The 56783-nt window shown below is 57.1% G+C and carries 56 protein-coding genes (2 of these 56 only partly in view); 40 read left to right on the top strand and 16 right to left on the bottom strand.

Features of this window, described 5'->3' with window-relative positions; all coding sequences use genetic code 11:
• Window positions 1-379: the 5' portion of a tRNA-uridine aminocarboxypropyltransferase gene (tapT, locus tag AA74_RS0116730; protein ID WP_025912843.1), read on the bottom strand. The gene continues 320 nt to the left of window position 1, outside the view; only the first 379 of its 699 coding nucleotides appear in the window; the start codon lies at window positions 377-379; its stop codon lies off the left edge, out of view.
• A 69-nt stretch (window positions 380-448) separates the two neighbouring features.
• The gene (gene trxC, locus AA74_RS0116725) at window positions 449-868 is read right to left on the bottom strand and encodes a thioredoxin TrxC (protein ID WP_025912842.1); all 420 of its coding nucleotides are present in this window, start codon (window positions 866-868) and stop codon (window positions 449-451) included.
• A gap of 204 nt (window positions 869-1072) precedes the next feature.
• Here trxC and AA74_RS0116720 point away from each other — a divergent pair, with 204 nt between their 5' ends.
• Window positions 1073-2173 carry a tRNA/rRNA methyltransferase gene (locus AA74_RS0116720; RefSeq protein ID WP_008502192.1) on the top strand — a complete coding sequence of 367 codons (1101 nt, stop codon included), beginning with the start codon at window positions 1073-1075 and terminating at the stop codon, window positions 2171-2173.
• A gap of 40 nt (window positions 2174-2213) precedes the next feature.
• Here the strand turns inward: AA74_RS0116720 and ung are convergent, their stop codons facing one another.
• Window positions 2214-2903 carry a uracil-DNA glycosylase gene (ung, locus tag AA74_RS0116715; protein ID WP_025912841.1) on the bottom strand — a complete coding sequence of 230 codons (690 nt, stop codon included), beginning with the start codon at window positions 2901-2903 and terminating at the stop codon, window positions 2214-2216.
• Window positions 2904-3217: 314 nt separating this feature from the next.
• Between ung and grcA the strand changes: the two genes are divergently transcribed.
• Window positions 3218-3601 (top strand): autonomous glycyl radical cofactor GrcA, encoded by a 384-nt coding sequence (grcA, locus tag AA74_RS0116710; RefSeq protein WP_008502190.1) that lies wholly within the window; start codon window positions 3218-3220, stop codon window positions 3599-3601.
• A gap of 53 nt (window positions 3602-3654) precedes the next feature.
• Here grcA and srmB read toward each other — a convergent pair whose 3' ends face one another.
• Complete coding sequence (gene srmB / locus AA74_RS0116705) at window positions 3655-4983, bottom strand: ATP-dependent RNA helicase SrmB (protein ID WP_008502189.1); 1329 nt, start codon at window positions 4981-4983, stop codon at window positions 3655-3657.
• A 132-nt stretch (window positions 4984-5115) separates the two neighbouring features.
• Between srmB and AA74_RS0116700 the strand changes: the two genes are divergently transcribed.
• Complete coding sequence (locus tag AA74_RS0116700) at window positions 5116-5853, top strand: tRNA1(Val) (adenine(37)-N6)-methyltransferase (RefSeq protein WP_025912840.1); 738 nt, start codon at window positions 5116-5118, stop codon at window positions 5851-5853.
• Here the strand turns inward: AA74_RS0116700 and nadB are convergent.
• The gene (gene nadB, locus AA74_RS0116695; RefSeq protein WP_025912839.1) at window positions 5838-7457 is read right to left on the bottom strand and encodes an L-aspartate oxidase; all 1620 of its coding nucleotides are present in this window, start codon (window positions 7455-7457) and stop codon (window positions 5838-5840) included. The genes AA74_RS0116700 and nadB overlap by 16 nt on opposite strands.
• Window positions 7458-7800: 343 nt before the next feature.
• Here nadB and rseD point away from each other — a divergent pair, with 343 nt between their 5' ends.
• The 12 genes from rseD to acpS all read left to right on the top strand — a co-directional run bounded on the left by rseD (window position 7801) and on the right by acpS (window position 17213).
• A complete protein-coding gene (gene rseD, locus AA74_RS1000000123815; RefSeq protein ID WP_223605340.1) occupies window positions 7801-7884 on the top strand; it encodes a rpoE leader peptide RseD in 84 nt (27 codons plus the stop codon).
• A complete protein-coding gene (rpoE, locus tag AA74_RS0116690; protein WP_006176728.1) occupies window positions 7881-8456 on the top strand; it encodes an RNA polymerase sigma factor RpoE in 576 nt (191 codons plus the stop codon). Before rseD ends, rpoE begins: the two co-directional genes overlap by 4 nt.
• A gap of 31 nt (window positions 8457-8487) precedes the next feature.
• Window positions 8488-9138: an anti-sigma-E factor RseA gene (rseA, locus tag AA74_RS0116685; RefSeq protein ID WP_008502186.1), complete on the top strand. Its 651-nt coding sequence runs from the start codon at window positions 8488-8490 to the stop codon at window positions 9136-9138.
• Window positions 9138-10091 carry a sigma-E factor regulatory protein RseB gene (gene rseB / locus AA74_RS0116680; protein WP_008502185.1) on the top strand — a complete coding sequence of 318 codons (954 nt, stop codon included), beginning with the start codon at window positions 9138-9140 and terminating at the stop codon, window positions 10089-10091. Before rseA ends, rseB begins: the two co-directional genes overlap by 1 nt.
• Complete coding sequence (rseC, locus tag AA74_RS0116675) at window positions 10088-10564, top strand: SoxR-reducing system protein RseC (protein ID WP_008502184.1); 477 nt, start codon at window positions 10088-10090, stop codon at window positions 10562-10564. Before rseB ends, rseC begins: the two co-directional genes overlap by 4 nt.
• Window positions 10565-10748: 184 nt before the next feature.
• Window positions 10749-12548, top strand: coding sequence for a translation elongation factor 4 (gene lepA, locus AA74_RS0116670; RefSeq protein WP_008502183.1), 1800 nt, complete (start codon window positions 10749-10751; stop codon window positions 12546-12548).
• A gap of 15 nt (window positions 12549-12563) precedes the next feature.
• Window positions 12564-13538, top strand: a complete 975-nt coding sequence (gene lepB, locus AA74_RS0116665) for a signal peptidase I (protein ID WP_025912838.1) — start codon at window positions 12564-12566, stop codon at window positions 13536-13538.
• 222 nt (window positions 13539-13760) lie between these two features.
• Complete coding sequence (gene rnc, locus AA74_RS0116660; RefSeq protein ID WP_003860711.1) at window positions 13761-14441, top strand: ribonuclease III; 681 nt, start codon at window positions 13761-13763, stop codon at window positions 14439-14441.
• Window positions 14438-15343, top strand: coding sequence for a GTPase Era (gene era / locus AA74_RS0116655; protein WP_008502181.1), 906 nt, complete (start codon window positions 14438-14440; stop codon window positions 15341-15343). Before rnc ends, era begins: the two co-directional genes overlap by 4 nt.
• A 17-nt stretch (window positions 15344-15360) precedes the next feature.
• A complete protein-coding gene (gene recO / locus AA74_RS0116650; protein WP_025912837.1) occupies window positions 15361-16068 on the top strand; it encodes a DNA repair protein RecO in 708 nt (235 codons plus the stop codon).
• A 33-nt stretch (window positions 16069-16101) separates the two neighbouring features.
• Window positions 16102-16833 (top strand): pyridoxine 5'-phosphate synthase, encoded by a 732-nt coding sequence (pdxJ, locus tag AA74_RS0116645; protein WP_023325885.1) that lies wholly within the window; start codon window positions 16102-16104, stop codon window positions 16831-16833.
• A complete protein-coding gene (gene acpS / locus AA74_RS0116640) occupies window positions 16833-17213 on the top strand; it encodes a holo-ACP synthase (protein WP_008502178.1) in 381 nt (126 codons plus the stop codon). The genes pdxJ and acpS overlap by 1 nt, the downstream gene beginning before the upstream one ends.
• On the opposite strand, the gene AA74_RS0116635 is transcribed toward acpS, so the two are convergent.
• Both AA74_RS0116635 and AA74_RS0116630 read right to left on the bottom strand, forming a co-directional pair.
• The gene (locus tag AA74_RS0116635; RefSeq protein WP_008502177.1) at window positions 17210-17470 is read right to left on the bottom strand and encodes a YfhL family 4Fe-4S dicluster ferredoxin; all 261 of its coding nucleotides are present in this window, start codon (window positions 17468-17470) and stop codon (window positions 17210-17212) included. The genes acpS and AA74_RS0116635 overlap by 4 nt on opposite strands.
• Before the next feature lie 46 nt (window positions 17471-17516).
• The gene (locus AA74_RS0116630; RefSeq protein WP_023294330.1) at window positions 17517-18365 is read right to left on the bottom strand and encodes a MurR/RpiR family transcriptional regulator; all 849 of its coding nucleotides are present in this window, start codon (window positions 18363-18365) and stop codon (window positions 17517-17519) included.
• 117 nt (window positions 18366-18482) lie between these two features.
• Between AA74_RS0116630 and murQ the strand changes: the two genes are divergently transcribed.
• Genes murQ through tadA form a run of 4 tightly spaced genes read left to right on the top strand, consistent with a single transcriptional unit; the run spans window position 18483 to window position 21952 of the window.
• Window positions 18483-19376, top strand: a complete 894-nt coding sequence (gene murQ, locus AA74_RS0116625; protein WP_025912836.1) for an N-acetylmuramic acid 6-phosphate etherase — start codon at window positions 18483-18485, stop codon at window positions 19374-19376.
• 11 nt (window positions 19377-19387) lie between these two features.
• The gene (locus tag AA74_RS0116620) at window positions 19388-20749 is read left to right on the top strand and encodes a PTS transporter subunit EIIC (protein ID WP_025912835.1); all 1362 of its coding nucleotides are present in this window, start codon (window positions 19388-19390) and stop codon (window positions 20747-20749) included.
• 3 nt (window positions 20750-20752) lie between these two features.
• Entirely contained in the window at window positions 20753-21388 is a 636-nt protein-coding gene (gene yfhb, locus AA74_RS0116615; RefSeq protein ID WP_021241877.1) for a phosphatidylglycerophosphatase C, read from the top strand.
• 24 nt (window positions 21389-21412) lie between these two features.
• Complete coding sequence (gene tadA, locus AA74_RS01000000122265) at window positions 21413-21952, top strand: tRNA adenosine(34) deaminase TadA (protein WP_008502172.1); 540 nt, start codon at window positions 21413-21415, stop codon at window positions 21950-21952.
• Here the strand turns inward: tadA and mltF are convergent.
• On the bottom strand, window positions 21840-23390 hold the full coding sequence (mltF, locus tag AA74_RS0116605; protein ID WP_025912833.1) for a membrane-bound lytic murein transglycosylase MltF: 1551 nt from the start codon (window positions 23388-23390) through the stop codon (window positions 21840-21842). The two genes, tadA and mltF, sit on opposite strands and share 113 nt — an antisense overlap.
• Window positions 23391-23656: 266 nt before the next feature.
• On the opposite strand from mltF, the gene purL reads away from it, so the two are divergent.
• The 5 genes from purL to glnB all read left to right on the top strand — a co-directional run bounded on the left by purL (window position 23657) and on the right by glnB (window position 31986).
• Window positions 23657-27544 carry a phosphoribosylformylglycinamidine synthase gene (gene purL, locus AA74_RS0116600; RefSeq protein WP_025912832.1) on the top strand — a complete coding sequence of 1296 codons (3888 nt, stop codon included), beginning with the start codon at window positions 23657-23659 and terminating at the stop codon, window positions 27542-27544.
• A 532-nt stretch (window positions 27545-28076) separates the two neighbouring features.
• Window positions 28077-29504: a two component system sensor histidine kinase QseE/GlrK gene (gene qseE / locus AA74_RS0116595; RefSeq protein WP_025912831.1), complete on the top strand. Its 1428-nt coding sequence runs from the start codon at window positions 28077-28079 to the stop codon at window positions 29502-29504.
• Between the two features lies 1 nt (window position 29505).
• The gene (gene qseG / locus AA74_RS0116590; RefSeq protein ID WP_025912830.1) at window positions 29506-30243 is read left to right on the top strand and encodes a two-component system QseEF-associated lipoprotein QseG; all 738 of its coding nucleotides are present in this window, start codon (window positions 29506-29508) and stop codon (window positions 30241-30243) included.
• The gene (gene glrR / locus AA74_RS0116585) at window positions 30230-31567 is read left to right on the top strand and encodes a two-component system response regulator GlrR (protein ID WP_021241871.1); all 1338 of its coding nucleotides are present in this window, start codon (window positions 30230-30232) and stop codon (window positions 31565-31567) included. The genes qseG and glrR overlap by 14 nt, the downstream gene beginning before the upstream one ends.
• Before the next feature lie 80 nt (window positions 31568-31647).
• Window positions 31648-31986, top strand: coding sequence for a nitrogen regulatory protein P-II (gene glnB, locus AA74_RS0116580; protein WP_003860685.1), 339 nt, complete (start codon window positions 31648-31650; stop codon window positions 31984-31986).
• 72 nt (window positions 31987-32058) lie between these two features.
• Here the strand turns inward: glnB and hmpA are convergent, their stop codons facing one another.
• Window positions 32059-33249 (bottom strand): NO-inducible flavohemoprotein, encoded by a 1191-nt coding sequence (gene hmpA / locus AA74_RS0116575; RefSeq protein ID WP_025912829.1) that lies wholly within the window; start codon window positions 33247-33249, stop codon window positions 32059-32061.
• Window positions 33250-33553: 304 nt separating this feature from the next.
• Between hmpA and glyA the strand changes: the two genes are divergently transcribed.
• Window positions 33554-34807, top strand: coding sequence for a serine hydroxymethyltransferase (gene glyA / locus AA74_RS0116570; RefSeq protein ID WP_008502165.1), 1254 nt, complete (start codon window positions 33554-33556; stop codon window positions 34805-34807).
• A 54-nt stretch (window positions 34808-34861) separates the two neighbouring features.
• On the opposite strand, the gene AA74_RS0116565 is transcribed toward glyA, so the two are convergent.
• Window positions 34862-35284, bottom strand: coding sequence for a DoxX family protein (locus AA74_RS0116565; protein WP_023615984.1), 423 nt, complete (start codon window positions 35282-35284; stop codon window positions 34862-34864).
• 173 nt (window positions 35285-35457) lie between these two features.
• Between AA74_RS0116565 and AA74_RS0116560 the strand changes: the two genes are divergently transcribed.
• Window positions 35458-36603 carry a 3-phenylpropionate MFS transporter gene (locus AA74_RS0116560; RefSeq protein ID WP_008502163.1) on the top strand — a complete coding sequence of 382 codons (1146 nt, stop codon included), beginning with the start codon at window positions 35458-35460 and terminating at the stop codon, window positions 36601-36603.
• Here the strand turns inward: AA74_RS0116560 and csiE are convergent.
• Window positions 36598-37875 (bottom strand): stationary phase inducible protein CsiE, encoded by a 1278-nt coding sequence (gene csiE, locus AA74_RS0116555; protein WP_008502162.1) that lies wholly within the window; start codon window positions 37873-37875, stop codon window positions 36598-36600. The two genes, AA74_RS0116560 and csiE, sit on opposite strands and share 6 nt — an antisense overlap.
• Before the next feature lie 125 nt (window positions 37876-38000).
• Here csiE and AA74_RS0116550 point away from each other — a divergent pair, with 125 nt between their 5' ends.
• Both AA74_RS0116550 and AA74_RS0116545 read left to right on the top strand, forming a co-directional pair.
• Window positions 38001-38639, top strand: a complete 639-nt coding sequence (locus tag AA74_RS0116550) for a DUF1007 family protein (RefSeq protein ID WP_025912828.1) — start codon at window positions 38001-38003, stop codon at window positions 38637-38639.
• A complete protein-coding gene (locus tag AA74_RS0116545; RefSeq protein ID WP_025912827.1) occupies window positions 38630-39610 on the top strand; it encodes a nickel/cobalt transporter in 981 nt (326 codons plus the stop codon). The genes AA74_RS0116550 and AA74_RS0116545 overlap by 10 nt, the downstream gene beginning before the upstream one ends.
• Before the next feature lie 59 nt (window positions 39611-39669).
• On the opposite strand, the gene suhB is transcribed toward AA74_RS0116545, so the two are convergent.
• Window positions 39670-40473 (bottom strand): inositol-1-monophosphatase, encoded by an 804-nt coding sequence (gene suhB / locus AA74_RS0116540; protein WP_003860668.1) that lies wholly within the window; start codon window positions 40471-40473, stop codon window positions 39670-39672.
• Window positions 40474-40604: 131 nt separating this feature from the next.
• On the opposite strand from suhB, the gene trmJ reads away from it, so the two are divergent.
• The 11 genes from trmJ to sseB all read left to right on the top strand — a co-directional run bounded on the left by trmJ (window position 40605) and on the right by sseB (window position 49400).
• Window positions 40605-41330, top strand: a complete 726-nt coding sequence (gene trmJ, locus AA74_RS0116535; RefSeq protein ID WP_008502159.1) for a tRNA (cytosine(32)/uridine(32)-2'-O)-methyltransferase TrmJ — start codon at window positions 40605-40607, stop codon at window positions 41328-41330.
• 231 nt (window positions 41331-41561) lie between these two features.
• Window positions 41562-42053 (top strand): Fe-S cluster assembly transcriptional regulator IscR, encoded by a 492-nt coding sequence (gene iscR / locus AA74_RS0116530; protein WP_008502158.1) that lies wholly within the window; start codon window positions 41562-41564, stop codon window positions 42051-42053.
• Between the two features lie 119 nt (window positions 42054-42172).
• Window positions 42173-43387: a cysteine desulfurase gene (gene iscS, locus AA74_RS0116525; RefSeq protein WP_008502157.1), complete on the top strand. Its 1215-nt coding sequence runs from the start codon at window positions 42173-42175 to the stop codon at window positions 43385-43387.
• A 24-nt stretch (window positions 43388-43411) separates the two neighbouring features.
• Window positions 43412-43798 (top strand): Fe-S cluster assembly scaffold IscU, encoded by a 387-nt coding sequence (gene iscU / locus AA74_RS0116520; RefSeq protein ID WP_003860661.1) that lies wholly within the window; start codon window positions 43412-43414, stop codon window positions 43796-43798.
• Window positions 43799-43811: 13 nt separating this feature from the next.
• On the top strand, window positions 43812-44135 hold the full coding sequence (gene iscA / locus AA74_RS0116515) for an iron-sulfur cluster assembly protein IscA (RefSeq protein ID WP_008502156.1): 324 nt from the start codon (window positions 43812-43814) through the stop codon (window positions 44133-44135).
• Between the two features lie 80 nt (window positions 44136-44215).
• Window positions 44216-44731: a co-chaperone HscB gene (hscB, locus tag AA74_RS0116510; RefSeq protein ID WP_008502155.1), complete on the top strand. Its 516-nt coding sequence runs from the start codon at window positions 44216-44218 to the stop codon at window positions 44729-44731.
• A 14-nt stretch (window positions 44732-44745) separates the two neighbouring features.
• Window positions 44746-46596, top strand: a complete 1851-nt coding sequence (hscA, locus tag AA74_RS0116505; RefSeq protein WP_025912826.1) for a Fe-S protein assembly chaperone HscA — start codon at window positions 44746-44748, stop codon at window positions 46594-46596.
• A 1-nt stretch (window position 46597) separates the two neighbouring features.
• The gene (fdx, locus tag AA74_RS0116500) at window positions 46598-46933 is read left to right on the top strand and encodes an ISC system 2Fe-2S type ferredoxin (protein ID WP_003860652.1); all 336 of its coding nucleotides are present in this window, start codon (window positions 46598-46600) and stop codon (window positions 46931-46933) included.
• A 1-nt stretch (window position 46934) separates the two neighbouring features.
• Window positions 46935-47135, top strand: a complete 201-nt coding sequence (gene iscX, locus AA74_RS0116495; RefSeq protein ID WP_003860650.1) for a Fe-S cluster assembly protein IscX — start codon at window positions 46935-46937, stop codon at window positions 47133-47135.
• 60 nt (window positions 47136-47195) lie between these two features.
• Window positions 47196-48482 (top strand): aminopeptidase PepB, encoded by a 1287-nt coding sequence (gene pepB, locus AA74_RS0116490; RefSeq protein ID WP_025912825.1) that lies wholly within the window; start codon window positions 47196-47198, stop codon window positions 48480-48482.
• A 141-nt stretch (window positions 48483-48623) separates the two neighbouring features.
• Window positions 48624-49400, top strand: coding sequence for an enhanced serine sensitivity protein SseB (sseB, locus tag AA74_RS0116485; protein WP_008502151.1), 777 nt, complete (start codon window positions 48624-48626; stop codon window positions 49398-49400).
• A gap of 17 nt (window positions 49401-49417) precedes the next feature.
• On the opposite strand, the gene AA74_RS0116480 is transcribed toward sseB, so the two are convergent.
• The 4 genes from AA74_RS0116480 to AA74_RS0116465 all read right to left on the bottom strand — a co-directional run bounded on the left by AA74_RS0116480 (window position 49418) and on the right by AA74_RS0116465 (window position 54048).
• Complete coding sequence (locus AA74_RS0116480; RefSeq protein ID WP_021241864.1) at window positions 49418-50188, bottom strand: MurR/RpiR family transcriptional regulator; 771 nt, start codon at window positions 50186-50188, stop codon at window positions 49418-49420.
• Window positions 50188-51033 (bottom strand): 3-mercaptopyruvate sulfurtransferase, encoded by an 846-nt coding sequence (sseA, locus tag AA74_RS0116475; protein WP_021241863.1) that lies wholly within the window; start codon window positions 51031-51033, stop codon window positions 50188-50190. Before sseA ends, AA74_RS0116480 begins: the two co-directional genes overlap by 1 nt.
• 90 nt (window positions 51034-51123) lie before the next feature.
• Window positions 51124-52491, bottom strand: a complete 1368-nt coding sequence (locus AA74_RS0116470; protein ID WP_008502148.1) for a 6-phospho-alpha-glucosidase — start codon at window positions 52489-52491, stop codon at window positions 51124-51126.
• A gap of 12 nt (window positions 52492-52503) precedes the next feature.
• A complete protein-coding gene (locus AA74_RS0116465; protein ID WP_025912824.1) occupies window positions 52504-54048 on the bottom strand; it encodes a PTS transporter subunit EIIC in 1545 nt (514 codons plus the stop codon).
• A 288-nt stretch (window positions 54049-54336) separates the two neighbouring features.
• On the opposite strand from AA74_RS0116465, the gene AA74_RS0116460 reads away from it, so the two are divergent.
• On the top strand, window positions 54337-56783 hold the beginning of the coding sequence (locus AA74_RS0116460; protein ID WP_025912823.1) for an alpha-2-macroglobulin. 2506 nt of this gene lie beyond the right edge of the window; only the first 2447 of its 4953 coding nucleotides appear in the window; it begins with the start codon at window positions 54337-54339; the stop codon falls past the right edge of the window.

Raw genomic sequence — 56783 nt, 5'->3', positions numbered from 1 at the left:
ATGGCGGCGTCGAAAGCACCTGGCGATCGACACCTGCATATGACGCGGGGAAAACGACCATCGGCTGATAGTCCGGGCTTGCCACCAGGTCGAGCAGGGCCTGAGGGGGAGCCGTGCGGGACCACTGAAACGCCGCGGTATCCGGCAGAATATCGGCAATCAGGCGACCGGTATTGCTGGGCTTCATCGGCTCGGTATCAAACATGACCAGACAAAAGCGGCTCTGGGCCGTACTCGGAGCCAGCGTCTCGCACAGGCAAACCTTCAGCGGCAGCAGGCAGCGCTGACAGCGGCGAATACGGTTACCCCGGGCGAGGAACGGACGGGTGGCGCGCGCAAGGCGTTCGGCGCGTAATTGAAGAACAGCGTTATCAGTCATGGGCGAAATGCAGGAAAAACCCTATTTTCGCAGAGGTGGGAACGGGGCACAAGATGTGCCCCGTGAATGTTACAGCGACTCGTTTAACCAGCTGTCAAAAGGTGCTTTAGGCACCGCACCGTTGAGCATGTCGACCACTTCACCCTTTTTGAAAATCATAATCGTCGGGATGCTGCGAATGCGAAAACGGGCGCTCAGTTCAGGTTCAGCTTCAGTATTGACCTTAACGAAACGTATTTTCCCGCTGCGTTCTTCGGCCACGTCTTCGAAGATCGGCGCGAAGCTACGGCACGGGCCGCACCAGGGCGCCCAGAAATCTACTACGACAGGCAAATCGTCCTTGAGGAGTTTGTCCAGCGTAGCACCCGTCGCGTTAATGACATCGCCATCAAACAATTCATGGCCACAACGTCCGCATTTCGCACCATCTTCAATCCGATCGTCCGGAATGCGGTTAAGAGACTGACAGTTGGCACATACGGTATTCATAACTAACCTCTGATAGAGCCGTGGGACAGCGGCAAGACGCCGATAATGTTTCTAATATGTTACATATTATCAATGAGCCTGTTTGAAACAACAATGCGTTTTATTCAATGAGAACAATAGTCACAGGCTTTTGTACGAAATTATGGCTATGCGCTGGCACATCGGGTAATCTGCGCGCTTCGCGCAGCGCTGGTGGAGAAAAGCATGAACGACGAAATGAAAAACAAAAGCGGCAAGGTCAAAGTGATGTATGTCCGCAGTGATGATGACTCTGATAAACGCACCCAAAATCCGCGTACCGGAAAAGGTGGCGGGCGTCCGGCGTCTTCTCGTGCAGACGGTGGCCGTCGCCCCGCCCGCGATGACAGAAACAACCGCGGTGATGACCGCAAACGTGATGACCGCAAGCGTGACGATCGCAAACGCGATGACCGTCCGCGGGATGACTTCTCACGTGATAACGCCTCCCCGTGGCGCACCGTTTCTCGTGCACCTGGCGACGAAACGCCAGAAAAGGCCGATCACGGCGGTATCAGCGGTAAAAGCTTTATCGACCCGGAAGTGCTGCGCCGTCAGCGTGCGGAAGAGACCCGCGTGTATGGCGAGAACGCCTGCCAGGCACTGTTCCAGAGCCGTCCTGAATGTATCGTCCGCGCCTGGTTTATTCAGAGCGTAACCCCGCGTTTTAAAGAAGCGCTGCGCTGGATGGCTGCAAACCGCAAAGCCTACCACGTGGTTGATGATGCCGAGCTGACCAAAGCATCCGGTACCGAACACCACGGCGGCGTCTGCTTCCTGATCAAAAAACGTAACGGCACCACCGTGCAGCAGTGGGTCAGCCAGGCGGATGCCGATGACTGCGTGCTGGCGCTGGAAGATGTGGGCAACCCGCATAACCTGGGTGCGATGATGCGTAGCTGCGCGCACTTTGGCGTGAAAGGCGTGCTGCTGCAGGATGCCGCGCTGCTGGAATCCGGCGCTGCGATCCGTACTGCGGAAGGCGGAGCCGAGCACGTACAGCCGATCACCGGCGACAGCGTTCTGGATGCCCTTGAGCAGTTCCGTAAAGCGGGCTATTCCATCGTGACCACCTCGAGCCATGCCGGTACGCCGCTGTTTAAAGCGACGCTGCCACGTAAGATGGTGCTGGTGCTGGGTCAGGAACGCGATGGTCTGTCTGATGCGGCGCTCTCCAGTGCGGATCTGAGCGTCTCAATCGATGGGACAGGCAATGTGGAAAGTCTGAACGTATCCGTTGCAACCGGCGTACTGCTGGCCGAATGGTGGCGTCAGAATAAGGCATAAGCCTCTTCATGTGCCGGGCCTGACCCGGCACATTCAAATACTACTCGCTCTCAGCCGGTAACACAGGCATCCAGTCAATTGGCGTTTCGCCACGTTTTTCCAGCCATTCGTTCGCCAGAACAAAATGATTACTGCCAAAGAAACCGCGATGTGCAGACAGCGGTGACGGGTGCGGCGCTTTCAACACGTAATGACGCTGGCGGTCAATAATCGCCCCTTTCTTCTGCGCATGCGATCCCCAGAGTAAAAACACGACCCCTTCACGGTGTTCGTTGATCAGGCTGATGACTTTATCGGTGAACGTCTCCCAGCCCAGGCTGGCATGCGAGTGCGCCTGGCCGGCCCGCACGGTGAGTACCGTGTTCAATAACAGCACGCCCTGGCGCGCCCAGCTTTCCAGGTAGCCGTGGTTTGGTCGGGTAAACCCGGGCACGGTTCCTTCAAGCTCTTTATACATATTGAGCAGAGAAGGGGGGATCGCCACGCCCGGACGTACGGAAAATGCCAGCCCATGCGCCTGGCCCGGACCGTGATAGGGATCCTGGCCCAGAATGACCACTTTCACATCGCTCAGTTCGGTGTAGCGAAAGGCGTTGAACACATCTTTCTGCGGTGGGTAAATCGTCTGTCCGGACTGACGCTCAGCCGCAACGGTGTTGAGCGTATTGATAAAATAGGGCTGCTGCTTTTCTTCTGCCAGCACGTCATGCCAGGTTAAAGGTGTCGTCATCTCGCTCTCCTGCGAATCTCAATCTCTGACTAGCTTACCTGCTAAAGCCCGGTGAGCAAAATTCCACGCCGAAATGTGCGCTAAGTGGCTAAATTTATGTTGAAAATGTGCAGGATAAATTGAATTGGTAAGGTCATAAAATTGATCTTAAGCAATAAATTCAAACCACACTCTTTATGTGGTTGGTGTTTTTGTTGATTTAAATCAATAAATCGCCGGGGTGTGAATGATATATATACACACAAGAAACAATGGTTTTACCAATTGGCCGCGAGAGGCCGACATCAGTTAATGTAGCCTAAGGGAGGCAACACATGATTACAGGTATCCAGATTACTAAAGCTGCAAATGACGATCTGCTCAACTCTTTCTGGCTGCTGGACAGCGAGAAAAACGAAGCGCGCTGTGTCGTCGCGAAAGCGGGTTTTGCTGAAGATGAAATCGTGCCGGTGAGCAAACTGGGCGAAATCGAGTACCGTGAAATTCCAATGGAAGTGAAGCCAGAAGTGCGCGTGGAAGGTGGTCAGCACCTGAACGTAAACGTACTGCGCCGCGAAACGCTGATGGACGCGGTTGAGCACCCAGAAAAATACCCGCAGCTGACCATTCGCGTGTCTGGTTATGCGGTACGCTTCAACTCTCTGACCCCAGAACAGCAGCGCGACGTTATCGCGCGTACCTTTACTGAAAGCCTGTAAGGCTTCAGCTACGGGGGTGAATAAAAAAGCCGGGGATTGTCCCCGGCTTTTTTTTACTCTTCCGTTTTTGTCTCTGATGCGGCAGAGCTTGGCTTACGGCGTTTACCAATATTTTTGGTATCGCGGTGACGCTGCTTCACGCGCGGTTTCTCTTTTTCTTTCTCTTTTCTCTCAGCACGTTTCGCGAGCGCTTTCTTGGACGGTTTACCCGTCATTTTTTCACTCGGCGCACGTGTGGTTGGGCGCAAGCCATCAATAACCCGCGCTTTCAGCGGCTCGTCAACATAGCGGCCAATTTTCTGCAGCAGCAGGTAGTCATGCGCTTCGACCAGTGAAATCGCAATACCTTTGCGGCCCGCGCGGCCGGTACGGCCAATACGGTGCAGATAGGTATCGCCGCTGCGCGGCATATCGAAGTTAATGACGTGGCTGACGTCTGGAATGTCGATCCCGCGAGCGGCCACGTCTGTGGCAACCAGCACGTTAACGCGACCGTCGGTCAGGCGCTTAATGCCTTCGGTACGCTTGATCTGCGCCATCTCGCCTTCAAGATAGCAATTGTTGATCCCGGCGTTACGCAGCATCTCAGCCAGCTCGTGCACGCGCTCGCGCTTACGCACAAATACGATTGTGCGCAGAGCATCTTCCTGTTTGAGCAGGTGTTTCAGCAATTCGACCTTGTGCTCAAGGTTATCCGCGCGGTAGTACCACTGGTGGATCTTCTTACGCTCTCGGGTGGACGGCGTCGCCGAGACTTCCACCGGATCTTCCAGCAGACGCTCTGCGAAGTCTTTGATCGCTTCCCCTTCGAGGGTGGCAGAGAACAGCATCGTCTGGTTACGCCAGCGCGTTTCCCCTGCAATGTGCTCGATATCCTGTGCGAAGCCCATGTCCAGCATGCGGTCGGCTTCGTCGAGGATCAGCGTTTCAACCGCGCGGCAGTCGAAGTTCTCTTCTTTAATGTACTGCAGCAGGCGGCCCGTCGTCGCAACGACGATGTCCTGGTTTTCGCTGAACACTTCGGCGTGGTTCATGTACGCAACGCCGCCAGTGATGGTAGCGATATCCAGATGGGTATTTGCCGCGAGTTCACGCGCGTGATCGGCCACCTGCATGGCCAGTTCGCGCGTCGGCGTCAGGATTAAAATACGCGGCGGGCCAGATTTTTTGCGCGGGAAGTCGAGCAGATGCTGCAACACAGGCAACAAATAGGCTGCAGTCTTCCCCGTACCGGTTGGCGCAGAACCGAGCACATCGCGGCCCTCAAGCGCAGGCGGAATGGCCGCTGCCTGAATGGCGGTCGGGCGTGTGAAGCCTTTGCTCTCAAGTGCATTGAGCAGGCTTTCATCGAGTTCAAGTTCGGAAAAAGTCGTTACAGTCATGTTCTACCTCTGTGTGGGGCGCTGATTATAGACGTTACGGCTGTAATCTTCATCTGTTTGTATGGATATCGCTTTTCGGCCACTTCGCTTTCCCCTATGCTACTCCAGTTTCACTTAGAAGGTTGCCCCGACATGTCTCAACTCAAAGCGCAACTGCGCCGCGATGGTTTTACGTTTAAACAATTTTTTGTCGCTCACGATCGCTGTGCCATGAAGGTCGGTACAGACGGTATTTTACTGGGCGCGTGGGCGCCTGTCGCAGGGGTTAAGCGTATTCTTGATATCGGTACCGGCTGCGGGCTGGTGGCATTGATGCTGGCGCAGCGCACGGAAGAGCATGTCACCATTGATGCCGTCGAACTGGACGCGCAGGCGGCAGAGCAGGCGAGTGAAAATGTGGCCGAATCGCCCTGGGCAGCCCGCATGAAAGTGGAATGTGCGGATGTGCTCGCCTGGGCGCCTGAACAAACCGCGCGTTACGATTTAATCGTCAGCAACCCTCCCTACTACGAGCCCGGCGTTGAGTGCGGGACACCCGAGCGCGAACAGGCGCGTTATACCCGTTCCCTCGATCATAAAGCGCTGCTCACCAGCGCGGCCGAGCTTATCTCCGAAGAGGGTTTTTTCTGCGTGGTCCTGCCTGAGAGTACGGGCAACACGTTCATCGGTATCGCGCAGGAGATCGGTTGGACGTTGCGTCTGCGTACCGATATTTCGGATACGGAAGGCCGACTGCCGCACCGCGTGCTGCTGGCGCTCTCGCCGAAAGAGGGTGAATGCTTTAACGATCGAATGGTGATCCGTGGGCCAGACCAGCGTTATTCCGAAGATTACACTGCCCTGACCCAGGCGTTTTATCTGTTTATGTAAACCTGCGGGGCGAGGATCGACGGGCCGGATTCAGCAAGCTGATCCGGGTAGTCCAGGGTATAGTGCAACCCCCGGCTCTCTTTACGCATCATCGCGCAGCGAACGATTAGCTCGGCAACTTGCACCAGGTTGCGCAGCTCCAGCAGATTATTCGATACGCGAAAATTGGCATAATACTCATCAATTTCCTGCTGCAGCATAGTGATGCGGCGCAACGCGCGTTCAAGACGTTTCGTGGTGCGCACAATCCCGACGTAATCCCACATGAACAACCGTAGCTCATGCCAGTTATGCTGGATCACGACCAGTTCGTCCGGATTTTCCACACGGCTTTCATCCCAGGCAGGCAGGCGCTCTGTTTCGCGGGCGTAGGGCATGCGTTTCGTGATGTCTTCTGCGGCAGACCAGCCGTAGACCAGGCACTCCAGCAGCGAGTTAGAGGCCATACGGTTCGCGCCGTGAAGTCCGGTATAGCTGACCTCACCAATAGCATAAAGACCATCCACATCGGTACGCCCATGATCGTCAACCATCACCCCACCGCAGGTGTAGTGGGCGGCTGGCACAATGGGTACCGGATCGCGGGTTAAATCGATGCCAAGGTTGAGCAGTTTTTCGTAAATCATCGGGAAGTGCTGGCGAATAAACTCTGCTGGCTTGTGGCTGATATCAAGATACATGCAGTCCACGCCAAGACGCTTCATTTCATGGTCGATGGCGCGGGCAACGATATCGCGCGGGGCCAGTTCGCCCCGGGCGTCAAAGTCCGGCATAAAGCGGGTGCCGTCAGGGCGTTTCAGATAGGCGCCTTCGCCGCGCAGGGCTTCCGTCAGCAGGAAGTTGCGCGCCTGAGGATGGAACAGGGCGGTTGGATGAAACTGATTGAACTCAAGGTTCGCCACCCGGCAGCCGGCGCGCCAGGCCATCGCGATACCGTCTCCGGAGGCAATGTCCGGGTTCGTGGTATACTGATACACTTTAGAGGCGCCGCCCGTAGCCAGCACCACAGCCTTCGCCTGGCAGGTTTCCACCTTCTCTTTATTGCGGTTCCACACCCAGGCACCCACCACTCGACGCGTGCCCGGCAGGCCAATCTTGTCGGAGATAATCAGATCAACGGCATTGCTTCGTTCAAGCACCCGAATATTAGGATGGCTCAGCGCCTTGCCGACCAGCGTGGTCTCCACTTCTTTTCCGGTGGCATCCGCTGCGTGCAGGATGCGGCGGTGGCTATGACCGCCTTCGCGCGTCAGGTGGTAGCTCTCTTCACCGTTGGGTTGAACCTGCGTATCGAATAAGACGCCCTGATCGATGAGCCACTGCACGCAATGGCGGGCATTGCTGGCGACAAACTCTGCGGCGTGCGCATCCACGATCCCGGCCCCGGCAATCAGCGTATCGTCGACGTGGGAGGCAATGCTGTCTGTCTCATCAAACACGGCGGCAATCCCGCCCTGGGCATAAAACGTGGAACCCTCGCTTATCGGCCCTTTACTCAGAACGATAACGTTTTGATGCTCCGCCAGGCGTAGCGCCAGAGAGAGACCGGCAGCGCCGCTGCCGATGATCAGTACATCACAATGGAGTTCAGGTGTTGTGTTCATGATTGTTGTTTAATTTACTAAACAGTGTTGGCTCAGAATAGCACCTGAATGCGATTTATCGCACGTTTTTTTTAACGGGTGTTGCAATGGCTAAACGCGTAAGCGGAGGTAAACGGAGGGTAAATGAGTGAAATTATTTTGCGAAGCAGATCGTTAGCGTCAGATTTTGTGATGAAATAAAGACTGGGTTGCGTTACTCTTCTGGCGGGAAAAAGATGTTTCTTGTCAGAAAGTGGTGCGTATCGTGAACAGACTTATAATGAGAGAAAATGAACAGTCTGCGGCGCGATGAACAAAAACAAAGGCGTTACGGAACTTATTGAAGATCAGACACTCTAATTCGGTGCTTGCTCAAAGTGCGGTATTTTTAGAGTGGCGTTTCGATAACGCGTGGAATTTAGGTTTGGGGAGACATTACCTCGGATGAGCGAGCAGTTAACGGACCAGGTCCTGGTTGAACGGGTCCAGAAGGGAGATCAGAAAGCCTTTAACTTACTGGTGGTGCGCTACCAGCATAAGGTGGCGAGCCTGGTTTCCCGCTATGTACCGTCAGGCGATGTGCCTGATGTGGTGCAAGAGTCTTTTATTAAGGCCTATCGCGCGCTGGATTCGTTCCGGGGAGATAGTGCTTTTTATACCTGGCTGTACCGTATTGCGGTCAATACGGCAAAGAATTATCTGGTCGCTCAGGGCCGTCGTCCGCCTTCTAGTGATGTGGACGCAATCGACGCCGAAAACTTCGAAAGTGGCGGCGCATTGAAAGAAATTTCGAACCCTGAGAACTTAATGTTGTCAGAAGAACTGAGACAAATCGTTTTTCGCACGATCGAGTCGCTCCCGGAAGATTTACGCATGGCAATTACGTTACGGGAGCTGGATGGTCTGAGCTATGAAGAGATAGCCGCTATCATGGATTGTCCGGTCGGCACGGTACGTTCACGAATTTTCCGTGCGCGAGAAGCTATTGATAATAAAGTTCAACCGCTTATCAGGCGTTGACGATAGCGGGATACTGGAAAAGGTATTAGGCATGCAGAAAGAAAAACTTTCCGCTTTAATGGATGGTGAAACGGTGGATAGTGAGCTGCTCAACGAGCTGTCTCATTCTCCCGAAATGCAAGAGACCTGGGAGAGTTACCATCTCATCCGTGACACCCTTCGCGGTGACACCGGCGAGGTTCTCCATTTCGATATCTCAGCCCGCGTCATGGCGGCGATTGAGAATGAGCCTGTTCATCAGACCACTCCGCTGATTCCTGAAGCTCAACCCGCACCTCACCAGTGGCAGAAAATGCCATTCTGGCAAAAGGTGCGTCCGTGGGCCAGCCAGCTTACCCAAATGGGTGTGGCTGCATGCGTATCGCTTGCAGTTATCGTTGGCGTCCAGCACTATAATACTCAGTCTGAAACTAATCAGCAGCCAGAAGCGCCAGTGTTTAACACACTGCCGATGATGGGCAAAGCCAGCCCGGTAAGCCTGGGCGTACCGGCTGATGCTTCCGCCAGCGGCGGCCAGCAACAGCAGGTTCAGGAGCAGCGCCGTCGCATTAATGCGATGTTGCAGGATTACGAGTTGCAGCGTCGTCTGCACTCTGAACAGCTTCAGTTTGAGCAGGCGCAGACACAGCAAGCTGCTGTGCAGGTGCCCGGAAACCAAACTTTAGGAACGCAATCGCAGTAATGAAGCAACTTTGGTTCGCCATGTCTCTGATGGCGGGTAGCCTGTTCTTCTCTGCCAACGCCTCGGCTGATGTATCATCCGGGGCGTTGTTGCAGCAAATGAATCTGGCCAGCCAGTCACTCAATTACGAGTTGGCATTTATCAGCATCAATAAGCAGGGCGTCGAGTCGTTACGCTATCGCCATGCCCGTCTTGATAATCAGCCGCTCGCCCAGCTTTTACAGATGGATGGCCCGCGTCGGGAAGTTGTCCAGCGTGGTAACGAAATCAGCTATTTCGAACCCGGCCTGGAGCCTTTCACGCTGAATGGTGACTATATCGTTGATTCCCTGCCGTCACTCATTTACACCGACTTCAAACGGCTTGCCCCTTACTACGATTTTATTTCGGTAGGGCGTACGCGTATTGCGGACAGACTGTGTGAGGTGATCCGCGTTGTCGCCCGGGATGGAACGCGCTACAGCTATATTGTCTGGATTGACGCGGAAACCAAACTCCCCATGCGTGTAGACCTGCTTGACCGTGACGGTGAAACGCTGGAACAGTTCCGCGTTATCTCCTTTAGCGTGAATAACCAGGTTGGCAACAGCATGCAGAATCTGGCTAAGGCCAGCCTGCCGCCGCTGCTTTCCGTTCCGGCAGGCGATTCCGTTAATTTCAACTGGGTACCTGCCTGGATCCCGCAAGGATTTAGCGAAGTGTCCAGCAGCCGTCGCCAGCTGCCAACGATTGAAACGCCGGTGGAATCACGCCTCTATTCCGATGGTTTGTTCAGCTTCTCGGTGAATATCAATCGCGCAACGGCAAACAGCACTGAACAAATTCTGCGTACCGGGCGCCGTACGGTGAGCACAACGGTACGCGATAATGCAGAGATCACCATTGTGGGGGAACTTCCTCCGCAAACGGCGAAGCGCATCTCCGACAGCATTAAATTCAGGGCCGCACAATGATCAAAGAATGGGCGACGGTAGTCTCGTGGCAAAACGGCATTGCGCTGGTGAGCTGCGATGTAAAAGCCTCATGCAATAGCTGCGCATCCCGAGCCGGTTGCGGCAGCCGCGTGCTGAATAAGCTCGGGCCGCAAACCTCACACACGATTTCTGTGCCGAGCGAACAGCCGCTGATGGCCGGGCAGAAAGTTGAACTCGGCATCGCGGAAGGCAGTCTGCTCAGCTCCGCCATGCTGGTCTATCTCTCTCCGCTGCTCGGGCTGTTTATCATGGGCGGCGTTTTCCAGATGCTGTTTGGCACCGACGGTGCCGCCATGTGCGGTGCCGCATTAGGGGGGCTGGGGGGATTCTGGCTTGCCAAAGGCCTCTCCCCGACGCTTGCCGCGCGCGAGGAGTGGCAGCCTGTCATTCTCAGCGTTGGGCTGGCGCCAGACCAGCTTCGCGTTGAGACGCTCTCTTCTGAGGCCCGGTGATTCATCGGGCTTTGTCATTTTTACGTCTTAAAACAGAAAACGTCCTTTCTTCACGCTATACCTGGCGCTAAGTCCATTTCCAGGTAGCGGAGATGTAGTGTAGAATGCTGCGTTTTCGCACTGAAAAACGTCAGGCTAAGAACAGCGGCCTCCAGGAATTCGTAAGGCATAATTATTTAACTATATGAAGAACATACGTAACTTTTCGATCATTGCTCACATTGACCACGGTAAGTCGACGCTGTCTGACCGTATTATCCAGATTTGCGGTGGCCTGTCTGATCGTGAAATGGAAGCCCAGGTTCTGGACTCCATGGACCTGGAACGCGAACGCGGTATCACCATCAAGGCGCAGAGCGTCACGCTGGATTACAAGGCGGCTGATGGCGAAACCTATCAGCTGAACTTTATCGACACCCCAGGCCACGTTGACTTCTCCTATGAGGTTTCACGCTCGCTCGCGGCCTGTGAAGGCGCGCTGCTGGTAGTCGATGCCGGGCAGGGCGTAGAAGCCCAGACCCTGGCAAACTGCTACACCGCGATGGAAATGGATCTCGAAGTTGTGCCGGTTCTGAACAAGATTGACCTGCCAGCCGCCGATCCTGAGCGCGTCGCGGAAGAGATTGAAGATATTGTCGGCATTGACGCGACCGATGCCGTGCGCTGCTCTGCGAAAACCGGCGTCGGCGTGACCGACGTGCTGGAACGTCTGGTACGTGATATTCCGGCCCCGGAAGGCGATCCGGATGCCCCGCTGCAGGCGCTGATTATTGACTCCTGGTTTGATAACTATCTGGGCGTTGTCTCCCTGGTGCGTATTAAAAACGGCACCATGCGCAAAGGCGACAAAATCAAGGTTATGAGTACCGGACAGGTCTACAACGCCGACCGTCTGGGTATCTTCACGCCAAAACAGGTTGACCGTACCGAGCTGACATGCGGCGAGGTAGGCTGGCTGGTATGCGCCATCAAAGACATCCTCGGTGCACCGGTGGGCGATACCCTGACCGGTGCGCGTAATCCGGCAGAAAAAGCGCTGCCGGGCTTTAAAAAGGTGAAGCCGCAGGTTTACGCGGGCCTGTTCCCGGTTAGCTCTGACGACTATGAAAACTTCCGTGATGCGCTTGGCAAGCTGAGCCTGAACGATGCCTCCCTGTTCTACGAGCCAGAAAGCTCAACGGCGCTGGGCTTCGGCTTCCGCTGCGGCTTCCTCGGCCTGCTGCACATGGAGATCATTCAGGAACGTCTGGAGCGTGAATACGATCTGGACCTGATCACCACCGCGCCGACGGTAGTGTATGAAGTTGAAACCACCTCGAAAGAAGTGATCTACGTCGACAGCCCGTCCAAGCTGCCGCCGCTGAACAATATTCACGAGCTGCGTGAGCCTATTGCCGAATGTCACATGCTGCTGCCGCAGGAATTCCTCGGTAACGTCATTACGCTGTGTATTGAGAAGCGCGGCGTGCAGACCAACATGGTTTACCACGGTAACCAGGTCGCGCTGACCTACGAAATCCCGATGGCGGAAGTGGTACTCGACTTCTTCGACCGTCTGAAGTCCACCTCCCGTGGCTATGCGTCACTGGATTACAACTTCAAACGCTTCCAGGCCTCCAACATGGTGCGTGTGGACGTGCTGATCAACGGCGAGCGTGTGGATGCGCTGGCGCTGATCACCCACAACGACAATGCGCCATACCGTGGTCGCGAGCTGGTTGAGAAGATGAAAGATCTGATCCCGCGTCAGCAGTTCGATATCGCGATTCAGGCTGCCATCGGCAACCACATTATCGCGCGTTCCACCGTGAAACAGCTGCGTAAAAACGTTCTGGCGAAGTGCTATGGCGGTGACGTCAGCCGTAAGAAAAAGCTGCTCCAGAAGCAGAAAGAAGGTAAGAAGCGTATGAAGCAGGTCGGTAACGTCGAGCTGCCGCAGGAAGCATTCCTTGCCATCCTTCATGTTGGTAAAGACGGCAAATAACCCTAAGGAGTTGGCATGGCGAACATGTTTGCCCTGATCCTGGTCATTGCTACCCTGGTGACAGGTCTGCTGTGGTGTCTGGATAAGTTTATCTTCGCCCCAAAACGTCGTGAACGTCAGGCTGCCGCACAGGTAGCCACTGGCGATGGTATTGACGCGAAAACCCTGAAGAAAGTCGGTCCGAAACCGGGCTGGCTGGAAACGGGCGCCTCGGTGTTTCCGGTGCTGGCGATTGTGCTGGTGGTACGTTCGTTTATTTACGAACCGTTCCAGATCCCATCAGGTTCAATGATGCCAACGCTGCTGATTGGTGATTTTATTCTGGTAGAGAAGTTTGCCTACGGCATTAAAGATCCGATCTACCAGAAAACGCTGATCGAGACCGGTCATCCGAAACGTGGCGACATCGTGGTGTTCAAATATCCGGAAGATCCGCGCCTGGACTACATCAAGCGCGCGGTAGGTCTGCCGGGTGACAAAGTGACTTACGATCCGGTTGCGAAAGAAGTCACCGTTCAGCCAGGCTGCAGCTCCGGTACCGCATGTGAAAACGCGCTGCCAATCACTTACTCGAACGTTGAGCCAAGTGATTTTGTGCAGACCTTTGCCCGTCACAACGGCGGCGAAGCGAGCAGCGGATTCTTCCAGGTACCGAAAGGCGAAACCAAAGATAACGGTATTCGTCTGGTTGAGCGCAAAGAGACGCTGGGTGACGTGACGCACCGGATCCTCACCGTGCCAATCGCGCAGGATCAAGTGGGTATGTACTATCGTCAGCCGGGCCAGCAGCTGGCAAGCTGGATTGTACCGCCGGGCCATTACTTCATGATGGGTGACAACCGCGATAATTCTGCGGACAGCCGTTACTGGGGCTTTGTGCCGGAAGCGAATCTGGTGGGTAAAGCGACCGCAATCTGGATGAGTTTTGAGAAGCAGGAAGGCGAATGGCCGACCGGCGTACGCCTGAATCGTATTGGCGGAATCCATTAATTCTCACTAAATGAACGTGTAGCCGCGAATTAACGCGGCTACACGAATTATTTCACCGATAAATCTCTTCGAACTAACGACATCCCCTGTCGTTGTGTATAGAATATTCCCCCGAAGTTTAAGGTTGGCCCTGCAAGGGTGCCACGGCACACGAAACCGCGTTGGTTTTCTCAGGTCGGTTTCGTGTGCTGCATTTTTGACGCATTCATTTATTGGTATCGCATGAACCCCATCGTAATTAATCGGCTTCAACGGAAGCTGGGCTACACTTTTCATCATCAGGAGTTGTTGCAACAGGCATTAACCCACCGCAGTGCCAGCAGCAAACATAATGAGCGTCTCGAGTTTTTAGGCGACTCTATTTTAAGTTTCGTGATTGCGAATGCGCTTTATCATCGTTTCCCGCGCGTGGATGAAGGTGATATGAGCCGCATGCGTGCCACGCTGGTTCGGGGTAATACCCTTGCGGAAATCGCGCGCGAATTTGAGCTGGGCGAATGTCTGCGTCTTGGGCCGGGTGAGCTGAAAAGCGGCGGCTTCCGTCGTGAATCTATTCTTGCCGATACGGTCGAAGCATTAATTGGTGGTGTGTTCCTGGACAGCGATATCCAGACCGTCGAAAAGCTGATCCTGAACTGGTATCAGACCCGTCTGGACGAAATCAGCCCGGGCGATAAACAAAAAGATCCCAAAACGCGTCTGCAGGAATATTTGCAGGGCCGTCATCTGCCGCTGCCATCTTATCTGGTGGTGCAGGTTCGTGGCGAAGCGCACGATCAGGAATTTACCATCCATTGCCAGGTCAGTGGCCTGAGTGAACCGGTGGTGGGCACAGGTTCAAGCCGTCGTAAGGCTGAACAGGCTGCCGCCGAACAGGCGTTAAAAATGCTGGAGCTGGAATGAGCGAAGAAAAGACCTATTGCGGATTTATTGCCATCGTCGGACGTCCGAACGTCGGCAAATCCACCCTGTTGAATAATCTGCTTGGGCAGAAGATTTCTATCACCTCGCGTAAGGCACAGACCACGCGTCACCGCATCGTCGGTATCCATACTGAAGGCGCGTATCAGGCGATCTACGTCGATACCCCGGGCCTGCACATGGAAGAGAAGCGTGCCATCAACCGTCTGATGAACAAGGCGGCGAGCAGCTCGATTGGCGACGTGGAGCTGGTGATTTTCGTTGTGGAAGGCACCCGCTGGACGCCGGACGACGAGATGGTGCTGAACAAGCTGCGCGACGGCAAAACGCCGGTCATCCTCGCCGTCAACAAAGTGGACAACGTGCAGGAAAAGGCCGATCTGCTGCCGCATCTGCAGTGGCTCGGTAGCCAGATGAACTTCCTCGATATCGTTCCGCTGTCTGCGGAGACGGGTCTGAACGTGGATACCATCGCGGGCATCGTGCGCAAACATCTGCCGGAAGCGATTCATCACTTCCCGGAAGAGTACATCACCGATCGCTCTCAGCGCTTTATGGCGTCTGAAATTATCCGTGAAAAGCTGATGCGTTTCCTGGGCGCTGAACTGCCGTACTCTGTGACGGTGGAGATCGAGCGTTTCCAGAGCAACGAGCGCGGCGGCTACGACATCAACGGCCTGATCCTCGTTGAGCGTGAAGGGCAGAAGAAGATGGTGATCGGCAATAAAGGCGCCAAGATCAAAACCATCGGCATCGAAGCCCGAAAGGACATGCAGGAGATGTTCGAAGCGCCGGTTCACCTTGAACTGTGGGTGAAAGTGAAATCTGGCTGGGCCGATGATGAGCGTGCTCTGCGCAGCCTCGGTTACGGCGAAGACCAGTAACACAAGACGACGAGCATATGGATGGATGGCAGCGCGCCTTTATCCTGCATAGTCGTCCCTGGAGCGAAACCAGCCTGATGCTGGACGTCTTCACGGAAGAGTCGGGCCGCGTGCGCCTTGTTGCAAAAGGCGCACGTTCCAAACGTTCTAACCTGAAAGGTGCCTTACAGCCTTTCACGCCGTTGCTGGTCCGTTTTGGTGGACGAGGGGAAGTTAAAACCCTGCGCAGCGCCGAAGCCGTCTCCCTGGCGCTTCCTCTCTCCGGCATCACGCTCTACAGCGGTCTGTATGTCAATGAACTCATCTCACGCGTTCTTGAACATGAGACCCGCTTCTCTGAACTTTTCTTTGATTATCTCCACTGTATCCAGGCGCTGGCTGGCGCAACCGGTACGCCCGAGCCTGCGCTGCGGCGTTTTGAGCTGGCGCTGCTGGGCCATCTTGGGTACGGGGTCGATTTTCTGCACTGTGCGGGCAGCGGTGACGAAGTGGAAGACACCATGACCTACCGCTACCGTGAAGAAAAAGGCTTCATTGCCAGCGTCGTGATCGACAACAGCACCTTTACCGGGCGTCAGCTCAGGGCGCTTTATGAGCGCGAGTTTCCCGATCAGGATACCCTGCGCGCAGCAAAACGCTTTACCCGGATTGCCCTCAAGCCGTATCTTGGCGGCAAGCCCTTAAAGAGCCGCGAATTATTCAGGCAGTTTGTGCCGAAACGTTAGACCACAGAATCGAAAAGAAAACCGAGGATTGTCATGGCTGAATTACTGTTAGGCGTCAACATCGATCACATCGCCACGCTGCGTAATGCGCGCGGCACGGCGTATCCCGATCCGGTTCAGGCGGCGTTTATCGCTGAACAGGCTGGCGCCGACGGCATTACCGTTCACCTGCGTGAAGACCGTCGCCACATCACCGACCGCGACGTTCGCATTCTGCGTCAGACGCTGGACACCCGTATGAATCTGGAGATGGCGGTCACCGAAGAGATGCTGGCGATTGCCTGTGAGACCCAGCCGCACTTCTGCTGCCTGGTGCCGGAAAAACGCCAGGAAGTCACGACCGAAGGCGGTCTGGACGTGGCCGGCCAGCTCGACAAAATGCGCGATGCCTGCAAGCGCCTGGCTGATGCCGGTATCCTGGTTTCGCTGTTTATTGACGCCGACTTCACTCAGATTAAAGCGGCAGCCGACGTGGGCGCGCCGTATATCGAAATTCACACCGGCTGCTATGCCGATGCCAAAAACGATGCCGAGCAGGCGAAAGAGCTGGAGCGTATTGCTAAAGCGGCCACCTACGCGGCGAGCCTGGGTCTGAAGGTCAATGCCGGTCACGGCCTGACCTACCATAACGTGAAGGCCATTGCCGCCATCCCGGAAATGCACGAGCTGAACATCGGTCACGCGATCGTTGGCCGCGCGGTGATGAGCGGCCTGAAAGAGGCGGTCGCCGAGATGAAACGCCTGATGCTGGAAGCGCGTCAGTAATGGCCATTCTGGGCTTAGGCACAGATATCGTGGAAATAGCCCGTATTGAAGCGGTGATCGCCCGCAGCGGCGATCGCCTCGCAAGGCGCGTGCTGAGCGATAACGAATGGGCCATCTGGGAAGCGCATCAGCAGCCGGTGCGTTTTCTGGCGAAGCGTTTTGCGGTAAAAGAGGCGGCCGCCAAAGCCTTCGGGACCGGCATTCGTAATGGTCTGGCGTTCAACCAGTTTGAAGTGTTTAACGATGAGCTGGGTAAGCCAAGCCTGCGTTTATGGGGCGAGGCGCAAAAGCTGGCAGAGAAGCTCGGCGTGAATCACGTCCACGTGACGATCGCGGATGAGCGTCACTATGCCAGCGCAACGGTGATCATCGAAAGTTAAAGTTTGTCCGCGTGGTGCATCAGGACAAACTTATCCCACAGCTGCTCTTCGCTCTCGACGTGTGCCGGATCCTTCAGGATGGTATTGGGGATCGGGCACACTTTCTGACAGGTCGGCGTCTCATAGTGGCCGATGCATTCGGTGCAGCGGTCGCTGTTAATCTCATAAATGCTGTCGCCCATCGAAATGGCCTGGTTCGGGCATTCGGGCTCGCACATATCGCAATTAATGCATTTTTTGGTAATTAACAGCGCCATCAGGAAATTCTCAGAAACAACACAAACTGGGCGGGCATTATACGCGTCAAACCAGTTTCTTTACCAGTTCTTCGCTGTGGCGAATGCGCTCGGGCGCACGCTCCAGATCCTGCTGCACCAGTGCCATAAACAGCAGGTCCGTCAGCATCATTTGTGCGCTGGTGGACGAGATAGCCGCGCTGCGCGTGGCCTGTTCCTCGGCAATGGTATATAAACAGCGCGTGGCCCGCTGCTGTAGGGCATTCGGCGTAAAACCGGTGATCGCCAGAATTTTACCGCCGACGCGCAGGACTTCGTCGGTGGCCATGTTGATCTCGCGGCGCTCGCCGGAATAGGAGATCGCCAGCAGCAGATCGTCAGGATCCATCGCCTGTACGGTCGCCAGCAGGGCGTGCATATCCTGCTCGACGATGGCGTTAAGGCCAATTTTTGTCAGCTTCCAGCCAAAGTTACGCGCCACAAGTCCGGACGCGCCGATGCCGGTCAGAACGATCCGCCGCGCGCCGCGCAGCATCGCCACGCTCTCCAGCAGCTTCTCTTCCGTATTCACATCGAGCGTCGCATGCATGGCCGCCACGTTCTCTTTGATCAGCTTTTCGCCGACCAGCCGCATCGGATCGTCTCCGCGGATCTGATTATGCACCGGCATGGACTGCGGGTTAGGGTTACTGACCAGCGCTTCACTGATCGCCAGCTTGAGGGCAGGGAATCCCTTAAAGCCAATCTTCTGCGCAAATTTCACCACGCTGGACTGGCTCACCCCGGCTTCACTCGCCAGCTGCTGCGAGCTGAGATGGCGCGCGTGGTCGGGTTGAGAAAGCAGAAAATCCGCCAGCTTCTTGTCGCTTTGGGCAAAGCCTGCGTAGCGCTGGCGAATGCGAATTAAACAGTTCATACGGTCTCCTGGCGAAAATGTGATTATCTGCGCAAATACGGATTTTGCTCGCCTGAATGAATTTTATATTCCATTATAGTGTGATTATTATGAATTAAAAATTCTTGAGGTACAAAAATGAATCTTGGCTCACTTGTTTCTGAAACACGTAACCCGCAAACCATGGATCTGGATGCGCTCTCCACCCTGGAGCTGGTTAACCGCTTTAATCAACAGGATACGCTGGTCGCGCAGGCAGTGAAAGAGACATTACCAGAGGTGGCGAAAGCGGTCGATGCGGCTGCGGAAGCCCTCAAGGCCGGTGGACGCATTATTTACATGGGGGCGGGGACCAGCGGGCGTTTAGGGGTCCTGGACGCGTCAGAATGTCCGCCAACCTTTGGGGTCCCGCATGGTCTGGTAGTTGGGCTGATCGCCGGTGGCCCCGGTGCGCTGCTGAAAGCCGTTGAAGGGGCGGAAGACAACAAACAGCTGGGCGAGGATGGCCTGAAGGATCTTAATCTGACCGCGAAGGATCTGGTGGTCGGGCTGGCGGCATCCGGGCGCACGCCGTACGTGATTGGCGGGCTGGAATACGCCAACCAGACCGGCTGCACGACGGTCGCCATCTCCTGCAACCCTGGCTCACCGATTGCGCAGGTGGCCACAATTGCTATCTCGCCAGTTGTCGGGCCGGAAGCGCTCACCGGCTCCACGCGCTTGAAATCTGGGACCGCGCAAAAGCTGGTGCTCAATATGATCTCCACCGGCGCGATGGTGAAGTTCGGCAAGGTGTATCAGAACCTGATGGTGGATATGCAGGCCACCAACGTCAAGCTGGTTGACAGAGCCTGCCGCATGGTGATGGAGGCGACGGGCGCAGGCCGCGAAGAGGCGGAAGCGGTACTCAAACAGACCGATCACGATGTTAAACCGGCCATTTTGATGATCTTAAGCGGGCTGGATGCGGCGGCCGCAAGAGCCAAACTCGATGCGCATAACGGTTTCTTACGGGCGGCATTAGAACACTAACAGAGGCGTGTATGGACAAAACAGCAGCGCTCGCCAGCGATATCCTGCGGGGGATTGGTGGGGAACAAAATATTCAGCGTCTCGAAAACTGCATGACGCGCGTGCGCGTCGAGGTGCATGACGACGACCAGCTTGACGTGCCGGGTCTGAAGCAGCTTTCCGGCGTCAGCGGCTACGTGAAACAGGGGCAGCAGCACCAGCTGATCGTCGGCCCAGGGAAAGCGGCGCAGGTTGTCGATGCCATGCGCGCGCTGATGGGCGTGAGTGCGAGCGTATCGATTGACGAGGCTGAGCGCACCAAAGCCCAGGCGAAGGCGAAATACAAAGCCCCCATGAGCGATGCGCTGCGACAGCTGGCAAATGTCTTTATTCCGCTGATCCCGGCGTTTATTGCCTCAGGCCTGATCACCGGGATCATCAATATCCTCAAGCGGCCGGATATTGTGGGGGATTTCGCCACGCAGTATCCGAACCTGCTGGGGATTCTCGGGATCTTCGGCAGCGCGGTGTTCGCCATCATGAACATTCTGGTCGGGGTGAATACCGCGAAGGTGTTTGGCGGATCGCTGGCAATGGGCGGGGTGATGGCGGGCATCTTGTCCAGCCCGCAGCTGGCGCAGATCACGCTGTTTGGTGAGGCGCTTCAGCCGGGCCGCGGCGGGGTGATCGCGGTGCTGCTGGTGGTCATCCTGATGTGCTGGATCGAGAAACGGCTGCGCGCGGTTCTGCCAGGCTCCATCGAGCTGATTCTCAACCCGCTGCTGACCACGCTGATTACCGGTAGCGTAGCGATTGTGGCCCTCCAGCCGTTAGGCGGGTGGATCTCTGAGGCCATCGCCCACGGTGCGTCGCTGGCGATTGACCGCGGCGGCCTGTTAGTGGGCGCGGTGCTGTCGGGTACTTTCCTGCCGCTGGTGCTGACCGGCCTGCATCAGGGGCTGGTTCCAATCCACGTCGAGCTGGTGCAGGCGCACGGCTATAACGCGCTGCTGCCTATCCTGTCGATGGCGGGTGTAGGGCAGGTCGGTGCGGCAATTGCGGTACTGATGAAAACCCGCAACGCGCGTCTGAAAAAAATGATTAAAGGCGCACTCCCGGTCGGACTGCTCGGCATTGGCGAGCCGCTGATTTTCGGTGTTACGCTGCCGCTGGGTAAACCGTTCCTCGCGGCCTGTCTGGGCGGCGCGGTAGGCGGGGCGCTGATCAGCTACTGGAAAGTTGCCACCGTCATCACCTTTGGTCTCTCGGGGTTACCGCTGGCATTAACCATCGTGACCGGAAAAGTGGTGCTCTATCTGTTAGGCTATTTAGTAGCGGTGATCGCCGGGTTCCTGTTTACCTGGCTATTAGGTTTCAACGACCCAGAGGAGTAAGGTTTGGCAAATCACGGGCGTCGCGTTGTCTTTTTCGACCTGGATGGCACGCTGCATCAGCAGGATATGTTTGGTACGTTTATGCGTTACCTGCTGCGGCGTCAGCCTCTGAATGCGCTGCTCGTGCTACCGCTCTTACCGGTTATCGGGATCGCGCTGCTGGTGAAAGGCCGTGCGGCGCGATGGCCGATGAGCCTGCTGCTGTGGGGATGTACGTTTGGGCACAGCGAAGCGCGGCTTAAACAGCTCGAGCAGGATTTTGCGCAGTGGTTCCGCGGCCACGTTGCCGCATTCCCGGTGGTGCAGGCGCGCCTGACCGGCTACCTCGACGCGAACGATGCCGACATCTGGCTGATTACCGGCTCCCCGCAGACGCTGGTGGAGCAGGTCTACTTTGATACCCCCTGGCTACCGCGCGTGAATCTTATCGCCACGCAAATTGCCCGCGGCTACGGCGGTTGGGTGCTGACGATGCGCTGCCTGGGGCATGAAAAAGTGGTCCAGCTGGAAAAACGTATCGGCACGCCACTGCGCCTGTACAGCGGCTACAGCGACAGCAAGCAGGACAACCCGCTGCTCTATTTTTGCCAGCACCGCTGGCGCGTCACGCCATCAGGTGAACTTCAGCAACTCGAATAGTCTTATCCATAAGGGGTGTGTATAATGCCGCCCGCTTTTCGACTGGAGTATCAACCGTTGTCCAACCCTGAATTCTCACATGAATACTGGATGCGTCATGCGCTGACGCTCGCTCAGCGTGCCTGGGACGAGGGCGAAGTGCCCGTGGGCGCCGTGCTGGTCCACAATAACCAGGTGATTGGTGAAGGGTGGAACCGTCCCATTGGCCGCCACGATCCGACGGCGCACGCCGAAATCATGGCGCTTCGTCAGGGCGGTCTGGTGCTGCAAAACTATCGCCTGCTTGATACCACGCTGTATGTGACGCTGGAGCCGTGCGTAATGTGCTCCGGGGCGATGGTGCACAGCCGGATCGGGACTCTGGTCTTCGGTGCGCGGGATGAAAAAACCGGTGCGGCCGGTTCGCTGATGGACGTGCTGGGTCACCCGGGGATGAACCACCAGGTAAAGACTATCGGCGGGGTGCTTGCACCAGAGTGTTCGGGGCTATTAAGCGATTTCTTTCGAATGCGCCGTCAGCAGAAAAAGCAGCAAAAGGCAGAATTGAAGCCGACGGACGGTTAAGCTCGTCCGGCGCCACGGCAGGGTAGCTTTGGGCCAGCCGTTTGGCCTCTGTCGCCTCTTTCTCTTTCTCCAGCAGATACCCGACCAGGCTAATCTGATATTTACGGATATTTTCCACGTAAGCGTAGGCTTCATGCCCGCGCGCGTAGCCGTACGTCAGCTTGTTATACCATGGCTTCTGGCTCAGCAGCGGCAGCCGCTGTTTTACGTCTGACCAGCTGTCCGGGTTGCCTTTCGTTTTGGCCGTCAGCGCTCGCGCATCCAGCATATGCGCATAGCCCATATTGTAGGCCGCCAGCGCGAACCAGATCCGCTCCTCTTCCGGCACCGTTTCCGGGACTTTGGCCATCATATCCTGCAGGTAGCGCGCGCCGCCGCTGATGCTCTGTTCCGCATCGGTACGGTCATTGACGCCCAGGCTCAGCGCGGTATTTTTGGTTAACATCATCAAACCACGTACGCCAGTCGGAGACGTGGCCTGGGTATCCCAGTGGGATTCCTGATAAGAAATAGCCGCCAGCAGTTTCCAGTCAATTTCCTGGGCGTATTTTTCGAACAGCGGCTGCAGGTCCGGCAGGACGCTGTCTACCGCACGCAGGAAGCTGCGGGTATCAACGTAGTCAAAGTCATCACCATGACCGAGGTACTTCTCCTCCAGGCGCGCCAGCGTACCGTCTTCATTCATGGTGTTGAAGAAATCGAGCATCGCGGCAGAGAGGGTCTGATCGTCATCGAGCTGAGTAAACCAGGTCACAGGCTGCTCGTCGGTGACGTCCAGCGCCACGGCGATTTCAGGATGCACGCGCTGGAACAGGCTGATCGCGACCGAATCGGCGATGGTGTAAGGAACTTTCTGATCTTTTACCTGCTCCAGCAGCTCCGTCGTGCCGAGTTTCGCATCCACCGTCCAGCTCAGGTCCGGATATTTCTTCTCCTTGAGCTCGCGCAGATCGTCAATTACCACGTGACCGGGGGCAATCGTTAGCTGCCGATCGTTAATCGACGCCAGCGAGCGCGGGCGCAGGCTCCCGACGCGGTAAACCAACTGCTGCGAAACGGAGTAGTAGGTCGGGCCTGGCTGATAGTTTTTGCTGCGCTCGCTGTTATACACCAGCCCGGCGGCCAGCATATCGGCATCGTCGTTATCGAGGTCGTCAAACAGCTGGTTGATATTCTGGCGGACGGTGATTTTCAGCTTTACGCCAAGGTAATCGGCGAACTGCTGTGCCAGTTCATAATCCAGTCCAATGATTTTGCCGTTGATGTCGCTGTAAATCAGCGGAGAGTTGAGGGTACTGACGCGCAATTCCCCCCGCTCCTGAATGGCGGCGATACGGTTTTCGGCTTTGCCGATCCAGGGGATGGAAGGCCAGAGGGCCACTGCCAACAGCAACGTTACAATGCCGATGAGCAGATAATTAATCTTTAATTTTTTCAATTAGTTAATTCTCTGCGACGCCGGTTGCCTCAGTCTGCTGTAGCCATGTTAACAATAAGGTTTGCCATTGAATGAGCGGCATTTTGCGTAAACTTGCGCCACTTGGCAACCAATTAGAGAGACAGGTCACATCTATTGTTAAATCTCTTCGTCAATTTTATTTCGACGCAAACGGTTTCGTCGGCGCTCAGGATTCTCTATAATGACGCCCGTTTTCCCCCTTGCGCACACTGAAAGCGCCCCGGCGCTTCGAAGACGAGAGACTTATGATGGAAATTCTGCGTGGTTCGCCTGCACTGTCTGCCTTCCGTATTACCAAACTGCTGGCACGTTTTCAGGCGGCCGACCTTCCGGTAAGCAATATTTACGCTGAGTATGTCCATTTTGCTGACCTGAATGCCCCCCTGAATGCAGAGGAGCGCGTACAGCTGGAACGCCTGCTCAAGTATGGCCCAAGCCTCAGCAGCCATACGCCAACCGGCAAACTGATCCTTGCGACGCCGCGTCCGGGCACCATCTCCCCCTGGTCTTCCAAAGCCACCGACATCGCCCACAACTGTGGCCTGAGCCAGATTAACCGTCTGGAGCGCGGCGTAGCGTACTACGTGGAAGCCTCTACCCTGAGCGACGCGCAGTGGCAGGCGGTTGCGGCTGAACTGCACGACCGCATGATGGAGAGCGTATTTGCCTCTCTTGATGACGCGCAGAAGCTTTTCTCCCACCATCAGCCTGCACCGGTACAGAGCGTGGACCTGCTGGGACAGGGCCGTCAGGCGCTGATTGACGCCAACCTGCGTCTCGGCCTGGCGCTGGCAGAAGACGAAATCGACTACCTGCAGGATGCGTTCGTTAAGCTCAACCGTAACCCGAACGACATTGAACTCTACATGTTCGCGCAGGCGAACTCGGAGCACTGCCGCCACAAGATTTTCAATGCCGACTGGATTATTGACGGCGAACAGCAGCCAAAGTCGCTGTTCAAAATGATCAAAAACACCATGGAGCAAACGCCTGACCACGTGCTGTCTGCCTATAAAGACAACGCCGCGGTGATGGAAGGTTCTGAGGTGGGCCGCTTCTTCGCCGATCGCGAAGCAGGGCGCTATGACTTCCATCAGGAGCCCGCGCATATCCTGATGAAAGTGGAAACCCACAACCACCCGACGGCGATCTCCCCGTGGCCGGGTGCGGCGACCGGCTCCGGCGGTGAAATCCGTGACGAAGGGGCGACCGGTCGTGGTGCAAAACCAAAAGCGGGTCTGGTCGGTTTCTCCGTCTCCAACCTGCGTATCCCGGGCTTTGAACAGCCGTGGGAAGAAGATTTCGGCAAGCCAGAGCGCATTGTGACCGCGCTGGATATCATGACCGAAGGCCCGCTGGGCGGCGCGGCGTTTAACAACGAATTTGGTCGTCCGGCGCTGAACGGTTACTTCCGTACCTATGAAGAGAAAGTGGACAGCCACAACGGCGAAGAGCTGCGCGGCTACCACAAACCGATCATGCTGGCGGGCGGGATCGGCAACATCCGTGCCGATCACGTGCAGAAAGGCGAGATCGTCGTCGGCGCGAAGCTGATCGTGCTCGGCGGCCCGGCAATGAACATCGGTCTGGGCGGCGGTGCGGCCTCGTCTATGGCCTCCGGCCAGTCTGATGCGGATCTCGACTTCGCGTCCGTGCAGCGTGACAACCCGGAGATGGAGCGTCGCTGTCAGGAAGTGATCGACCGCTGCTGGCAGCTGGGCGATGCTAACCCGATCCTCTTTATCCACGACGTGGGCGCGGGCGGTCTGTCCAACGCCATGCCGGAGCTGGTGAGCGACGGCGGCCGCGGTGGTCGTTTCAACCTGCGCGACATCCTGAGCGATGAGCCGGGCATGAGCCCGCTGGAAATCTGGTGTAACGAATCCCAGGAGCGCTACGTGCTGGCCGTTGCGGCGGATCAGCTGCCGCTGTTTGACGAGCTGTGCCGCCGCGAGCGCGCGCCGTATGCCGTCATCGGTGAAGCGACCGAAGAGCAGCACCTGACTCTGAGCGACACCCATTTCGACAACCAGCCGATCGATCTGCCGCTCGATGTCCTGCTCGGAAAAACGCCGAAGATGACCCGCGACGTGCAGACCCGTAAGGCGGCGGGCAAAGCGCTGGATCGCCAGGGCATCACCGTGGCAGAAGCCGTTAATCGCGTGCTGCACCTGCCAGCTGTGGCAGAGAAAACCTTCCTGGTGACCATCGGCGACCGTACCGTGACCGGTATGGTATCCCGCGACCAGATGGTCGGCCCGTGGCAGATCCCGGCGGCGAACTGCGCCGTAACCACCGCGAGCCTCGACAGCTACTACGGCGAAGCGATGGCGCTGGGTGAACGCACCCCGGTCGCGCTGCTGGACTTCGCGGCCTCTGCCCGTCTGGCGGTCGGTGAAGCGCTAACCAACATCGCCGCGACGCAGATTGGCGATATCAAACGTATTAAGCTCTCCGCAAACTGGATGGCCGCTGCCGGTCACCCAGGCGAAGACGCGGGCCTGTATGAAGCCGTGAAGGCGGTGGGTGAGGAGCTGTGTCCTGCCCTCGGCCTGACCATTCCGGTGGGCAAAGACTCCATGTCGATGAAAACCCGCTGGCAGGAAGGCAACGAGCAGCGCGAGATGACCTCTCCGCTGTCGCTGGTGATCACCGCGTTTGCCCGCGTGGAAGACGTGCGTCACACCGTTACGCCGCAGCTGGTGACCGAAGATAACGCCCTGCTGCTGATTGACCTGGGTAAAGGCCACAACGCGCTGGGCGCCACCGCGCTGGCGCAGGTTTACCGCCAGCTCGGCGATAAGCCAGCCGACGTGCGTGACGTGGCCCAGCTGAAAGGCTTCTACGACGCGATTCAGGCGCTGGTGGCGCAGCGTAAGCTGCTGGCCTACCACGACCGTTCCGACGGCGGCCTGCTGGTGACGCTGGCAGAGATGGCCTTCACCGGCCACTGTGGCGTGGAAGCGAACATTGCCACGCTTGGCGAAGACCGCCTGGCGGCGCTGTTTAACGAAGAGCTGGGCGCCGTGATTCAGGTGCGTGCGGCGGATCGCGATGCGGTTGAAGCGCTGCTGGCGCAGCATGGCCTGGCTGACTGCGTGCACTATCTGGGTAAAGCCGTTCAGGGTGACCGCTTTGTCATTGAAGCTGACGGTCACGCCGTGTTCAGCGAAAGCCGCACCACGCTGCGCATGTGGTGGGCGGAAACCACCTGGCAGATGCAGCGCCTGCGTGATAACCCGGAATGTGCCGATCAGGAGCACAACGCGAAGGCCAATGATCAGGATCCAGGCCTGAACGTGAAGCTCTCCTTCGACATCAACGAAGACATCGCCGCGCCGTACATTGCGACCGGCGCGCGTCCGAAAGTGGCCGTGCTGCGCGAGCAGGGCGTTAACTCCCACGTTGAGATGGCGGCTGCCTTCCACCGCGCGGGCTTTGACGCTATCGACGTCCACATGAGCGATCTGCTGGCCGGACGTACCGGTCTGGAAGATTTCCAGGCGCTGGTGGCGTGCGGCGGCTTCTCCTACGGCGACGTGCTGGGCGCGGGCGAGGGCTGGGCGAAGTCCATTCTGTTCAACAGCCGCGTACGCGACGAGTTCGAAACCTTCTTCCACCGTCCGCAGACGCTGGCGCTGGGCGTGTGTAACGGCTGCCAGATGATGTCTAACCTGCGCGAGCTGATCCCGGGCAGCGAAGCCTGGCCGCGCTTTGTGCGTAACCAGTCTGACCGCTTCGAAGCGCGCTTTAGCCTGGTGGAAGTGACCCAGAGCCCGTCTCTGCTGCTGCAGGGTATGGTCGGTTCACAGATGCCAATCGCCGTTTCCCACGGTGAAGGTCAGGTAGAGGTGCGTGATGCTGCGCATCTGGCTCAGCTGGAGAGCAAAGGTCTGGTGGCGCTGCGCTTTGTCGATAACTTCGGCAAGGTGACAGAAACCTATCCGGCTAACCCGAACGGTTCGGTGAACGGTATTACCGCGGTAACCAGCGAAAGCGGTCGTGCAACCATCATGATGCCGCATCCGGAACGCGTGTTCCGCACCGTGAGCAACTCCTGGCACCCGGAAAACTGGGGCGAGGACAGCCCGTGGATGCGCATCTTCCGCAACGCCCGTAAACAGCTGGGTTAAGTTTCAGCATCCTGACTGTAGGCCCGGTAGGCGCGAGCGCCACCGGGCTTTTTTGTCTCTGTCGCAAAATCGCGACAACCCTCTGGTTTGGGTGTCTCCAAAAGGAGACATTTAACCTATTGATTTATATACTGTAGAAAAGGTTCCCGTTAAGGTGTTGCTGAACAGCGACACTTAGCCTGGAAATCATTCAACCGATAATGAACGGGTTAAGCGAGTAAAAATCATATATTTCAATGTGTTAATATTTTGTTTTGCATTTTGGCATGGGTGTTGCATAATATTAACCAGTGGCTCATTCACCTTCTTATGTCAGCCCCTTCGGGACGTGCTACATAAACTTCGAATGACGCACAAAAAGGTGCCTGCCGTCCAACTACTGATCATAGCGATGCTTTATCAGGCCAGGGCGAAACGTCGAGTTAGGCACCGCCTCATTCCATGACAAAGCCGGGTTTTTACCCGGCTTTGTTGTATCTAAAGGGCAGACTCAGTTACGCTCTGCGTATATCCCCATTAAGAGAGTAATGCGTTGAAACGCTGGCCCGTTTTTCCCCGTTCCCTGCGACAGCTCGTGATGATGGCCTTCCTGCTGATCCTGCTGCCGTTGCTGATCCTTGCCTGGCAGGCCTGGCAAAGCCTGAACGCGTTGAGTGCCCAGGCGGCACTGACGAACCGCACGACGCTTATTGACGCCAGACGCAGTGAAGCCATGACCAACGCCGCGCTTGAGATGGAGCGTAGCTATCGTCAGTACTGCGTGCTTGACGATCGCACGCTGGAAAAGGTGTACCAGAGTCAGCGCAAGCGCTACAGCGAAATGCTGGACGCCCACGCCGGCGTATTGCCTGACGACAAGCTGTATCAGGCGTTACGTCAGGATCTGAACGATCTTGCGCAGCTGCAGTGCCACAACAGTGGACCCGATGCTGCCGCCGCCGCGCGCCTGGAAGCCTTCGCCAACGCCAATACCGAGATGGTGCAGTCAACCCGCACGGTAATTTTCTCTCGCGGCCAGCAGCTTCAGCAGGAGATTGCCGAGCGCGGCCAGTTCTTCGGCTGGCAGGCGCTGGTGCTGTTCCTCGTGAGCCTCGGGCTGGTGCTGCTCTTTACCCGCATGATCATCGGCCCGGTGAAGGGTATCCAGCGGATGATCAACCGCCTGGGGGAGGGGAAATCGCTCGGGGATACGGTCGCTTTTAAAGGTCCCCGCGAATTGCGTTCCGTCGGTCAGCGTATTATCTGGCTGTCCGAGCGCCTGGCGTGGCTTGAATCACAGCGTCATCAGTTCCTGCGCCATATCTCCCATGAGCTTAAAACGCCGCTGGCCAGCATGCGCGAAGGGACGGAGCTGCTGGCGGACGAAGTGGCTGGGCCGCTTACGCCCGAACAGCAAGAAATTGTCGAGATCCTGGATAACAGCAGCCGCAATCTGCAGAAGCTGATTGAGCAGCTGCTGGATTACAACCGCAAGCTGGCTGACGGAGCGGTCGTACTGGAAAACGTCGACATTGAACCGCTGGTGGATATGGTGATCTCCGCCCATAGCCTGCCAGCAAGAGCTAAAATGATGCATACCGGTGTAGAGCTGAATGCGCCGACCTGTCTTGCTGAACCCATGCTGCTAATGAGCGTGCTGGATAATCTTTATTCCAATGCGGTGCACTATGGTACTGAATCCGGTAACATTTATATCCGAAGCTATACGAAGGGTTCCCGGGTGTTTATAGACGTCGCTAACACCGGCACCCCGATCCCCGATGACGAAAAAACCATGATCTTCGAGCCCTTTTTCCAGGGGAGTCATCAGCGGAAAGGTGCGGTGAAAGGCAGTGGTCTGGGCTTAAGCATCGCCCGGGACTGCATACGACGCATGCAGGGTGAGCTTAACATCGCCACGGACGAACGTTCGGATGTTTGCTTCCGTATTGAACTGCCCCTGAGCCGGAAAAATCAATAAAATGAATCTATGTCTGGTGAGTATGTCACACGTCTTTTCCCGCGCCGTACGCGCGGTGTTTTCCCGCAGCACGCTTCGCCTGAGCCTGCCCTGTGTATTTCTGGCAGGGTGTGTTTCCCATGTGCCGCAAAGTGCGATTAGCGATAAACAAGAAGATAAATGGCCCGATAACCAGCTGGCTGATTTCCTCTCAACCCGCTGTGACGACATCTGGAACCTCTCAGGCCATGACGTCGAAAGTAACCCGCTGTTCTGGCTGCGCGGGATAGATTGCGCGCAGCGTCTGGCGCCGGTCGACGCCCGCGCGAAAGCGGCGATGCTGGATGATGACACCTGGCAGGACGCCTTCAAGCGTGGGATTTTGCTGGCGGATGCGAAAATCACTCCCGTCGAACGCCGGGCCAACGTGACCCGGCTGGACACCTTTGTCGTCAATCTTCCGGTACAGATCCGCCCGGTATACCAGCTCTGGCGCGAGGGGCAGACGCTACAGCTTCAGCTTTCTGAAGAGCGCTCCCGCTACAGCAAGCTGCAACAGTCAACCGACAGCGAGCTGGATACGCTGCGTCAACAGCAGCAACATTTACGTACCCAGCTGGATACCACGACGCGCAAGCTGGAGAACCTGACCGATATCGAAAGACAGCTCTCGTCGCGTAAATATCAGCCGGGGAGTTCATCCGCTGCGCCGGACAGCGATACGCCGAAACAAGAGGATGTGAAGCATGACGAGCCGTAAACCAGCCCATCTCTTACTGGTGGATGACGATCCCGGGCTGTTAAAGCTGCTGGGAATGCGTCTGGTGAGTGAGGGCTACAGCGTCGTGACCGCGGAAAGCGGGCTGGAGGGGCTGAAAATTCTCAGCCGCGAGAAAATCGATCTGGTGATAAGCGACCTGCGGATGGATGAAATGGACGGCCTGCAGCTGTTCGCGGAGATCCAGAAGCAGCAGCCGGGTATGCCCGTGATTATCCTGACCGCGCACGGGTCGATCCCGGATGCGGTTGCCGCGACGCAGCAGGGGGTGTTCAGCTTCCTGACCAAGCCGGTGGACAAAGACGCACTGTATAAGGCTATCGACAGCGCGCTGGAACATGCCGCTCCGGCGGGGGATGAAGCCTGGCGGGAATCTATCGTCACGCGCAGCCCCGTGATGCTGCGTCTGCTGGAACAGGCGAGGATGGTGGCGCAGTCTGACGTCAGCGTGCTTATCAACGGCCAGAGCGGAACCGGGAAAGAGATCCTCGCGCAGGCAATTCATAACGCCAGCCCGCGCAGCAAGAACGCCTTTATTGCGATTAACTGTGGCGCGCTCCCGGAGCAGCTGCTTGAATCCGAACTGTTTGGTCATGCCCGCGGCGCATTCACCGGTGCGGTAAGCAGCCGTGAAGGGTTGTTCCAGGCGGCGGAAGGCGGCACGCTGTTCCTGGACGAGATTGGCGACATGCCCGCGCCGCTGCAGGTCAAGCTGCTGCGCGTGCTGCAGGAGCGCAAAGTGCGCCCGCTGGGCAGCAACCGCGATATCGATATTAATGTGCGAATTATCTCCGCTACCCACCGCGATCTGCCAAAAGTGATGGCCCGCAACGAGTTCCGCGAAGATCTCTACTACCGCCTGAACGTGGTCAACCTGAAGATCCCGGCGCTGGCCGAACGTGCGGAAGACATCCCGCTGCTGGCGAACCATCTTTTGCGCCAGGCGGCCGATCGCCATAAACCGTTCGTGCGCGCGTTTTCCACCGATGCGATGAAGCGGCTGATGGCCGCAAGCTGGCCGGGTAACGTCCGTCAGCTGGTCAACGTGATTGAGCAGTGCGTGGCGCTGACCTCCTCACCGGTCATCAGCGACGCGCTGGTGGAGCAGGCACTGGAAGGGGAAAACACGGCCTTGCCGACGTTTGCCGAAGCGCGTAACCAGTTCGAGCTGAACTATCTGCGCAAGCTATTGCAGATCACCAAAGGCAACGTGACCCACGCGGCGCGGATGGCCGGACGCAACCGCACCGAGTTTTACAAGCTGCTCTCGCGCCACGAGCTCGAAGCAAACGATTTTAAAGAGTAGTACCGCAAAATTTGCCTGAATATGGTACTGTGGGCAATCGATTACGAGGCAGCTTACAGGCAAGAGTTTAAGGACCCACCATGAAAAAGATTGATGCGATTATTAAACCTTTCAAACTGGATGATGTGCGTGAAGCGCTGGCGGAAGTCGGCATCACCGGGATGACCGTGACGGAAGTGAAAGGTTTTGGTCGTCAGAAAGGTCACACCGAGCTTTACCGTGGCGCAGAGTACATGGTCGACTTTCTGCCGAAAGTGAAAATTGAAATCGTGGTCAGCGACGATATCGTCGATACCTGTGTGGACACCATTATCCGCACGGCGCAGACCGGCAAGATTGGCGATGGTAAAATCTTCGTCTTTGACGTGGCGCGCGTGATTCGTATCCGTACCGGCGAAGAAGACGACGCGGCGATTTAAACATTTTCCAGGCCGGGTAAGGCGCAGCCGCCACCCGACGAAAAAAGCCCCTCAAACGAGGGGCTTTTTGCATTACAGCACCTTATGCGGCCCGAAACATTCGTAATGAATGTTGTCTTTGTTCACGCCCAGCTCAACCAGCTGCTTCGCGGCATACTGCATAAACGCTACCGGTCCACAGACGTAGAACTGCATCTCCGGTGCGCTGAACGCACCTTCATGCTGGCGTAAATCCATCAACCCTTCGCTGTCAAATTGCGCGGCAGCGCGATCCGCTTCCGTCGGCAGACGATACCAGGTATGCGCGGTGAAACGCGGCAGGAAGGCTCCGAGCGTTTTCACCTCATCCGCAAAGGCGTGCACGTCGCCGTTTTCGGCGGCATGGAACCAGTTAACCTGCGCACCGTGGTGTGATTTTGCCAGCGTATCGAGCATCGCCAGCATTGGCGTCTGGCCGACACCCGCAGAGATCAGCGTGACCGGGGTATTTGCTTCAACGGCCATAAAGAAGTCGCCCGCTGGCGCGGCCAGATTGACCACGTCGCCCACGTTAGCTTCGTTGTGCAGCCAGTTGGAAACCTGACCGCCGTCCTCACGCTTCACCGCAATGCGGTAGGCTTTGCCGTTTGGCTTGCGGGTAAGAGAATACTGGCGGATCTCCTGATGCGGGAAACCTTCAGGCTTCAGCCACACGCCCAGATACTGTCCTGGCTGGTAATCGGCCACCGGTTTACCGTCCACCGGCTCAAACTCGAAGCTGGTGATTAACGCGCTGCGCGGCGTTTTCTCAACGATGCGGAATGCGCGGGTACCTTCCCAGCCGCCGTTCTTGCTGGCGTTTTCGCTGTAAATCTGTGCTTCACGGTTGATAAACACGTTTGCCAGCACCCCGTAGGCTTTACCCCACGCGTCCAGCACCTCCTGACCCGGGCTGAACATTTCGTCCAGCGTCGCCAGCAGGTGAGTGCCGACGATGTTGTACTGCTCGGGTTGGATCTGGAAGCTGGTATGTTTCTGCGCGATTTTTTCCACCGCGGGCAGCAGCGCAGCCAGGTTTTCAATATTGCTGGCGTAAGCCGCGATGGCGTTGAACAGCGCTTCACGCTGATCGCCGTTACGCTGGTTGCTCATGTTGAAAATCTCTTTGAGCTCCGGGTTGTGCGTGAACATGCGGTCGTAGAAATGGGCGGTGAGTTTAGGGCCGGTTTCCACCAGCAGGGGAATAGTGGCTTTTACGGTAGCGATGGTTTGAGCGTCGAGCATGAGCGCGTCCTTCTGATGTCATTTTAATGATGTATTTTAAATGCATCTTATAAAAAATACCCCTGCGTTGTAAATGGTTCTTTGCAAGATGAAAAATATGCATCACAAACCTGAAAAGAAATCCGCTTGAAAGGGCGAGCGCTTTATTCCTCAAACCCTTGCGTGGCGGGTAGGAAAACGTTTGCGTAAAATCGTTTGTCAAGACCTGTTATCACAGAACTAATCAGTTATACTGTTGCCCGTCGTCCAACAGGACTGCCTTTTCAGGCCAAAATTTACTTGTTAGCTGAGTCAGGAGATGCGGATGTTAAAGCGTGAAATGAACATTGCCGATTATGATGCCGAACTGTGGCAGGCTATGGAGCAGGAAAAAGTACGTCAGGAAGAGCACATCGAACTGATCGCCTCCGAAAACTACACCAGCCCGCGCGTGATGCAGGCGCAGGGGTCTCAGCTGACCAACAAATACGCTGAAGGTTACCCGGGCAAACGCTATTACGGCGGTTGCGAGTACGTTGATATCGTTGAGCAGCTGGCTATCGATCGTGCGAAAGAACTTTTTGGCGCTGACTATGCAAACGTCCAGCCGCACTCTGGCTCTCAGGCTAACTTCGCGGTCTACACCGCGCTGCTGCAGCCGGGCGATACCGTTCTGGGTATGAACCTGGCGCAGGGCGGCCACCTGACTCACGGCTCCCCGGTTAACTTCTCCGGCAAACTGTACAACATCATCCCTTACGGTATTGATGAGTCCGGTAAAATTGACTACGAAGACATGGCGAAGCAGGCTAAAGAGCACAAGCCGAAGATGATCATCGGTGGCTTCTCTGCTTACTCCGGTATCGTTGACTGGGCAAAAATGCGTGAAATCGCTGACAGCATCGGTGCTTACCTGTTCGTTGACATGGCGCACGTAGCGGGCCTGATTGCCGCAGGCGTTTACCCTAACCCGGTTCCACACGCTCACGTTGTGACCACCACTACCCACAAAACCCTGGCGGGTCCACGCGGTGGCCTGATCCTGGCGAAGGGTGGTGACGAAGAGCTGTACAAAAAACTGAACTCCGCGGTGTTCCCAAGCGCGCAGGGCGGCCCGCTGATGCACGTGATCGCTGCAAAAGCGGTCGCGCTGAAAGAAGCGATGGAGCCAGAGTTCAAGGTTTACCAGCAGCAGGTTGCTAAGAACGCCAAAGCGATGGTGGAAGTGTTCCTGAACCGTGGCTACAAAGTGGTATCCGGCGGGACTGAAAACCACCTGTTCCTGCTGGATCTGGTTGATAAGAACCTGACCGGTAAAGAAGCTGACGCTGCCCTGGGCCGCGCCAACATCACCGTGAACAAAAACAGCGTGCCAAACGATCCGAAGAGCCCGTTCGTGACCTCCGGTATCCGTATCGGTTCTCCGGCCGTGACTCGCCGCGGCTTCAAAGAAGCGGAAGTGAAAGAACTGGCTGGCTGGATGTGTGACGTTCTGGACAACATCAATGACGAAGCGGTTATCGAGCGCGTCAAAGGTAAAGTTCTGGATATCTGCGCACGCTTCCCGGTATACGCATAATTCCTCTGCTTTGCAGAAATAAAAAAGGCCGCGCATGCGGCCTTTTTTTATGGCTTAACGCCGGTCCAGGGAGATGGCGCCAGGTCCGACAATCGCCAGCAAAATAAAGGCGCCAGCAATACTGACGTTCTTGTAGAAATTAATCATATTCGGTACGACTGCATCACCGGTCATATCCCAGTAGTGGTGACCGATAATCGCCGTGCCCAGCGTATAGAAGACAAAGAGAACCGCGAGAGGGCGGGTGAAAAAGCCCAGTACGATCAGGATCGCAGCAGGCACTTCCATCACCACCGCAATAATGGCCGCCAGCATGGGCATCGGCGTACCCAGCGAGGTCATATACTGTACGGTACCGCTAAACCCCGTCAGTTTCGGGTAACCAAAGATAATAAACAGCACGACAAGCGCGATGCGGCCAATGAGCAGCAGCAGATGACGCGACTGACCAAAATCGAGATAACGTAGTGAGTTCATGGCAGAAATACCTCTGCAAGTGGAGTAATTTAAACGTAATACACATTTTCATTCCCTGCCATAAGCCAGACGACTGCACAAGATGTTAATTTTTCGTTAATTTATAGCAGGCTATCTACTTGCTTAATTTTTATATTCTCGCCAGACTATGGCCTCGATTTCGGGAGGGATTCATGGTCTTGCATTCCACGCGCTGGCTGGCGCTCAGTTATTTCACCTATTTCTTTAGCTACGGCATTTTTCTGCCTTTCTGGAGCGTCTGGCTTAAGGGTATCGGCCTGACGCCTGAGACCATCGGCGTCCTGCTGGGGGCCGGGCTGGTGGCGCGTTTCCTCGGCAGCCTGCTGATCGCCCCGCGCGTCAGCGATCCCTCCTTACTGATCAAGGCCGTACGCATTCTGGCTCTGCTGACCCTGGTCTTTGTGGCCTGCTTCTGGGTCAGCCACCAGTTTGCCTGGCTGATGGTGGTGATGGTCGGCTTTAACCTGTTCTTCTCACCGCTGGTGCCGCTGACGGATGCCCTGGCGAACACCTGGCAGAAACAGATCACCATGGACTACGGCCGCGTGCGCCTGTGGGGCTCTATCGCCTTTGTGATTGGCTCGGCGCTGGTGGGCAAACTGGTCAGCCTTTACGATTACCGCGCCATTCTTGCCCTGCTGAGCATCGGTATTGCCTCGATGCTGCTGGGCATGCTTCTGCGACCGTCGGTGATGCCGCAGGGGGAAAGTCGCCATCAGGAGAGCGCGGGCTGGCCCGCATGGCGGAGTCTGGTCGCACAGAGCTGGCGTTTTCTGGCGTGCGTATGCCTCCTTCAGGGGGCACATGCGGCGTACTATGGTTTCAGCGCCATCTACTGGCAAGGCGCAGGATATTCCGCTTCCGCCGTGGGCTATCTGTGGTCGCTGGGCGTGGTGGCCGAAGTCATTATCTTTGCCCTGAGCAAAAAACTGTTCCGTCGCTTTGGCGCGCGTGACCTGCTGCTGCTTTCCGCCGTGTGCGGCGTGGCGCGCTGGGGGATTATGGGCTGGACGACCGATCTGCCGTGGCTGATTGTGGCGCAAATTCTTCACTGCGGCACCTTTACCGTGTGCCATCTGGCGGCCATGCGCTATATCGCAGCGCGCGAGGGCGGGGACGTGATTCGCCTGCAGGCCGTCTATTCGGCAGTGGCAATGGGGGGCAGTATCGCGATCATGACGGTGTTTGCGGGGTTCCTCTATCAGCATCTGGGGCACGGCGTCTTCTGGGTGATGGCGCTCGTTGCCTTGCCCGCCATTGTTGTTCGACCTAAAGTGGCCGCCCGCGCGTCGCTATGATTCCAGCATGGCGCGAATATGTTCTTGCTGCTGCGCGTTCAGTGTCTCAACGGCATGGATCAGCGGCGGCGAGAACAGCGGCAGGGCCGTCGGGTAGGGGGTGATAACCAGCGCGGCTTCGCGCGGCGCCCCCTCTTTCTGAAAGGCCTGCAGCGTCAGGTAGCGAATGTTGAGCGGCAGCAGCGTCAGCTCGCGAAGCTGTTGTTCGATCTGCTCCTCGCTGGCTTTATCGTCCCCCGTCAGCAGGATCACCTGTTTTTCATGCAGATCGGTCTCCTGCATCAGCCAGGCACCGAAAATTACCGCCACCAGACTCATCTCTTCGTCGGAAAAACGCAGCCCGAATTCCGCCTCCAGCTCAAACAGGGCCTCTTTCGTGGTACGTAACAGTCGGGGATAAAGGCGGTGGATCTCCTCCGGCAGGCTGTTGTCGATGCCGATCTCAAACAGCGAACGGTCCAGCGCCTGAGCCAGATGGATATACAGCTGATCGGTCAGCCCCTGCTCATCGCTGAAGTTCATTCCGGTCTGCGAGCGAAAACGGGCCACCATGCGCACGATGGCCCGGCGTAGACGCTGATCCTGCTGGTGCTTATCGAGCACCGGATCGGGCGTGCGGAGCATCATAAACAGCAGCGCCAGAAACAGCTGTTCATCCACGTGCGCGCCCTGTGGCACGCGCCGCTTCCAGTGGCGGACAATCTCCTGCGCCGTAAAATACTCTCCCCGCGACTGGGTCCAGCTGCGCTGGGCATGCGAAAACTGCGGCGTATTCCCGAGCTGGTGCTGAATAAGACAATATTGCAGATAGAGCTGTAAAAACTGCACATCGCGGCATTCAAACTGGCGCTGCAGCTTGCGTGAGCAGAAGCCGATCAGCGCCCGCAGGTTCGCATCGTCGTAAAGCGGGCGCGCGATGCCGAGTTGTTTAAGCGCGGTTTTTAATGCGGGGGTAAACTGGTGCGAGACAAACTGCGGACAAAGCCGCAGCGCCCGGCGCAGCCAGTGCAGCAGGCATAAACGCTGATTCAGGGCTGTGCCTTCAATCCGGTAGCAGCCGTCGTGGTGCGTGACGATATCCAGCCGGTGATAGCGCTGGATTTCATCGCGCGTCTCGGCTATATCTTGCCGTGCCATCGCGTCGTCCACGCCGTTGGCAGCGATTATGCTCTGTGCGGTGACGGCAGCATCGGGCAGGTAAAGCATCAAAAGCACCTGGCAGCGGCGCTGCGAACTGGAAAGCACAGATGGAATTTCAAGCGTCGTCATCATCTGTCGGGTATCCAGTGTGAATGTTTGATAAGAATAGCTAAAGGATGAGCGCTGAAAAGCGCGCCGGCAGGCCTTTCACTCAGGATTGCAGGGGAACATCACAGAATTTTTGACGTGAGGAATTGATGCAAACAGTTAAACAAAGTGCGATGGCGTTATTTTTGGCGGTTATCACCTTCACCGCCAGCGCACACCCTCACAGTTTTATTGGCCTCCAGACCGAGCTGGTCACCGACGGCACGCAGCTGAGCGGCCTGAAAATGCGCTGGACGATGGATGAAATCACCTCGGCTGACCTGCTCTATGATGCGGGAAACGCGAAGCCCGGCGACGACATCTGGAAAAAGCTGGCGGCGGAAGTAATGGCCAACGTGCTCGGCCAGCACTACTTCACCGAATTCTGGCATAACGGCCAAAAGGTCAAATTTCAGAACCGTCCAACGGAATACGGGATGACGCGTGACGGGCATCAGGCGGTGCTGACGTTCGTGCTTCCGCTGGCGCATCCTCAGCCGCTGGACGGGCAAACGTACCGCTTTTCCACTTTTGACCCTACCTACTATGTCGACATGCGCTATGACAACGACAGCGACGTACGGCTGCCGGACGCGCTGCAAAAAAGCTGTAAAATTGGCGTGCACACCCCGAAACCCAGCGAAGAGACGCTGAACTTTGCGATCTCGCTGGATAAAGCAGATGCCCCGCCTGAGGACATGGAACTGGGTAAACAGTTCGCACAGAAGGTAACGTTACAATGTCAGTGATCTCCTCTGCGGTACGAAAACCGCGCCGCTGGTTGCACCTCTGGCCGCTGGCGCTCTTTTTACTGTTTGCCTTCGGCGGTTCGCTCTGGCTGTGGCAGGCCTGGCCGCAGGTGATGATGAAAAGCATTATCTGGCAGCGTGAGGTCAACCAGCAGATGAGCGGACTGCTGAAGGCGGTGGCCGAGAACCCGGCCAAAGCGGGCGGCTCCCTGCTGGCGTTCAGTTTTGTCTATGGCGTTCTGCACGCGCTGGGGCCGGGGCACGGCAAAATCGTCATCACCACCTGGCTTGCCACCCATCCGTCTAAGCTGAAATCGAGCATCGGCCTGACGCTGGCCTCTTCGCTGCTTCAGGGCGGCGTGGCGATTGCGCTGGTTGTTGTTGTGCTTTCTCTGTTACAGCTTCCGGCGCGCCAGCTCCACATGAGCAGCTTCTGGCTGGAGAAGGGCAGCTATGCGCTGGTGGGCGTGCTGGGGCTGATCCTCTGCTGGCGGGCGCTGAAAAAACTGTGCGCGCTGCTGAAAAAGCCCACGTTCAAATCCTTTACGCCGCACCACGTTCATGATGAACACTGCGGCTGCGGTCATCAGCATCTGCCCACGCAGGAACAATTACAGAACGGCGACGACTGGCGCGCCCGGCTGATGATTATTCTCTCGATGGGGATGCGCCCGTGCTCGGGTGCCATTATGGTGCTGCTGTTCAGTAAGATAATAGGTGTCTTTGGCTGGGGAATGCTCTCGGCGCTGGCGATGGCGGCAGGAACCTCTCTCACCATTTCGTCTTTAGCGCTGCTGGTTCACAGCTTCCGTCAGCTGGCGGTCAAACTCAGCGGCAGTAAAACGCCGGTGCTGTGGCGACAGATAGGGTGGACAACGCTTGCGCTGGCGGGGGGAGTGATTCTGCTGGTGGCGGCGGTGACGATGTGGATGAGCGCGGTGCCGGTGGGAAGGGGATTGCGGCCTTTCTAGCGTACTGAGGGATTTTGTAGGCCCGGTAAGCGTAGCGCCACCGGGCTTAACAAACTGGATTAACGCTTCAGCGCATCGCTCAGTTCATCACGCATGTTGGCCAGCATGGCTTTAACAACGCGTGGGTTACCCGCAACAATGTTGCCGGTAGACATATAGTTATGGCCGCCGGTGAAGTCACACACAATGGCGCCTGCTTCACGCGCGATCAGCTCGCCCGCTGCAAAATCCCATGGCTTCAGTGAGAGTTCGAAGTAACCGTCAACGCGGCCGGTGGCAACGTAGGCCAGATCCAGCGCAGCAGAACCGGTGCGACGGAAGTCCGCGCATTCGGTGAACAGTTTGCCGAGGATATTCATATAGGTGGTCGCGTGCTGTTTCGCCTTGAACGGGAAACCGGTCGCCAGGATGGTGCCGTCCAGATCGCGTGCGTTGCTGCAGCGCAGACGGTAGCCGTTCAGCTGTGCGCCCTGACCGCGGGTCGCGGTGAACAGTTCGTTACGCATTGGATCGTACACAACGGCGACTTCAGTACGGCCTTTAATGCGTACGGCGATAGACACAGAGAAGTGTGGCAGGCGTTTGACGAAGTTGGTGGTGCCATCCAGTGGATCGATAACCCATTGAACATCCTGATCGGTACCTTCATGTTCACCGCTTTCTTCGGTGATGATGGTGTGCTGTGGGTAAGATTTGCGGATCGTTTCGATAATAATCGCTTCTGCGGCTTTATCGACGTTCGTCACGAAATCATTGCTGCCTTTCTGGCTGGTTTCTACGGAGTCTGGCGTTTCGTAGTGTTTGGCAATTACATTACCCGCCTTGCGCGCTGCGCGCACGGCGATGGTCAGCATCGGATGCATCGGTCTCTCTCACTGGATGTTAAAGAACAGGAAAATCGGCGCAGAGTATAGCAGCGGGATCGGATTATGTCTCCCGTTTATGATAATATGCCCGAATATTCTTCAGACACTGAATCCAGACATTAAAAATTATGCTGCAAAACATTCGAATCGTGCTGGTCGAAACATCGCACACCGGCAACATGGGCTCCGTTGCCCGCGCTATGAAAACCATGGGCTTAACGAACCTGTGGCTGGTTAACCCGCTGGTGAAGCCAGACTCGCAGGCCATCGCCCTGGCGGCCGGAGCCAGCGACGTGATCGGCAACGCCCAGATCGTCGATACCCTTGACGAAGCGCTGGCCGGCTGCAGCCTCGTTGTCGGTACCAGCGCGCGTTCGCGCACGCTGCCGTGGCCAATGCTCGATCCGCGTGAATGCGGCCTGAAAAGTGTCTCTGAGGCTGAACAAGCACCGGTTGCGCTGGTGTTCGGCCGCGAGCGCGTTGGCCTGACCAACGACGAGCTGCAGAAGTGTCATTATCACGTAGCGATTGCGGCAAACCCGGAGTACAGCTCGCTGAACCTGGCGATGGCGGTGCAGGTTATCGCCTATGAAGTGCGTATGGCGTGGCTGGCAACGCAGGAAAAAGAGGTTGAGCCTAAAGAAGAGACGGCTTACCCGCTGGTGGACGACCTTGAGCGTTTCTACGGTCACCTGGAGCAGACGCTGCTCTCAACCGGCTTTATCCGCGAAGGCCACCCGGGGCAGGTAATGAATAAGCTGCGCCGTCTGTTCACCCGCGCGCGTCCGGAAAGCCAGGAGCTGAACATCCTGCGCGGGATCCTGGCGTCGATTGAGCAGAAGAATAAAGAGTAGTGTCGTCTGTTCGCCGGGTGGCGCTTCGCTTACCCAGCCTACAAAACCGTCGGTCGGGTACGCGAAGCGTCACCCGACAAAAAACGGCACGGAAGGTTAAATACCTGACTAAAACAGTCAAGTAAATAGTTGACCATTTTAGTCAGGAATGTCAGACTTGGCCCTGCTATGCAATACCCCATTTTACAATAAAAAACCCCGGGCAGGGGCGAGTTTGAGGTTAAGTAAGACATGAGACTGACATCTAAAGGGCGTTATGCCGTGACCGCGATGCTGGACGTTGCGCTCAACTCCGAAGCGGGCCCGGTTCCGTTGGCTGATATTTCTGAACGACAAGGGATCTCCCTCTCTTATCTGGAACAGCTGTTCTCCAGACTGCGTAAAAATGGACTGGTTTCCAGCGTTCGTGGCCCAGGCGGCGGTTATCTGCTGGGTAAAGACGCGGGCAGTATTGCAGTTGGCGAAGTGATCAGCGCCGTTGACGAATCCGTTGACGCGACCCGTTGCCAGGGTAAAGGCGGCTGCCAGGGCGGCGATAAATGCCTGACCCACGCGCTGTGGCGCGATCTGAGCGACCGTCTGACCGGCTTCCTGAACAACATCACCCTCGGTGAGCTGGTGAATAACCAGGAAGTTCTGGATGTTTCGGGGCGTCAGCACAGCCATGATTCCCAACGCAGCACCCGCGCGCAGGACGCTATCGACGTCAAATTACGCGCGTAATAAAACGATAAGTATTTCAGAATCAGGCCGGGGCGTAGACTCGCCCCGTGTACTCGGTCGTACATCCAGCCGGTTGCCTGATTCCTTGCATTGAAGCGATGTACGGAGTTTAAAGAGCAATGAAATTACCGATTTATCTCGATTACTCCGCAACCACGCCGGTGGACCCGCGTGTTGCCGAGAAAATGATGCAGTGTCTGACCCTGGACGGAAACTTTGGTAACCCAGCTTCCCGTTCACACCGTTTTGGCTGGCATGCTGAAGAGGCGGTCGATATCGCCCGTAATCAGATTGCTGACCTGGTGGGTGCCGACCCGCGTGAGATTGTTTTCACCTCCGGTGCGACCGAATCCGACAACCTGGCGATCAAAGGTGCAGCCAACTTTTATCAGAAAAAAGGCAAGCACATCATCACCAGCAAAACCGAACACAAAGCCGTGCTGGACACCTGCCGTCAGCTGGAGCGTGAAGGGTACGAAGTCACCTATCTGGCGCCACAGAGCAACGGCATTATCGATCTGAAAGAGCTCGAAGCGGCCATGCGTGATGACACCATTCTGGTCTCCATCATGCACGTCAACAACGAAATCGGCGTGGTACAAGACATCGCGACCATCGGCGAAATGTGCCGCGCGCGCGGTATCATCTACCACGTGGACGCGACCCAGAGCGTGGGCAAACTGCCTATCGACCTGAGCCAGCTGAAAGTTGACCTGATGTCCTTCTCCGGCCACAAAATCTATGGCCCGAAAGGCATCGGCGCGCTGTACGTTCGTCGTAAACCGCGTATCCGCATCGAAGCACAGATGCACGGCGGTGGTCACGAGCGCGGCATGCGTTCCGGTACGCTGCCTGTTCACCAGATCGTGGGCATGGGCGAAGCCTACCGCATTGCAAAAGAAGAGATGGAAACCGAGATGGCACGCCTGCGCACGCTGCGTAACCGTCTGTGGGACGGCGTGAAAGATATGGAAGAAGTGTATCTGAACGGCGATCTCGAACAGGGCGCACCAAACATCCTCAACGTCAGCTTCAACTATGTTGAAGGCGAGTCGTTGATCATGGCGCTGAAAGACCTGGCGGTTTCTTCCGGTTCTGCCTGTACGTCTGCAAGCCTTGAGCCATCCTACGTGCTGCGCGCGCTGGGTATGACTGACGAGCTGGCACACAGCTCTATCCGTTTCTCTTTAGGTCGTTTCACTACCGAAGAAGAGATTGACTACACCATCAAGCTGGTTCGCAACTCCATTGGCCGTCTGCGCGACCTTTCTCCACTGTGGGAAATGTTCAAACAGGGCGTGGATCTGAACAGCATTGAATGGTCACATCACTAATCGGTACATAAGGAGAATTCAATCATGGCATACAGCGAAAAAGTCATCGATCATTACGAAAACCCACGCAACGTTGGCTCTTTTGACAACAGCGACGAATCTGTTGGTAGCGGCATGGTCGGTGCGCCAGCGTGTGGCGACGTGATGAAGTTGCAGATTAAAGTCAACAATGAAGGTATCATTGAAGACGCGCGCTTCAAGACCTACGGCTGCGGTTCTGCTATCGCGTCCAGCTCCCTCGTCACCGAATGGGTGAAGGGCAAGTCTCTGGACGAAGCACAGGCAATCAAGAACACGGATATTGCTGAAGAACTCGAACTGCCACCGGTGAAAATTCACTGCTCAATTCTGGCAGAAGACGCGATCAAAGCCGCCATTGCGGATTACAAAAGCAAACGTGAAGCAAAATAATTGAGGTTTGAGTATGTCGATTACCCTTAGCGACAGCGCTGCCGCGCGAGTAAGCTCTTTTCTGGCGAACCGTGGTAAAGGCTTTGGCCTGCGACTGGGCGTACGTACCTCCGGCTGTTCTGGTATGGCTTACGTACTGGAGTTTGTTGACGAGCCGGCGTCTGACGACATCGTGTTTGAAGACAAGGGCGTGAAGGTGGTGGTCGATGGCAAAAGCCTGCAATTCCTCAACGGCACTCAACTGGACTTCGTCAAAGAAGGCCTGAACGAAGGGTTCAAATTTACGAACCCGAACGTCAAAGACGAGTGTGGTTGCGGCGAAAGCTTCCACGTTTAACCGCGCGTCATCCGAAACCCCACCGTGGCGTTACCCGCTACGCGTGGGGTTTGTTCTAACAGGCTACCCCTGAGATTGTTATGGATTACTTCACTCTCTTCGGACTACCCGCTCAATACCCGATCGATCTCCAGGCGCTGACGATCCGTTTTCAGGATCTGCAGCGTCAGTACCATCCGGACAAATTCGCGAGCGGTACTCAGGCAGAGCAGCTGGCTGCGGTGTCGCAATCCGCGACCATCAACCAGGCCTGGCAGACGTTGCGCCATCCGCTGGCGCGCGCTGAGTATCTGCTCTCGCTCCACGGTTTTGATCTGGCGAGCGAACAGCACACCGTGCGCGACACGGCGTTTCTGATGGAGCAGCTGGAGCTGCGCGAAGAGCTGGATGAGATTGAACAGGCCAAAGACGAAGCGCGTCTGGAAAGCTTCATCACGCGCGTGAAGGGCATGTTCGATACCCGCCATCAGCAGATGGTGGAGCAACTGAACAACGAGACCTGGGACGTGGCGGCAGACACTGTGCGCAAACTCCGTTTTCTCGATAAACTGCGAAGCAGTGCTGAACAACTCGAAGAAAAGCTGCTCGATTTTTAATTTCGGAAGCAATTATGGCCTTATTACAAATTAGTGAGCCTGGCTTAAGTGCCGCACCGCACCAGCGTCGTCTGGCGGTGGGTATCGATCTGGGCACCACCAATTCCCTCGTGGCGACCGTGCGCAGCGGCCAGGCGGAAACGCTGGCTGACGAGCAGGGCCGCCATCTGCTGCCTTCCGTGGTCCACTACCAGCAGCAGGGTCACGCGGTCGGCTATGACGCCCGCGCTAACGCCGCGCGCGATCCGGCAAACACCATCAGCTCCGTCAAGCGCATGATGGGCCGCTCGCTGGCCGATATTCAGACCCGCTACCCGCATCTGCCGTATCAGCTGCAGGCCAGTGAAAACGGCCTGCCGATGATTGCGACCGCGGCCGGTCTGCTGAACCCGATTCGTGTTTCCGCTGACATCCTCAAAGCGCTGGCGGAGCGTGCCACGGCCACGCTCGGCGGCGATCTGGACGGCGTGGTGATCACCGTTCCTGCCTACTTTGATGATGCACAGCGTCAGGGCACCAAAGACGCCGCGCGTCTGGCGGGCCTGCACGTGCTGCGTCTGCTGAACGAACCGACGGCGGCGGCGATTGCCTACGGCCTCGATTCCGGTCAGGAAGGGGTGATCGCGGTTTACGATCTCGGCGGCGGGACATTTGATATCTCTATCCTGCGCCTGAGCCGCGGGGTATTTGAAGTGCTGGCGACCGGCGGGGATTCCGCGCTGGGCGGCGATGATTTCGACCATCTACTGGCGGACTACATCCGCGAGCAGGCGGGCATCAGCGATCGCAGCGATGCGCGCATACAGCGTGAACTGCTGGATGCGGCCATCGATGCCAAAATCGCCCTGAGCGATGCGCAGACGGTTATCGTCAATGTTGCGGGCTGGCAGGGTGACATCACCCGTGACCAGTTTAACGATCTGATTGCCCCGCTGGTGAAACGCACCTTACTGGCCTGCCGTCGCGCATTGAAAGATGCCGGCGTTGAGGCTAGCGAAGTGCTGGAAGTGGTCATGGTGGGCGGTTCGACCCGCGTGCCGCTGGTGCGCGAGCGCGTGGGTGAATTCTTTGGCCGCACGCCGCTGACCTCCATCGACCCGGACAAAGTGGTTGCCGTGGGCGCCGCGATCCAGGCCGATATTCTGGTTGGCAACAAGCCGGACAGCGAAATGCTGCTGCTGGACGTCATCCCGCTGTCGCTGGGTTTAGAAACCATGGGCGGCCTGGTGGAGAAAGTGATCCCGCGTAACACCACCATTCCGGTGGCGCGCGCGCAGGAGTTCACCACCTTTAAAGACGGCCAGACCGCGATGTCCATCCACGTGATGCAGGGCGAGCGCGAGCTGGTGCAGGACTGCCGTTCTCTGGCGCGCTTTGCGCTGCGCGGCATCCCGGCGCTGCCGGCGGGCGGGGCGCATATTCGCGTCACCTTCCAGGTGGACGCCGACGGTCTGCTGAGCGTCACGGCGATGGAAAAATCCACCGGCGTGGAATCGTCCATTCAGGTGAAGCCGTCCTACGGCCTGACCGATGGCGAAATCGCCTCCATGATTCAGGACTCAATGAGCTACGCCGAGCAGGATGTGAAGGCGCGTATGCTGGCTGAACAAAAAGTTGAAGCCGCCCGCGTGCTGGAGAGCCTGAACGGCGCGCTCGCTGCCGACGCCGCGCTGTTAAGCGCCGCTGAGCGCCAGGTGATTGACGACGCTGCCGCGCGCTTAAGCGCCGTGGCCGAAGGTAATGACGCTGACGCAATAGAAGAAGCCATTAAAAACGTTGATAAACAAACCCAGGACTTTGCTGCTCGCCGCATGGACAAATCTGTCCGCGTCGCGCTGAAAGGCCAGTCCGTGGACGAGGTTTAATATGCCAAAGATTGTAATTTTGCCTCATGCGGACCTCTGTCCGGATGGTGCTGTTCTGGAAGCGAAGACCGGTGAAACCATTCTCGATGTAGCCCTGCGTGCAGGTATCGAAGTGGAACACGCCTGTGAAAAATCCTGTGCCTGCACCACCTGCCACTGCATCGTGCGTGAAGGTTTTGACTCTCTTGCCGAGAGCACCGAAGACGAAGACGACATGCTGGATAAAGCATGGGGTCTGGAGCCAGACAGCCGCTTAAGCTGCCAGGCAGCGGTGACCGATGAAGATCTGGTCGTGGAGTTCCCACGCTACACCATCAACCACGCACGCGAGCATTAATATGGGACTGAAGTGGACAGACAGCCGTGAAATCGGCGAAGCGCTCTACGACGCGAACCCGGATCTCGATCCGAAGACCGTACGATTCACCGATATGCATCAGTGGATCTGCGATTTAGAGGATTTCGACGACGATCCAAACGCATCCAATGAAAAAATTCTGGAGGCGATTCTGTTAGTCTGGTTAGATGAAGCAGAATAAATAACAAAACGGGCTGCCTTCAGGCGGCCCGTTTGCTAGTTGCTAATAAGGAAAAATAAAATGACCGAAGCGATGAAGATTACGCTCTCGAATCAGCCTGCCGACGCGCGCTGGGGCGAGAAAGCCACCTACAGCATTAATAACGACGGTATTACCCTGCACCTGACGGGCAATGATGATTTGGGCCTGATCCAGCGCGCCGCGCGTAAAATTGACGGTCTGGGCATTAAGCATGTCTCGCTGGAAGGCGAAGGGTGGGACACCGACCGCAGCTGGGCATTCTGGGCGGGTTACAAAGGGCCGAAAGGCACCCGCAAAATTGAGTGGGCGAACCTCGACGAAGCCGGTCAGAAAGAGCTGGAAAGCCGCCTGAAAATCATCGACTGGGTACGCGACACCATTAACGCCCCGGCGGAAGAGTTAGGCCCTGAGCAGCTGGCGCAGCGTGCCGTGGATCTCCTGTGCGGCGTGGCGGGCGACAAGATGTCCTACCGCATCACCAAGGGTGAAGACCTGCGCGAGCAGAACTACATGGGTATCCACACCGTGGGCCGCGGCTCCGAGCGTCCTCCGGTGCTGCTGGCGCTGGACTACAACCCAACCGGCGATAAAGACGCCCCTGTCTTTGCCTGCCTGGTAGGTAAAGGCATCACCTTCGACACCGGCGGCTACAGCCTGAAGCAGAGCGCGTTCATGGACTCCATGAAGTCCGACATGGGCGGCGCGGCCACCATCACCGGCGCGCTGGCGTTTGCGATTACCCGCGGTCTGAACAAGCGCGTGAAGCTGTACCTGTGCTGCGCCGACAACATGGTCAGCGGTAACGCCTTCAAGCTGGGCGACATCATCCGCTACCGCAACGGCAAAAACGTTGAGGTGATGAACACCGACGCCGAAGGCCGTCTGGTGCTGGCCGATGGCCTGATCGACGCATCTGCACAGAAGCCTGAGCTGATCATCGACATGGCGACTCTGACCGGTGCGGCGAAAACCGCGCTGGGTAACGACTACCACGCGCTGTTCAGCTTTGACGACAAGCTGGCCGCACGCCTGCTGGCGAGTGCTGCCGCAGAGAACGAGCCGTTCTGGCGCCTGCCGCTGGCCGAGTTCCACCGCAGCCAGCTGCCGTCTAACTTTGCCGAGCTGAACAACACCGCCAGCGCGGCGTACCCGGCGGGTGCAAGCACCGCAGCAGGCTTCCTGTCTCACTTCGTTGAGAACTACCACGAGGGCTGGCTGCACATCGACTGCTCCGCGACGTACCGTAAAGCGGCGGTTGAGCAGTGGTCCGCAGGCGCGACCGGTCTGGGCGTGCGTACCGTGGCGAACCTGCTGACGGCTGAGTAATCTTTTTTGCCGGGTGGCGCTACGCTTACGCGCGCCTTCGGCGTCATCATATTGCCCGGCGGCGCTGCGCTTGCACGGGCCTACGGTTTTGTAGGCCGGGTAAGCGAAGCGCCACCCGGCGTTATTTGAAGTAGCCAAACTATGTCAGATACCAAAAACGAATTAGAAACCCTGCTGGAGCAGGCGGCGACCGAACCCGCCCACCGTCCGGCCTTTTTCCGCACGCTGCTGGAATCCACCGTCTGGGTGCCGGGTACCGCCGCGGAAGGTGAACAGGTCGTAGAAGACAGCGCGCTGGATCTGCTGCACTGGGAGAAAGACGACGGCACGTCGGTGATCCCGTTCTTCACCTCGCTGGAAGCGCTGCAGAAAGCGGTAGAAGACGAACAGGCGTTCGTGGTGATGCCGGTGCGTACCCTGTTTGAAATGACGCTCGGCCAGACGCTGTTCCTGAACGCGAAGCTGCCGACCGGGAAAGAGTTTACGCCACGTGAAATCAGCCACCTGATTGGCGAAGAGGGCAACCCGCTCAGCACGCAGGAAGTGCTGGAAGGGGGCGAAACGCTGCTGCTCTCTGAAGTGGCCGAGCCACCCGCGCAGATGATTGATTCCCTGACGACGCTGTTCAAAACGCTCAAGCCCGTCAGGCGCGCGTTTCTCTGCTCCATTAAAGAGCGCGCGGACGAAAAGCCGGTGCTGTTGATCGGTATTGAAGCTGATGGCGATTTCGACGAGATCGTTCAGGCAGCGGGCAGCGTGGCGACCGACACGCTACCGGGCGATGAACCAATTGATATCTGCCAGGTGAAAAACGGTGAGAAGGGCATCAGCCACTTTATTACCGAGCACATTACGCCGTTCTACGAGCGTCGCTGGGGCGGCTTCCTGCGCGATCTCAAGACCAACCGCATCATCTGATGACAGCGGGGTGAATATCACCCCGTTGCTTCCAGCAGCAGTAAATCCATCAGCAGCACCAGATTCGACTCAAACGACGTCACCCCTGCGGCTTCGGCGGCGAAGTGTACCGCTTCGTCATAGAGCGCAAAGTGCACGTCGGCCATCTCCGCCAGCGTGTTGGCCGAGGCGCGGGTAAACGCGACGATCGTCATGCCGACGTTTTTGGCTATCCGCGCTTTATCCAGCACCTGCTCCGTTTCGCCGCTGCGCGAGACGGCAATAAACACCTGATAGCGGGCGGCATTGCTGAGAAAAATGTTCCGGCTGTCGCCCGGTCCGGAGATAAACGCCGTTTTGCCCATTACCTGTAGCTTCTTGGTCAGGTACTCCGCAAACAGATAAGAAAACCCGGCCCCGTAGAGAAAGAAGCTCTCTTTCTGGCGCAGCAGGTCGGAAAACTGCTGGCGTTTGTCCTGGGTAACCCACTGAAAGGTGTGCTGATAGTTGGCGATAAACTGGTTAAACAGCACCGGGAGTTCAGGACGCGACTGCGCCTGAGCGGCAATATGCGGCGTGTCGGAGAGCAGCTGCTTGCAGTGCCAGATAAACTCGCTGAAGCCGCTGAACCCCAGCTTCTGGCACAGTCGCATGATGGTGGCGGTAGAAACAAACGTCGCCTGCGCCAGCTCGCGCACCGTGATGTTGCCCACCAGCAGCGGATGCTCCGTGAGGTGGGCGAGGACGCGATACTCGGCGCGGGTCAATGACGCCCCGCGCGTTAACAGCGTGGCCAGGCGGTTATCCATTATTTCGCGGGTTCAACCGGCAGGTCGTCACGCGCGCCCCATTCGCTCCAGGCACCGTCGTAGAGCGTGACGTCGCTTACGCCGAGCGTGGCGAGCGCCAGAATGACCACGCAGGCCGTTACGCCGGAACCGCAGCTGGCGATAATCGGACGATGCAAATCCACGCCCTGACGTTCAAAAATGGCGCGCAGCTCGTCGGTGGTTTTCAGCTCGCCCTCAAACACCAGGTCGCCCCACGGCACGTTCAGCGCGCCCGGAATATGTCCACGCTTCAGCCCCGGACGCGGTTCATCCGCCTCGGCATTGAAGCGTGGCGCAGGGCGGGCATCAACGATTTGGGCCGTTTTTTCGTGGCTTACAACCAGCACGTCGGTCAGGCGTTTTACCACGTGTGCGTCGAACGTGGCATCGAACTCGCCTTCCGGCAGCGTGACGTCACCCTGCTGAAGCGGCAGTTCGTCACGCTTCCAACCCGCGAGGCCGCCCGCCAGAATCGAAACTTTTTCCACGCCGAAGTTTTTCAGCATCCACCACGCGCGCGGCGCGGAGAAGAGGTTCCCTTCGTCATAGACAACGAGGTGTTTGTCTTTGCTGATGCCCAGCTCGCGCATCGCCACGGAAAACGCTTCCGGGCGCGGCAGCATGTGCGGCAGGGGAGAGGTGTGATCGGAGAGAGCTTCGATATCAAAAAATACCGCACCCGGCAGATGCCCGGCACGGTATTCACCGGGCACGTCACGATGCTCTTGTCCCGGAGGGGCCATACGCGCGTCGATAATCTGCACTTCCGGATCGTCGCCGTGCTCAATCAGCCAGTCGGCAGCGACAAAATATGAGGTGGACATGGGTTGCCTCCATTCTTTTCCGTAAAAAAGGATTGTCGGTGTTTTTTCTGACACCGACAAGCAAACCACGTTCAACTCGCGAGCAAGCCCCTATTTTTTCACCGGTTCGCCGTCCTGCCAGGCTTTTTGCAGCGCTGGCCAGTAGTCGCGGTTGGCTTCAATCATCTCATCCAGAATCGCTTTTGCATGTTCCATGGTCGGCACGGTGCGGTTCAGGGTAAATGCCTGCAACGCTTTTTCATAGCTGCCTTCGATTGTCGCCTCTACCAGAAGCTGTTCAGACGCGAGCTGCTGTTGCAAAAGGGTCTGATGGAACAGCGGCACCTGGCCGACGCGAATCGGTTCCGGGCCTTCGGCGGTGATATAAGCGGGAACTTCCACCACCGCATCGTACGGCAGGTTGGTAATCGCCCCGCGGTTTTCCACCATCACCAGATGGCGGCTTCGCAGGTTGAACGCCAGCGAACAGGCGACGTCAACGATAAATTCACCGTGGACGCCCACGTGGAAGGCATCCGGTAAAATTCCGGTGCGTTGATATTCTTCGGCGGCGGCGAACAGCTTTTTCTCGCGCCCGTTCATCACTTCGTTGGCGCGGGTATAGTCCGGGTTCTGATGCGCCACAATCTGGTTCGGCATCAGGTAATACTGCAGATACGGGTTCGGCAGATACTCGGGGAAGTTGTCCATGATCGGCTTGATATTGCGCCAGGTTTTCACCCACGACGGATCCGAGTGCTGCGGGTCGGTTTTAGCCGCATCTTCCGTCAGCAGGCCAAACTTCGCGATATGCTTACGCAGCGCCGGGAGCTTGTCTTCGCCGTCCACCAGCACGCGGGTAAACCAGCCGAAGTGGTTCAGGCCGAAGTAGTCCACTTCCAGTTTATGACGATCCACGCCCAGAATGGCGCCCATATTGCGCATCGCGGCAACCGGCATATCGCAGATGTTCAGCACCCTTGCGTTCGGGCGCAGGCGGCGCACGCCTTCCGCGACGATCGCGGCAGGGTTGGAGTAGTTCACGATCCAGGCTTTCTCATGCGCGTAGCGATCGACCAGATCGATAAGCTCCACCATCGGCAGGATCGTGCGCAGGCCGTAAGCCAGCCCGCCGGGGCCGCAGGTTTCCTGGCCCACCACGCCGTGACGCAGCGGGATCTTCTCATCCTGCTCACGCATTTTGTACTGGCCGACGCGCATCTGGGCGAAGACAAAATGCGCGCCGCTAAAGGCCACTTCCGGGTCACTGGTGACGGTAAATGTGATGCGCTGACTGTGGTCGCGAATGACCTTCTCGACGACCGGCGCAATGGTGTTCTGACGCGCTTCGTCGATATCGTAAAGGCGAATTTCGGCCAGCGGGAAATCCTGCAGGCGCACCATCAGGCTTTTCACAATGCCCGGCGTGTAGGTGCTGCCGCCGCCGGCAATCGACAGAATGAATGGGGGTGTTAACATCTTTAGCTCCTTTCAGAGAAACGTCTCAACGGCTTCTCGCATTTTTTTGACATGCAGCCCGTAGACCACCTGAACGTTGTTACCTTGTTTGATAATCCCTTTCGCGCCAGTCGCCTTCAGGCGCGGCTCGTCGATAATGGCGACGTCCTTTACCGTGACGCGCAAGCGGGTGTAGCAGTTGTCCACCACTTCAATGTTTTCCCGACCGCCCAGCCCCACCACGATGGACTCGCCCAGACCGTCGTTATTGCCCTTCGCCTGGTACTCCTGCTTGCTGTAGAGGCGCGTCTCCTGGTCCTCATCTTCACGGCCCGGCGTTTTCATGTTGAAGCGCAGGATCAGGAAGCGGAACACCACAAAGTAGAGGGCGAACATGATCAGCCCGACAAAGATGTACATCGGCCAGTTGGACTTGGCCGTGCCGAGCGGCAGGTTGTAAAGGATGAAGTCGATAATCCCGTTGGCGCCGATGGCGTGAACGCCCAGCAGCGAGAACAGCATCATGCCGATGCCGGTCAGCACCGCGTGCACCACGAACAGCAGCGGGGCGACAAACAGGAAGGAGAACTCAATCGGCTCGGTCACGCCGACCAGCAGCGAAGTCAGTGCCGCCGGGATCAGAATCGCTTTCGCCGCCGCTTTACGCTCTGGCCTGGCGGTCATATACATCGCCAGCGCCGCGGCAGGCAGGCCAAACATTTTGCTGATGCCGCGTGCGTCCCACACCACGGTGCTGCTGAGCTGCTTCACGTCCGGGCAGGCCATCTCGGCAAAGTAGATATTGCGCGCGCCCTGATAGGTTGCGCCGCATACCTCCTGCGTGCCGCCCAGCTCGGTATAGAGGAACGGCGTATAAACCAGATGGTGTAGGCCGGTGGGGACCAGAATGCGTTCCAGGAAACCGTAGATGGCCACGCCAAACGGCCCGGAGCCTTTGATGGCCAGCGCCAGGGCGCTAATGCCATGCTGGGCAAAGGGCCACAGTTCGCTCAACACCACGCCGAGCAGCATGGAGACGGGCAGCATCACAATGGCGACAAAACAGTGGCCGGAGTAAATCGCCATCGCGCCGTTAAACTGTACGCCGGAATATTTGTTGTACAGATAGCCGGAAAGCGCTCCGGTCAGTATCCCGGCAAAGACCCCCATCTCCAGCACCTGCACGCTCAGTACCAGCGTCTGTCCGGCCGCTTTCATCTGCGCCGCTGGCGCCAGTGCGCCCTGCAGCTGCAGCGTGACGTTCATGGCGTTGATGAATACGACAAAAGTGACCAGGCCAATCAGCGCGGCATATCCTTTATCGCGCGTTGCCAGGCCAATCGGAATACCGACGGCAAACACCAGCGCCAGGTTAACCAGCACCGACACGGCAGATTTTGCGATCAACTGACCAAGATGCTGAATCAGCGGATGACCGAGAAACGGCAGGTACTCGGCGAGATTACCGTTACCCAGCACGTTACCAAAGGCGATAAACAGACCGACGATCGGTAAGATAAGCACCGGTCCGTACAATGATTTTCCGAAATTTTGTAGGGCGTTCACGGCTCGTTTCATGGCTTTCTCTCTTTTTGAACCGCGCACTCGGGGTGCGTCATGGTCATAAAACTAGCAGTCTTCAGATGTGTTTACCCAGCTATCTTCTTGTTTTAAAAACAAATGACGTGAAAGGTAACATGTGACGTTATGCGCTGTGATCGCGGTTCCATCACGGCGTAGCGGCGTGATGCCATTCTGCGAGGCGTTTTCCAGATTCTAAAATTGGACTTTTTGAATTAATGAAACTTGCGGATAATACTTATCCGGACGACGACCAACAGGCCCCCTCTGGGCCAGGGACAAAGGATGAAACCGTTTCGCTTAGCCGCGCTCTCTCTTGCGCTGCTTACTACGTTTACGCTTGTCGGCTGTGATAACAGCGACGATAAACCTCAGGCTGCGGCTCCCGCGGCATCCACCGCATCCACACCAAAAGCCGCGGAAAAGCCAAATGCTGAAACGCTGGCTAAGCTAGCCGCCCAGAGTCAGGGAAAAGCGCTGACCCTGCTGGATGCTTCTGAAGTTCAGCTCGACGGTGCCGCCACGCTGGTGCTGACATTCTCGGTTCCGCTGAATCCCGATCAGGATTTCGCGAAAACCGTGCATGTCGTGGACAAAAAAAGCGGCAAAGTTGACGGGGCGTGGGAACTTGCGCCTAACCTGAAAGAGCTTCGCCTGCGTCATCTGGAGCCCAACCGCAACCTGGTCGTCACCGTTGAACGGGGCCTGCAGGCGCTGAATAAGGCGACGTTCGGCATTGATTATGAAAAAGCCCTCACCACCCGGGACGTCGAGCCTACCGTCGGGTTTGCCAGCCGCGGCTCGCTGCTGCCGGGCAAGGTGGTGGAAGGGTTGCCGGTGATGGCGCTTAACGTCAACAACGTGGACGTCAATTTCTACCGCGTGAAGCCGGAATCGCTGGCCTCTTTTGTCAGCCAGTGGGAATACCGCAACTCCCTCACCAACTGGGAATCCGACAACCTGCTAAAGATGGCGGAGCTGGTTTACACCGGTCGCTTCGATCTTAATCCGGCGCGCAACACGCGCGAAAAATTGTTGTTGCCCCTGAAGGATATTAAACCGCTCCAGCAGTCTGGGGTTTACATCGCGGTCATGAACCAGGCCGGGCACTATAACTACAGCAACGCCGCGACGCTCTTTACCTTAAGCGATATTGGCCTGTCCGCTCACCGTTATCATAATCGCCTGGACATCTTCACCCAGAGTCTGGAGAACGGTGCGGCGCAGTCCGGGGTTACCGTTACCCTGCTGAATGACAAAGGGCAGACCCTTGCCGAAGCGAAAAGCGACGGCGATGGCCACGCAAAGCTTGAGACCGACAAAGAGGCTGCCCTGATTCTGGCGAGTAAAGACGGCCAGACCACGCTGCTTGACCTCAAGCTACCGGCTCTTGATCTGGCGGAGTTTGATATTGCCGGGAGCCCGGGCTACAGCAAGCAATTCTTCATGTTTGGCCCACGCGATCTCTATCGCCCGGGCGAAACGGTGATCCTCAACGGCCTGCTGCGCGACAGTGACGGTAAGCCGCTTCCCGATCAGCCCGTGAAGCTTGACGTGCTGCGCCCTGACGGTCAGGTGGCTCGCTCGATCGTTGTTCAGCCTGAAAACGGTCTCTACCGATTCAACTACCCGCTGGACAGCGGGGCGCAGACCGGCATGTGGCATATCCGCGCCAACACGGGCGATAACCTGCAGCGCCTGTGGGACTTCCACGTCGAAGACTTCATGCCAGAGCGCATGGCGCTCAACCTGAGCGGACAAAAAACGCCGGTTTCACCGCAGGATAACGTCGACTTTAACGTGGTCGGCTATTACCTGTATGGCGCACCGGCCAACGGTAACTCTCTGCAGGGCCAGCTCTTCCTGCGTCCGCTGCGTGACGCGGTGGCCGCGCTGCCGGGCTTCCAGTTTGGTGATATCGCCGAAGAGAACCTGAGCCGCAGCCTGGATGAAGTTCAGCTTACGCTGGACGAGCAGGGGCGTGGGCAGGTTTCTACCGAAAGCCAGTGGAAAGACGTGCACTCTCCGCTGCAGCTGATCCTGCAGGCCAGCCTGCTGGAATCAGGTGGTCGTCCGGTGACGCGTCGCGCTGAGCAGGCTATCTGGCCGGCGGCTGAGCTGCCGGGTATTCGCCCTCAGTTCGCCAGCAAGGCGGTTTACGACTACCGCACCGATACGACCGTCAACCAGCCGATTGTTGATGAGAACGGCAACGCCAGTTTCGACATCGTGTATGCCGATGCCAGCGGCGCGAAAAAGGCCGTTTCCGGGTTACAGGTTCGTCTGATTCGCGAGCGTCGGGACTACTTCTGGAACTGGTCTGAGAGCGAAGGCTGGCAGTCTCAGTTCGATCAGAAAGACCTCGTCGAAGGCGAGCAGGAGCTGACGCTTAAGGCCGATGAAACGGGTAAAGTTACCTTCCCGGTAGAGTGGGGCTCTTATCGTCTGGAAGTCAAAGCGCCTGATGAAATGGTCAGCAGCGTGCGCTTCTGGGCAGGCTACAGCTGGCAGGATAACAGCGATGGCACTGGGGCCGCGCGCCCTGACCGCGTGACGCTGAAACTGGATAAGCCAGCCTATCAGCCGGGCGACACCATCCAACTGCACATCGCCGCGCCGGCCGCAGGCAAGGGCTATGCGATGATCGAGTCCAGCGAAGGGCCGCTGTGGTGGAAAGAGATCGACGTACCGGCAAACGGACTGGATCTCGCTATCCCGGTCGACAAGGCCTG

Origin of the sequence: Enterobacter sp. 5-4 (assembly GCF_000612205.1) — a bacterium.
Taxonomy (GTDB): Bacteria; Pseudomonadota; Gammaproteobacteria; order Enterobacterales; family Enterobacteriaceae; genus Enterobacter; species Enterobacter roggenkampii.
This window is presented reverse-complemented; position numbering and strand designations above follow the sequence as displayed.

Bases quoted from the DNA above. Each gene is read 5' to 3' on its own strand.
- trxC (WP_025912842.1), bottom strand. From the start codon at position 868: ATGAATACCGTATGTGCCAACTGTCAGTCTCTTAACCGCATTCCGGAC.
- AA74_RS0116720 (WP_008502192.1), top strand. From the start codon at position 1,073: ATGAACGACGAAATGAAAAACAAAAGCGGCAAGGTCAAAGTGATGTAT.
- ung (WP_025912841.1), bottom strand. From the start codon at position 2,903: ATGACGACACCTTTAACCTGGCATGACGTGCTGGCAGAAGAAAAGCAG.
- grcA (WP_008502190.1), top strand. From the start codon at position 3,218: ATGATTACAGGTATCCAGATTACTAAAGCTGCAAATGACGATCTGCTC.
- srmB (WP_008502189.1), bottom strand. From the start codon at position 4,983: ATGACTGTAACGACTTTTTCCGAACTTGAACTCGATGAAAGCCTGCTC.
- AA74_RS0116700 (WP_025912840.1), top strand. From the start codon at position 5,116: ATGTCTCAACTCAAAGCGCAACTGCGCCGCGATGGTTTTACGTTTAAA.
- nadB (WP_025912839.1), bottom strand. From the start codon at position 7,457: ATGAACACAACACCTGAACTCCATTGTGATGTACTGATCATCGGCAGC.
- rpoE (WP_006176728.1), top strand. From the start codon at position 7,881: ATGAGCGAGCAGTTAACGGACCAGGTCCTGGTTGAACGGGTCCAGAAG.
- rseA (WP_008502186.1), top strand. From the start codon at position 8,488: ATGCAGAAAGAAAAACTTTCCGCTTTAATGGATGGTGAAACGGTGGAT.
- rseB (WP_008502185.1), top strand. From the start codon at position 9,138: ATGAAGCAACTTTGGTTCGCCATGTCTCTGATGGCGGGTAGCCTGTTC.
- rseC (WP_008502184.1), top strand. From the start codon at position 10,088: ATGATCAAAGAATGGGCGACGGTAGTCTCGTGGCAAAACGGCATTGCG.
- lepA (WP_008502183.1), top strand. From the start codon at position 10,749: ATGAAGAACATACGTAACTTTTCGATCATTGCTCACATTGACCACGGT.
- lepB (WP_025912838.1), top strand. From the start codon at position 12,564: ATGGCGAACATGTTTGCCCTGATCCTGGTCATTGCTACCCTGGTGACA.
- rnc (WP_003860711.1), top strand. From the start codon at position 13,761: ATGAACCCCATCGTAATTAATCGGCTTCAACGGAAGCTGGGCTACACT.
- era (WP_008502181.1), top strand. From the start codon at position 14,438: ATGAGCGAAGAAAAGACCTATTGCGGATTTATTGCCATCGTCGGACGT.
- recO (WP_025912837.1), top strand. From the start codon at position 15,361: ATGGATGGATGGCAGCGCGCCTTTATCCTGCATAGTCGTCCCTGGAGC.
- pdxJ (WP_023325885.1), top strand. From the start codon at position 16,102: ATGGCTGAATTACTGTTAGGCGTCAACATCGATCACATCGCCACGCTG.
- acpS (WP_008502178.1), top strand. From the start codon at position 16,833: ATGGCCATTCTGGGCTTAGGCACAGATATCGTGGAAATAGCCCGTATT.
- AA74_RS0116635 (WP_008502177.1), bottom strand. From the start codon at position 17,470: ATGGCGCTGTTAATTACCAAAAAATGCATTAATTGCGATATGTGCGAG.
- AA74_RS0116630 (WP_023294330.1), bottom strand. From the start codon at position 18,365: ATGAACTGTTTAATTCGCATTCGCCAGCGCTACGCAGGCTTTGCCCAA.
- murQ (WP_025912836.1), top strand. From the start codon at position 18,483: ATGAATCTTGGCTCACTTGTTTCTGAAACACGTAACCCGCAAACCATG.
- AA74_RS0116620 (WP_025912835.1), top strand. From the start codon at position 19,388: ATGGACAAAACAGCAGCGCTCGCCAGCGATATCCTGCGGGGGATTGGT.
- tadA (WP_008502172.1), top strand. From the start codon at position 21,413: ATGCCGCCCGCTTTTCGACTGGAGTATCAACCGTTGTCCAACCCTGAA.
- purL (WP_025912832.1), top strand. From the start codon at position 23,657: ATGATGGAAATTCTGCGTGGTTCGCCTGCACTGTCTGCCTTCCGTATT.
- qseG (WP_025912830.1), top strand. From the start codon at position 29,506: ATGAATCTATGTCTGGTGAGTATGTCACACGTCTTTTCCCGCGCCGTA.
- glrR (WP_021241871.1), top strand. From the start codon at position 30,230: ATGACGAGCCGTAAACCAGCCCATCTCTTACTGGTGGATGACGATCCC.
- glnB (WP_003860685.1), top strand. From the start codon at position 31,648: ATGAAAAAGATTGATGCGATTATTAAACCTTTCAAACTGGATGATGTG.
- hmpA (WP_025912829.1), bottom strand. From the start codon at position 33,249: ATGCTCGACGCTCAAACCATCGCTACCGTAAAAGCCACTATTCCCCTG.
- glyA (WP_008502165.1), top strand. From the start codon at position 33,554: ATGTTAAAGCGTGAAATGAACATTGCCGATTATGATGCCGAACTGTGG.
- AA74_RS0116565 (WP_023615984.1), bottom strand. From the start codon at position 35,284: ATGAACTCACTACGTTATCTCGATTTTGGTCAGTCGCGTCATCTGCTG.
- AA74_RS0116560 (WP_008502163.1), top strand. From the start codon at position 35,458: ATGGTCTTGCATTCCACGCGCTGGCTGGCGCTCAGTTATTTCACCTAT.
- csiE (WP_008502162.1), bottom strand. From the start codon at position 37,875: ATGATGACGACGCTTGAAATTCCATCTGTGCTTTCCAGTTCGCAGCGC.
- AA74_RS0116550 (WP_025912828.1), top strand. From the start codon at position 38,001: ATGCAAACAGTTAAACAAAGTGCGATGGCGTTATTTTTGGCGGTTATC.
- AA74_RS0116545 (WP_025912827.1), top strand. From the start codon at position 38,630: ATGTCAGTGATCTCCTCTGCGGTACGAAAACCGCGCCGCTGGTTGCAC.
- suhB (WP_003860668.1), bottom strand. From the start codon at position 40,473: ATGCATCCGATGCTGACCATCGCCGTGCGCGCAGCGCGCAAGGCGGGT.
- trmJ (WP_008502159.1), top strand. From the start codon at position 40,605: ATGCTGCAAAACATTCGAATCGTGCTGGTCGAAACATCGCACACCGGC.
- iscR (WP_008502158.1), top strand. From the start codon at position 41,562: ATGAGACTGACATCTAAAGGGCGTTATGCCGTGACCGCGATGCTGGAC.
- iscS (WP_008502157.1), top strand. From the start codon at position 42,173: ATGAAATTACCGATTTATCTCGATTACTCCGCAACCACGCCGGTGGAC.
- iscU (WP_003860661.1), top strand. From the start codon at position 43,412: ATGGCATACAGCGAAAAAGTCATCGATCATTACGAAAACCCACGCAAC.
- iscA (WP_008502156.1), top strand. From the start codon at position 43,812: ATGTCGATTACCCTTAGCGACAGCGCTGCCGCGCGAGTAAGCTCTTTT.
- hscB (WP_008502155.1), top strand. From the start codon at position 44,216: ATGGATTACTTCACTCTCTTCGGACTACCCGCTCAATACCCGATCGAT.
- hscA (WP_025912826.1), top strand. From the start codon at position 44,746: ATGGCCTTATTACAAATTAGTGAGCCTGGCTTAAGTGCCGCACCGCAC.
- fdx (WP_003860652.1), top strand. From the start codon at position 46,598: ATGCCAAAGATTGTAATTTTGCCTCATGCGGACCTCTGTCCGGATGGT.
- iscX (WP_003860650.1), top strand. From the start codon at position 46,935: ATGGGACTGAAGTGGACAGACAGCCGTGAAATCGGCGAAGCGCTCTAC.
- pepB (WP_025912825.1), top strand. From the start codon at position 47,196: ATGACCGAAGCGATGAAGATTACGCTCTCGAATCAGCCTGCCGACGCG.
- sseB (WP_008502151.1), top strand. From the start codon at position 48,624: ATGTCAGATACCAAAAACGAATTAGAAACCCTGCTGGAGCAGGCGGCG.
- AA74_RS0116480 (WP_021241864.1), bottom strand. From the start codon at position 50,188: ATGGATAACCGCCTGGCCACGCTGTTAACGCGCGGGGCGTCATTGACC.
- sseA (WP_021241863.1), bottom strand. From the start codon at position 51,033: ATGTCCACCTCATATTTTGTCGCTGCCGACTGGCTGATTGAGCACGGC.
- AA74_RS0116470 (WP_008502148.1), bottom strand. From the start codon at position 52,491: ATGTTAACACCCCCATTCATTCTGTCGATTGCCGGCGGCGGCAGCACC.
- AA74_RS0116465 (WP_025912824.1), bottom strand. From the start codon at position 54,048: ATGAAACGAGCCGTGAACGCCCTACAAAATTTCGGAAAATCATTGTAC.